The organism is Stenotrophomonas sp. YJH_SMC_54, assembly GCF_059368435.1.
In genome coordinates this window covers 57,672-113,366 of record NZ_JCAFRS010000007.1, presented here as the reverse complement: position 1 = coordinate 113,366, position 55,695 = coordinate 57,672, and the positions used below count along the sequence as shown (strand labels likewise).

At 65.9% G+C, this 55,695-nt stretch carries 53 protein-coding genes (2 of these 53 running past the window's edge); 20 read left to right on the top strand and 33 right to left on the bottom strand.

Annotation, left to right across the window (positions count from 1 at the left end; all coding sequences use genetic code 11):
• Positions 1-30, top strand: the 3' portion of a protein-coding gene (locus AC5P5S_RS10350; RefSeq protein ID WP_012478689.1) for a YceH family protein. 624 nt of this gene lie to the left of the window's left edge; the window shows 30 of its 654 coding nt (coding positions 625-654); its start codon lies beyond the left edge, outside the window; its stop codon occupies positions 28-30.
• A 78-nt stretch (positions 31-108) separates the two neighbouring features.
• On the opposite strand, the gene AC5P5S_RS10345 is transcribed toward AC5P5S_RS10350, so the two are convergent.
• Both AC5P5S_RS10345 and AC5P5S_RS10340 read right to left on the bottom strand, forming a co-directional pair.
• Complete coding sequence (locus tag AC5P5S_RS10345; protein ID WP_033834574.1) at positions 109-633, bottom strand: GNAT family N-acetyltransferase; 525 nt, start codon at positions 631-633, stop codon at positions 109-111.
• Positions 634-893: 260 nt separating this feature from the next.
• Positions 894-2,870 carry a UvrD-helicase domain-containing protein gene (locus AC5P5S_RS10340; RefSeq protein ID WP_049402880.1) on the bottom strand — a complete coding sequence of 659 codons (1,977 nt, stop codon included), beginning with the start codon at positions 2,868-2,870 and terminating at the stop codon, positions 894-896.
• A gap of 99 nt (positions 2,871-2,969) precedes the next feature.
• On the opposite strand from AC5P5S_RS10340, the gene AC5P5S_RS10335 reads away from it, so the two are divergent.
• The 3 genes from AC5P5S_RS10335 to AC5P5S_RS10325 are packed head-to-tail and all read left to right on the top strand — an operon-like array spanning position 2,970 to position 4,660.
• Positions 2,970-3,698: an SEL1-like repeat protein gene (locus tag AC5P5S_RS10335; protein ID WP_049418736.1), complete on the top strand. Its 729-nt coding sequence runs from the start codon at positions 2,970-2,972 to the stop codon at positions 3,696-3,698.
• A gap of 38 nt (positions 3,699-3,736) precedes the next feature.
• On the top strand, positions 3,737-4,030 hold the full coding sequence (locus AC5P5S_RS10330; protein ID WP_049418732.1) for a hypothetical protein: 294 nt from the start codon (positions 3,737-3,739) through the stop codon (positions 4,028-4,030).
• 9 nt (positions 4,031-4,039) lie between these two features.
• On the top strand, positions 4,040-4,660 hold the full coding sequence (locus tag AC5P5S_RS10325; RefSeq protein WP_005407490.1) for a thymidine kinase: 621 nt from the start codon (positions 4,040-4,042) through the stop codon (positions 4,658-4,660).
• Positions 4,661-5,197: 537 nt separating this feature from the next.
• Here AC5P5S_RS10325 and AC5P5S_RS10320 read toward each other — a convergent pair.
• From AC5P5S_RS10320 to AC5P5S_RS10305, 4 genes are all read right to left on the bottom strand, one after another.
• On the bottom strand, positions 5,198-6,802 hold the full coding sequence (locus AC5P5S_RS10320; protein ID WP_032965460.1) for an OpgD/OpgG family glucan biosynthesis protein: 1,605 nt from the start codon (positions 6,800-6,802) through the stop codon (positions 5,198-5,200).
• A 106-nt stretch (positions 6,803-6,908) separates the two neighbouring features.
• Complete coding sequence (mutM, locus tag AC5P5S_RS10315) at positions 6,909-7,721, bottom strand: bifunctional DNA-formamidopyrimidine glycosylase/DNA-(apurinic or apyrimidinic site) lyase (protein ID WP_043035299.1); 813 nt, start codon at positions 7,719-7,721, stop codon at positions 6,909-6,911.
• Between the two features lie 19 nt (positions 7,722-7,740).
• Positions 7,741-8,073, bottom strand: a complete 333-nt coding sequence (locus AC5P5S_RS10310; RefSeq protein ID WP_043035298.1) for an EF-hand domain-containing protein — start codon at positions 8,071-8,073, stop codon at positions 7,741-7,743.
• Complete coding sequence (locus AC5P5S_RS10305; RefSeq protein WP_099523770.1) at positions 8,070-9,272, bottom strand: DesA family fatty acid desaturase; 1,203 nt, start codon at positions 9,270-9,272, stop codon at positions 8,070-8,072. Before AC5P5S_RS10305 ends, AC5P5S_RS10310 begins: the two co-directional genes overlap by 4 nt.
• Positions 9,273-9,423: 151 nt before the next feature.
• On the opposite strand from AC5P5S_RS10305, the gene AC5P5S_RS10300 reads away from it, so the two are divergent.
• A complete protein-coding gene (locus AC5P5S_RS10300) occupies positions 9,424-10,245 on the top strand; it encodes an ABC transporter ATP-binding protein (RefSeq protein WP_005407485.1) in 822 nt (273 codons plus the stop codon).
• A 183-nt stretch (positions 10,246-10,428) separates the two neighbouring features.
• On the opposite strand, the gene AC5P5S_RS10295 is transcribed toward AC5P5S_RS10300, so the two are convergent.
• Both AC5P5S_RS10295 and AC5P5S_RS10290 read right to left on the bottom strand, forming a co-directional pair.
• On the bottom strand, positions 10,429-11,631 hold the full coding sequence (locus tag AC5P5S_RS10295) for a DUF4785 domain-containing protein (protein WP_012478681.1): 1,203 nt from the start codon (positions 11,629-11,631) through the stop codon (positions 10,429-10,431).
• A gap of 11 nt (positions 11,632-11,642) precedes the next feature.
• Complete coding sequence (locus AC5P5S_RS10290) at positions 11,643-12,521, bottom strand: lipase family protein (RefSeq protein WP_005407483.1); 879 nt, start codon at positions 12,519-12,521, stop codon at positions 11,643-11,645.
• A 262-nt stretch (positions 12,522-12,783) separates the two neighbouring features.
• On the opposite strand from AC5P5S_RS10290, the gene AC5P5S_RS10285 reads away from it, so the two are divergent.
• A complete protein-coding gene (locus AC5P5S_RS10285) occupies positions 12,784-13,623 on the top strand; it encodes an acid phosphatase (RefSeq protein ID WP_005411807.1) in 840 nt (279 codons plus the stop codon).
• 112 nt (positions 13,624-13,735) lie between these two features.
• On the opposite strand, the gene AC5P5S_RS10280 is transcribed toward AC5P5S_RS10285, so the two are convergent.
• Positions 13,736-16,006, bottom strand: coding sequence for a TonB-dependent receptor (locus AC5P5S_RS10280; protein WP_099530021.1), 2,271 nt, complete (start codon positions 16,004-16,006; stop codon positions 13,736-13,738).
• Between the two features lie 158 nt (positions 16,007-16,164).
• On the opposite strand from AC5P5S_RS10280, the gene AC5P5S_RS10275 reads away from it, so the two are divergent.
• Both AC5P5S_RS10275 and AC5P5S_RS10270 read left to right on the top strand, forming a co-directional pair.
• Positions 16,165-17,181 (top strand): TIGR00266 family protein, encoded by a 1,017-nt coding sequence (locus AC5P5S_RS10275; RefSeq protein ID WP_005407480.1) that lies wholly within the window; start codon positions 16,165-16,167, stop codon positions 17,179-17,181.
• 484 nt (positions 17,182-17,665) lie between these two features.
• Positions 17,666-18,658 carry a patatin-like phospholipase family protein gene (locus tag AC5P5S_RS10270; protein WP_005411784.1) on the top strand — a complete coding sequence of 331 codons (993 nt, stop codon included), beginning with the start codon at positions 17,666-17,668 and terminating at the stop codon, positions 18,656-18,658.
• A 39-nt stretch (positions 18,659-18,697) separates the two neighbouring features.
• Here AC5P5S_RS10270 and AC5P5S_RS10265 read toward each other — a convergent pair whose 3' ends face one another.
• On the bottom strand, positions 18,698-19,183 hold the full coding sequence (locus tag AC5P5S_RS10265; RefSeq protein WP_005411782.1) for an Lrp/AsnC family transcriptional regulator: 486 nt from the start codon (positions 19,181-19,183) through the stop codon (positions 18,698-18,700).
• Positions 19,184-19,308: 125 nt separating this feature from the next.
• Here AC5P5S_RS10265 and phhA point away from each other — a divergent pair, with 125 nt between their 5' ends.
• Positions 19,309-20,202: a phenylalanine 4-monooxygenase gene (gene phhA, locus AC5P5S_RS10260; protein WP_049402965.1), complete on the top strand. Its 894-nt coding sequence runs from the start codon at positions 19,309-19,311 to the stop codon at positions 20,200-20,202.
• Positions 20,203-20,312: 110 nt separating this feature from the next.
• Here the strand turns inward: phhA and AC5P5S_RS10255 are convergent, their stop codons facing one another.
• Positions 20,313-21,368 carry a LacI family DNA-binding transcriptional regulator gene (locus tag AC5P5S_RS10255; RefSeq protein WP_231336669.1) on the bottom strand — a complete coding sequence of 352 codons (1,056 nt, stop codon included), beginning with the start codon at positions 21,366-21,368 and terminating at the stop codon, positions 20,313-20,315.
• Positions 21,369-21,606: 238 nt separating this feature from the next.
• Here AC5P5S_RS10255 and AC5P5S_RS10250 point away from each other — a divergent pair, with 238 nt between their 5' ends.
• The 4 genes from AC5P5S_RS10250 to AC5P5S_RS10235 all read left to right on the top strand — a co-directional run bounded on the left by AC5P5S_RS10250 (position 21,607) and on the right by AC5P5S_RS10235 (position 24,634).
• Positions 21,607-22,197 (top strand): cysteine dioxygenase family protein, encoded by a 591-nt coding sequence (locus AC5P5S_RS10250; protein WP_005411799.1) that lies wholly within the window; start codon positions 21,607-21,609, stop codon positions 22,195-22,197.
• 113 nt (positions 22,198-22,310) lie between these two features.
• The gene (eda, locus tag AC5P5S_RS10245) at positions 22,311-22,949 is read left to right on the top strand and encodes a bifunctional 4-hydroxy-2-oxoglutarate aldolase/2-dehydro-3-deoxy-phosphogluconate aldolase (protein WP_005411778.1); all 639 of its coding nucleotides are present in this window, start codon (positions 22,311-22,313) and stop codon (positions 22,947-22,949) included.
• Positions 22,950-23,045: 96 nt separating this feature from the next.
• Positions 23,046-24,074: an alcohol dehydrogenase AdhP gene (gene adhP / locus AC5P5S_RS10240; RefSeq protein ID WP_005411777.1), complete on the top strand. Its 1,029-nt coding sequence runs from the start codon at positions 23,046-23,048 to the stop codon at positions 24,072-24,074.
• Between the two features lie 167 nt (positions 24,075-24,241).
• Positions 24,242-24,634 carry a hypothetical protein gene (locus AC5P5S_RS10235; protein ID WP_005411776.1) on the top strand — a complete coding sequence of 131 codons (393 nt, stop codon included), beginning with the start codon at positions 24,242-24,244 and terminating at the stop codon, positions 24,632-24,634.
• Between the two features lie 71 nt (positions 24,635-24,705).
• Here AC5P5S_RS10235 and ligD read toward each other — a convergent pair whose 3' ends face one another.
• From ligD to AC5P5S_RS10220, 3 genes are all read right to left on the bottom strand, one after another.
• Entirely contained in the window at positions 24,706-27,192 is a 2,487-nt protein-coding gene (ligD, locus tag AC5P5S_RS10230) for a DNA ligase D (protein WP_231336668.1), read from the bottom strand.
• A gap of 3 nt (positions 27,193-27,195) precedes the next feature.
• A complete protein-coding gene (ku, locus tag AC5P5S_RS10225; protein WP_005411774.1) occupies positions 27,196-28,116 on the bottom strand; it encodes a non-homologous end joining protein Ku in 921 nt (306 codons plus the stop codon).
• Between the two features lie 164 nt (positions 28,117-28,280).
• The gene (locus tag AC5P5S_RS10220) at positions 28,281-28,679 is read right to left on the bottom strand and encodes a hypothetical protein (RefSeq protein WP_231336667.1); all 399 of its coding nucleotides are present in this window, start codon (positions 28,677-28,679) and stop codon (positions 28,281-28,283) included.
• A 147-nt stretch (positions 28,680-28,826) separates the two neighbouring features.
• Between AC5P5S_RS10220 and AC5P5S_RS10215 the strand changes: the two genes are divergently transcribed.
• Positions 28,827-29,165, top strand: a complete 339-nt coding sequence (locus tag AC5P5S_RS10215) for a hypothetical protein (protein WP_005411772.1) — start codon at positions 28,827-28,829, stop codon at positions 29,163-29,165.
• A 156-nt stretch (positions 29,166-29,321) separates the two neighbouring features.
• On the opposite strand, the gene AC5P5S_RS10210 is transcribed toward AC5P5S_RS10215, so the two are convergent.
• Complete coding sequence (locus AC5P5S_RS10210; protein ID WP_231336666.1) at positions 29,322-31,415, bottom strand: TonB-dependent receptor family protein; 2,094 nt, start codon at positions 31,413-31,415, stop codon at positions 29,322-29,324.
• A 171-nt stretch (positions 31,416-31,586) separates the two neighbouring features.
• Here AC5P5S_RS10210 and AC5P5S_RS10205 point away from each other — a divergent pair, with 171 nt between their 5' ends.
• The 3 genes from AC5P5S_RS10205 to AC5P5S_RS10195 all read left to right on the top strand — a co-directional run bounded on the left by AC5P5S_RS10205 (position 31,587) and on the right by AC5P5S_RS10195 (position 34,858).
• On the top strand, positions 31,587-32,789 hold the full coding sequence (locus AC5P5S_RS10205; protein WP_033833522.1) for an amino acid aminotransferase: 1,203 nt from the start codon (positions 31,587-31,589) through the stop codon (positions 32,787-32,789).
• A gap of 233 nt (positions 32,790-33,022) precedes the next feature.
• Positions 33,023-34,039, top strand: a complete 1,017-nt coding sequence (locus AC5P5S_RS10200; protein WP_049402951.1) for a class 1 fructose-bisphosphatase — start codon at positions 33,023-33,025, stop codon at positions 34,037-34,039.
• Positions 34,040-34,147: 108 nt separating this feature from the next.
• Complete coding sequence (locus AC5P5S_RS10195) at positions 34,148-34,858, top strand: 2OG-Fe(II) oxygenase (protein WP_111686696.1); 711 nt, start codon at positions 34,148-34,150, stop codon at positions 34,856-34,858.
• Between the two features lie 62 nt (positions 34,859-34,920).
• On the opposite strand, the gene AC5P5S_RS10190 is transcribed toward AC5P5S_RS10195, so the two are convergent.
• The 3 genes from AC5P5S_RS10190 to AC5P5S_RS10180 all read right to left on the bottom strand — a co-directional run bounded on the left by AC5P5S_RS10190 (position 34,921) and on the right by AC5P5S_RS10180 (position 37,209).
• Positions 34,921-35,391 carry a hypothetical protein gene (locus tag AC5P5S_RS10190; protein ID WP_231336665.1) on the bottom strand — a complete coding sequence of 157 codons (471 nt, stop codon included), beginning with the start codon at positions 35,389-35,391 and terminating at the stop codon, positions 34,921-34,923.
• Between the two features lie 687 nt (positions 35,392-36,078).
• Entirely contained in the window at positions 36,079-36,261 is a 183-nt protein-coding gene (locus AC5P5S_RS10185; RefSeq protein WP_231336664.1) for a hypothetical protein, read from the bottom strand.
• Between the two features lie 351 nt (positions 36,262-36,612).
• Complete coding sequence (locus AC5P5S_RS10180) at positions 36,613-37,209, bottom strand: hypothetical protein (RefSeq protein WP_231336663.1); 597 nt, start codon at positions 37,207-37,209, stop codon at positions 36,613-36,615.
• 315 nt (positions 37,210-37,524) lie between these two features.
• Here AC5P5S_RS10180 and AC5P5S_RS10175 point away from each other — a divergent pair, with 315 nt between their 5' ends.
• Complete coding sequence (locus AC5P5S_RS10175) at positions 37,525-37,830, top strand: hypothetical protein (protein WP_145963165.1); 306 nt, start codon at positions 37,525-37,527, stop codon at positions 37,828-37,830.
• A 148-nt stretch (positions 37,831-37,978) separates the two neighbouring features.
• On the opposite strand, the gene AC5P5S_RS10170 is transcribed toward AC5P5S_RS10175, so the two are convergent.
• From AC5P5S_RS10170 to dnaA, 15 genes are all read right to left on the bottom strand, one after another.
• Positions 37,979-39,070 (bottom strand): PA0069 family radical SAM protein, encoded by a 1,092-nt coding sequence (locus tag AC5P5S_RS10170; RefSeq protein ID WP_231336662.1) that lies wholly within the window; start codon positions 39,068-39,070, stop codon positions 37,979-37,981.
• A gap of 101 nt (positions 39,071-39,171) precedes the next feature.
• On the bottom strand, positions 39,172-39,915 hold the full coding sequence (locus AC5P5S_RS10165; RefSeq protein ID WP_005411743.1) for a pyridoxine 5'-phosphate synthase: 744 nt from the start codon (positions 39,913-39,915) through the stop codon (positions 39,172-39,174).
• 9 nt (positions 39,916-39,924) lie between these two features.
• Positions 39,925-40,194: a hypothetical protein gene (locus tag AC5P5S_RS10160; protein WP_495276314.1), complete on the bottom strand. Its 270-nt coding sequence runs from the start codon at positions 40,192-40,194 to the stop codon at positions 39,925-39,927.
• 40 nt (positions 40,195-40,234) lie between these two features.
• Complete coding sequence (cls, locus tag AC5P5S_RS10155; protein ID WP_231336661.1) at positions 40,235-41,695, bottom strand: cardiolipin synthase; 1,461 nt, start codon at positions 41,693-41,695, stop codon at positions 40,235-40,237.
• A 102-nt stretch (positions 41,696-41,797) separates the two neighbouring features.
• Positions 41,798-42,211 (bottom strand): ExbD/TolR family protein, encoded by a 414-nt coding sequence (locus AC5P5S_RS10150; protein ID WP_005411740.1) that lies wholly within the window; start codon positions 42,209-42,211, stop codon positions 41,798-41,800.
• A 3-nt stretch (positions 42,212-42,214) separates the two neighbouring features.
• Positions 42,215-42,640, bottom strand: coding sequence for an ExbD/TolR family protein (locus tag AC5P5S_RS10145; protein ID WP_005411739.1), 426 nt, complete (start codon positions 42,638-42,640; stop codon positions 42,215-42,217).
• A 62-nt stretch (positions 42,641-42,702) separates the two neighbouring features.
• Entirely contained in the window at positions 42,703-43,464 is a 762-nt protein-coding gene (gene exbB, locus AC5P5S_RS10140; RefSeq protein ID WP_005411738.1) for a TonB-system energizer ExbB, read from the bottom strand.
• A 94-nt stretch (positions 43,465-43,558) separates the two neighbouring features.
• Positions 43,559-44,227 carry an energy transducer TonB gene (locus tag AC5P5S_RS10135; RefSeq protein ID WP_005411737.1) on the bottom strand — a complete coding sequence of 223 codons (669 nt, stop codon included), beginning with the start codon at positions 44,225-44,227 and terminating at the stop codon, positions 43,559-43,561.
• A gap of 143 nt (positions 44,228-44,370) precedes the next feature.
• Entirely contained in the window at positions 44,371-45,558 is a 1,188-nt protein-coding gene (locus tag AC5P5S_RS10130; protein ID WP_005411736.1) for a tetratricopeptide repeat protein, read from the bottom strand.
• 132 nt (positions 45,559-45,690) lie between these two features.
• Complete coding sequence (locus AC5P5S_RS10125; protein WP_005411735.1) at positions 45,691-46,497, bottom strand: M48 family metallopeptidase; 807 nt, start codon at positions 46,495-46,497, stop codon at positions 45,691-45,693.
• 71 nt (positions 46,498-46,568) lie between these two features.
• Complete coding sequence (locus AC5P5S_RS10120) at positions 46,569-47,414, bottom strand: CPBP family intramembrane glutamic endopeptidase (protein WP_062606451.1); 846 nt, start codon at positions 47,412-47,414, stop codon at positions 46,569-46,571.
• Between the two features lie 67 nt (positions 47,415-47,481).
• Entirely contained in the window at positions 47,482-49,941 is a 2,460-nt protein-coding gene (gene gyrB, locus AC5P5S_RS10115; RefSeq protein WP_049395273.1) for a DNA topoisomerase (ATP-hydrolyzing) subunit B, read from the bottom strand.
• 112 nt (positions 49,942-50,053) lie between these two features.
• Positions 50,054-51,148, bottom strand: a complete 1,095-nt coding sequence (gene recF / locus AC5P5S_RS10110) for a DNA replication/repair protein RecF (protein ID WP_062606450.1) — start codon at positions 51,146-51,148, stop codon at positions 50,054-50,056.
• A 995-nt stretch (positions 51,149-52,143) separates the two neighbouring features.
• Complete coding sequence (dnaN, locus tag AC5P5S_RS10105; RefSeq protein WP_005411731.1) at positions 52,144-53,244, bottom strand: DNA polymerase III subunit beta; 1,101 nt, start codon at positions 53,242-53,244, stop codon at positions 52,144-52,146.
• Between the two features lie 275 nt (positions 53,245-53,519).
• Positions 53,520-54,851 (bottom strand): chromosomal replication initiator protein DnaA, encoded by a 1,332-nt coding sequence (dnaA, locus tag AC5P5S_RS10100; protein ID WP_005411730.1) that lies wholly within the window; start codon positions 54,849-54,851, stop codon positions 53,520-53,522.
• A 255-nt stretch (positions 54,852-55,106) separates the two neighbouring features.
• Here dnaA and rpmH point away from each other — a divergent pair, with 255 nt between their 5' ends.
• On the top strand, positions 55,107-55,247 hold the full coding sequence (rpmH, locus tag AC5P5S_RS10095; protein ID WP_005411729.1) for a 50S ribosomal protein L34: 141 nt from the start codon (positions 55,107-55,109) through the stop codon (positions 55,245-55,247).
• A 5-nt stretch (positions 55,248-55,252) separates the two neighbouring features.
• On the top strand, positions 55,253-55,695 hold the 5' portion of the coding sequence (rnpA, locus tag AC5P5S_RS10090; RefSeq protein ID WP_012481687.1) for a ribonuclease P protein component. The gene runs 52 nt beyond the window's last position; the window shows 443 of its 495 coding nt (coding positions 1-443); the start codon lies at positions 55,253-55,255; the stop codon falls past the right edge of the window.

Here is a 55,695-nt window from a genome sequence, read left to right as displayed (position 1 = left end):
CAGGCACAGCTGGCCGAACTGCGCGGCTGAGGGGGTGGGTGCCGACCGTTGGTCGGCACTGCATCTGAATCGTGCCGACCAACGGTCGGCACCTACCAACATCAGGGGTCAGACCTGCGCCGCACCCGGCGTGGCATACAACCGGCTCGGGCTGTCCACGCCCGGCAGCTGGATCACCCCGCGCTCCTGCATGCCCAACCCCAGCAGGATCTTCCCGGACACCACGTTGTCCAGATCGGTGATGCCATACAGATCGTGCAGGCCCAGCCCAGCGCGCGCATGCGCGAACACTGCCCGCGCCGCCTCACCGGCATAGCCCTGCCCGGCGAATTCCGACAGCACCGCATAGCCGATGTCCGGACCCGGCAGCCCATCACGCCGTACCAGTCCGGCATTGCCCAGCCAGGCACCATCGGACAACCGCTCGATGGCATACATGCCAAAGCCATTCAACGCATAGCTGTGCAGCACACGCAGCGCGATGTAGTCCCGCGCCTGCTCCTCACTGCGCACATTGCGGTCGCCAATGAAGCGCACGAAGCCCGGATCATTCAACAGCGCCAGCATCGGCGCCGCATCGCGATCAGGCTCGATGGCACGCAGGCGCAGGCGTTCACTCTCGATCGGTTGCACAGGTGGACCTCCAGCCGAAACCCCGATTCTGCCTCAACCCCGGCTGCTGCTTTTGATTTTCTTTGCATTGCCGTGGAAGGAAGCGCCCGGCATCTGTCAGAGGCCGATCGGGGTGGGTTCGCGGGGGTATCCGCGCCATGGATGGCGCGGCTAAGCCCCCAGGGACGGGTTCACGGCGTCCCCCGCGAACCCACCCCGATCGGCCACACTGCGGAACCAACGCGTGCTCCACCACGGAGGGGCGGCGCCGTTGGAGCGCCCTAGTCGAACAACGCCTCGATCGCCGCCAACCCCGCACTCGCCCGTTCCTTCTTGCGCGCCGCATCGGCCACCGGATCAGCGCCATCACGCTGGATTTCCTCGGCCGGGATCTCATCGAAGAACCGGCTCGGCTTCAGCCGCACATGCTCACCGAACTTGCGCGTCAGCTTGCTGTAACTCATCCACAGCTGGATCTTGGCGCGGGTGATGCCCACGTACAGCAGCCGCCGCTCTTCCTGCAGGTTGCCCTCGTCCAGGCTGACCTGGTGGGGCAGCACGCCATCCTCGCAGCCAACGATGAACACGTACGGGAATTCCAGGCCCTTGGAGGCGTGCATGGTCATCATGCGCACCTGGTTGCCGCCCTCGTCCTTGTCGCTGCGTGACAGCAGCGCCAGCTGGCCGGCCAGGTCGGCGGCGGTGGCACCGCGCGGGCCGCCCTCGAACCACTGCGCCAGCTCCTCGATGTTGTTGGCACGGCGCTGGTAGCTGGCTTCTTCCTTGGCCTGCTGGCGCAGTTCGCTGAGCAGGCCCGATTCCTTGGCGACCTTGCGGATCATGTCGCCCGAGGTGACCTGACGCATCTGCGCGCGCAGGTCGCGCAGGATGTCGGTGAAGCGCGCCAGGCTGTTGGCTGCGCGCGGCGGCAGTTGCTGCAGGGCACCGATCGCCTCGGCGGCCTGCGCCATTGGCATGTCCTTTTCCTGCGCCAGTTCGGCCAGCCTGGCCAGCGTGCCGGCACCGACGTCGCGCTTGGGCGACTGCACCGCACGCATGAACGCGGTGTCGTCGTCCGGATTCACCAGCAGCCGCAACCAGGCCAGCGTGTCCTTCACTTCCTGGCGCTCCAGGAACATGGTGCCGCCGGTCAGGTGGTAAGGGATGCGCAGCAGCTGCATCGCCTTTTCCAGCGGCCGTGACTGGAAGTTGCCGCGGAACAGGATGCAGAAATCACTCCACGGCACGTTGCGCGACTGCGCCACGAAGGCGATCTCGGCCGCGACCTTTTCCGCCTCGTGCTCGCTGTTGCGGCACTCCCACACGCGGATGCGTTCGCCGTCGGCCTGGTCGCTCCACAGCTTCTTCAGGTGCTCATGCGGGTTGTTGGCGATCAGCGCGTTGGCCGCGCGCAGCACGCGGTTGGAGCAGCGGTAGTTCTGCTCCAGCTTGATGATCTCCAGCGTGGGATAGTCGCGCCCCATCTGCTGCAGGTTTTCCGGGTTGGCACCGCGCCAGGCGTAGATCGACTGGTCATCGTCACCCACGCAGGTGAAGTTGCCCTTGTCGCCGGCCAGCTGCTTGAGCAGCCGGTACTGCGCGTCGTTGGTATCCTGGCATTCGTCCACCAGCAGGTAGCCGATGCGCTCGCGCCAGGCCAGCGCGATCTCCGGATTTTCCTCCAGGATCTGCACCGGCAAACGGATCAGGTCATCGAAGTCGACCGCGTTGAACGCCGTCAGGCGCAGCTGGTAGCGCTCGTAGACGCTGGCCGCTTCCTTCTCGCGGTTGCTGCGCGCGGCGGCCATCGCCTGCTCGGGCGACAGGCCGGCGTTCTTGGCGCGCGACACCAGGTTCTTCATGTCCTCGATGTCGTCGGGCTTGGCCCCGTACATCAGGTCCTTGATCTGCGCAGCGGCATCATCGGCATCGAAGATCGAGAAGCCACGCTTCAGGCCCACGGCCGCGTGTTCGATCTGCAGGAACTTCAGGCCCAGCGCATGGAAGGTGCAGATGGTCACCTCGTCGGCGTCCTGCTCGCGCAGGCGCTTGGCCACACGCTCGCGCATTTCCTTGGCCGACTTGTTGGTGAAGGTGATCGCTGCGATGCGGCGTGCCGGGTAGCGGCCGCTGCCGATCAGGTGGGCGATCTTTTCCACGATCACGCGCGTCTTCCCGCTGCCCGCGCCGGCGAGCACCAGCAACGGACCTTCGATGTGCAGGACGGCGGCGGCTTGGGGGGGATTGAGACCGTGCATGGGAATGGGATTGTAGCGGGGCCGCAGCGGGCGGACCTGACTTGCATGCACGCCGTTCCTAAGCTATTGATTCGCCACCGGAGCACTGGAGCCAGGTGCATGCGCCCGACCGCCTCTGCCGCCCTGCTGGGCACCCTGCTGTTGCTGCTGGCGCCGTTGGCTGCCCGCAGTGCGGACTGCGCGCCCGATGCTGGCGCGTCGTTGCGGTCGGCGCTGATGACCCCGGGCTTCCTGCAGGCTCATCCTGACCTGCACTGGCGCGAGCTGGGCCTGCAGTCGTGGCGCCAGGGCCGGCCCGATCATGCGCTGGTGCGTTTCAAGCGGGCGGCCGCGCACGCCGACAAGCTGTCGCAGTCGCTGGTCGCGCGCATGTACCAGGAAGGCACGGGTACCGCCCCTGATCCGGTGCTGGCCTACATCTGGATGGACCTGGCCGCCGAACGCGGCTACCGCGACCTGCTGCTGGAGCGCGAGCGCTACTGGAACCGCCTGGATGCCGCGCAGCGGCAACGGGTGCTCGCCGAAGGGCCGGCGCTGTATGCGGCCTACGGCGATGCCACGGCCAAGCCGCGCATGGAGGCTGCCATGCGCGTGGACCGCAGCGGCATGACCGGCAGCCGTACCGGCTGGGTCAGCTCGATGCTGCAGGTGGAACTGTCCGACGGCCCGGAAGCCGGCTGGCCCACCCGTGGCGATGACTACTATCGCGATGCCTACTGGGACCCTGCAGCGTACTGGTGCATGCAGGACCGCATCTGGGAACAGGAGTTCCGCGGCCGCAGCGTCGAGGTCGGCCCACTCAGCCCCGTGGAAGGCGCGGGGCGCTGACGTTCGTATTCCATGGTCATTGCCAGGAGGGCGATCATATGAAAGCGAAGCAAGCTCCACGCTTCTGCCTGCTGCTGGGCCTGTCGATGGCCGCTGCCGTGACCGCCAGGGAATGCCCGGTGGAGGCCCCGCGGCAGATCCCGCCAACCGTCCTGACCGGAGGCTTCTTCGATGCCCATCCGGACCTGTTCTGGCGCAGCATGGCCCAGCGGGCCGAACGGGACAGACAGCCCGCCAGGGCGCTGGACAACTACTGGCGCCCCGCGCTGACCCCCAGCGTCGAGATAGGACGGCCGGACGCGGTCCGCGACGACAAGGCGGTGGACGACTAGAATTGGGCGATGGCCAAGCTCTATTTCTACTATTCGGCGATGAACGCCGGCAAGACCACGACCCTGCTGCAGAGCGCGCACAACTACCGCGAACGCGGCATGCGGGTGGCGATCCTGACCCCGCGCCTGGATGATCGTGCCGGCGCCGGCGTGGTGGCCTCGCGTATCGGCCTGCGTGCGGACGGCATGGCCTTCGACCGTGACACCGACCTGCAGCACTGGGTCGAACAGGACCTGGCCGCCAACGGCCCGATGGGCTGCGTGCTGGTGGATGAAGCGCAGTTCCTCACGCGCGCACAGGTCTGGCAGCTCAGCGAGGTGGTCGACCAGCTGCGCATTCCGGTGCTGTGCTACGGCCTGCGCACCGATTTCCGCGGCGAGCTGTTCGAGGGCAGCCAGTACCTGCTGGCCTGGGCCGACGAGATGCAGGAGATCAAGACCATCTGCCACAGCGGGAAGAAGGCGACGATGACCGTGCGCGTGGACGAGCATGGCCATGCGGTGAAGGATGGCCCGCAGGTGGAGATCGGTGGCAACGACCGCTACGTGTCGGTCAGCCGTGCCGAGTTCAAGAAGATCACCCGCGGTGAAGGGCGGATCGATCCGGCGCAGGCGCCCCTGCCGCTGTAGAGCGGTGTTCGGCAGGGCTGCGCCCTGCACCCGCGGTAGTGCCGGCCGCTGGCCGGCAACAGCAACAGCAAGAGCTGGCATTGCGTGTGATGGCGGGGCGGTGTCGGACTGCGGGGACGCTGCAAGTACGTCCTTGTAAGCTTGGCAGCCGCATCCATGCGGCTGACACCCCGCACTCCGACACCGCCCCACCTCTGACAGAATCCCGCAGCTGTTGGTGGGTGCCGACCGTTGGTCGGCACATCTGTCAGATATCGAAATTCATCTATCGAAATTCATCTGGGGTCAGAGCCCGTTGCTCAGCAACGGGATCCGACCCCGTGCTCCGACAGATCGCGGAGGTCTGTCGAAGGCGGGGTGGGTCCGGTGGCGGGAGTGTCCGCGGCATGGATGCCGCGGCCAAGCCCCCATGGACGGGTTTACGGCGTCTCCCGCCACCGGACCCACCCCGCCTCCCCACAGGAAACCAGCTTCTGCCGTTGCTTCGGCTCTGGCCTCTGCAGGTGCAGGGCTGCAAGCCCTGCAATCCCAAACCACTCAGTACAGCGTGCGCTCCGGCGCACCCGCCGGCGGCGGGGTGTACTGGTACAGCCAGGTCTCGGTCAGGGTCTTGCCGCCACTGCGCAGGAACAGGCGGATGTCGATCTGCTCGGTACTGCCCTCCGGCGGCACCAGGTCGAACATCGCGCGGTAGCCGTTGATCTCGCGCAGCGGACGCGCCGACACGATCTCGACCCGGCCGCGGCTGGCTTCCACCACCGCCTCGACCTCGCCCTTGTCGATCAGCCTGGCCAGTTCGCCACCTTCGAAGTCCACCGCGAAGCGCCAGCTGAAGTACTCGCGCTTCTTGCCGACCACGCCGCCCAGGCCGGTGCGGCTGGCCACGCAGTGCGCCAGCGGCGGCCGTGCCGGCGGTTCGGCACCCCAGTACAGGCGGTAGCCGACCAGCAGTTCCTGGCCCGGCTGCGGTTTTTCCTTCGGGTTCCAGAACGCCACGATGTTGTCGAAGGTCTCGTCCACGGTGGGGATCTCCACCAGCTGCACCGAGCCCTCGCCCCATTCGCCCTTCGGCTCCACCCACAGGCACGGGCGCTTCTCGTAGAACACGCCGTCGTCCTGGTAATGGTCGAAGTTGCGGTCGCGCTGCAGCAGGCCGAAGCCGCGCGGGTTGCGGTCCACGAACATGTTGAAGCGCAGGTTGCGCGGGTTCAGCAGCGGCCTCCAGATCCATTCGCCGGCACCGGTCCACAGCGACAGGCCGTCGGTGTCGTGGATCTCCGGGCGCCAGTCCCAGGCCATGCGGCGGTCGTTCTCACCCACCTGGTACATGCTGGTGCACGGGGCGATGCCCAACCGCTCGATCGCCTTGCGCGGGTACAGCGCACTGTCGATGTCCATCAGCAGCACATCGCCATTGGTGATCGCGAAGCGATAGGCGCCGGCCACGCTGGGCGAATCCAGCAGGCCATACACCACGATCGTTTCCGAATCGGCCGACGGCTGTTCCAGGTAATAGGCGATGAAGTCCGGGAATTCCTCCGGCTTGCCCATGCCGGTATCGATTGCCAGGCCACGCGCGGACTGGCCGTACTGGCCTTCCTTGCCGACCGCGCGGAAGTAGCTGGCGCCGAGGAAGGCGGCGAAATCGCGATCGGTGTCCTTGCGGGTGTTCAGGCGGAAACCGGCGAAGCCGAGATCGGCCGGCAGCTCGCCGTCCTTGATGCCGCTCTTGCCGTAGTTGAAGGCCGCGCCGTCATAGGCCAGCTCCTGCGCCTTGCCGTCGACCACGTCGAACATGCGCACCGGCGAATGGAAGTACAGGCCCAGGTGGAAGAACTTGGCCTGGAACTTGCCCGGCTGGTCGGCCCACAGCGCATGGTCCTGGCGGTAACCGATCGACTGGTACTGGTCCCAGTCCAGCCCTTCCAGGCGGCCCGGCAGTACCCGCTTGTGGCTCTTGTAGGGCGCCTGTGCCAGCGCGCGCGCCTGGCCCTTCAGGGTGGCGAAGTCGAACGGCTGCGGTTGGCCGAGGCGGCGCAGGCCCATCTGGCCGCTCCTGCTGGCCGCGCACGCGGGCAGGGACGGCAGGCCGAATGCAGCCAGGGCGAGGGAGGCATTGCGGATGAAGTCGCGTCGTTGCATGCAGGCGCGTCAGGCACAGAGGGGAAGGTCGGCCATCATAGGCAGACAAACGTTAACGGGCAGCGGAGACGTGCCCTGCCCGTTCAGCTGCCGCTGGCCGCCCGCCTCAGCGCTGGCAGCGGCTGCACCAGACGCTGGCGCGCTGGCCGATGGTGGCGTGCTTCAGCGCGCGGCCACAGTTCGGGCAGGGCAGCCCGTCACGGCCGTACACCAGCAGTTCCTGCTCGAAGTAACCCGGCGCGCCATCGGGGCTGATGAAGTCACGCAGGGTGGTGCCACCACGGGTGATGGCGTAGCCGAGGATCTCCTTCACCGCATCGGCCAGCCGCTGGTAGCGCTCGCGCGAGATTTTCCCGGCCTCGCGCAGCGGACTGATGCCGGCCTTGAACAGGCTTTCGGCGGCGTAGATGTTGCCCACGCCCACCACCACCGCCTGGTCCATCAGGAAGGTCTTCACCGGCGCGCTGCGGCCACGGCTGCGGGCGAACAGGTAGTCCCCGTCGAAGGCATCGTCCAGCGGCTCCGGGCCCAGCCCCTGCAACAGCGGGTGGACTTCGCCGGCCGGCTGCCAGAGCAGGCTGCCGAAACGGCGCGGGTCGTTGAAGCGCAACAGGCGGCCGTTGTCCAGGCTGATATCCACATGGTCGTGCGCGCGCAGCGGGGTGTCGCCGGGCAGCACGCGCAGGCTGCCGGACATGCCCAGGTGCAGCACGGCGCTGCCGATGGCGGTGTCCAGCAGCAGGTACTTGGCGCGACGGCGGATGTCCTCGATGCGCTGCCCCGGCAGCAGCTCGGCCACTTCCGGCGGAATCGGCCAGCGCAGGTCGGCGCGGCGCAGGATCACGCCGTGCACGCGGCGGCCCTGCAGGTGCGGCGCCAGGCCGCGGCGGGTGGTTTCGACTTCGGGCAGTTCAGGCATGAACCGATTCTACGCCCGCTCAGCGTGGCGGCGCCGCCAGTTCACGGGCATCCAGGACGCCATCACCGTTGGCATCCTGCTTGTGGAAGCGCTGCACGATCACCTGCCGCTGCTGCTCGCGGCGGATCGCCCTGCCCTTGCCACCGGGCAGCTCGTCGGCGCTCAGCACGCCATCGCCATTGCGGTCCATGCGGTCGAAGGCATACAGCATCCACTGCACGTACTCGGCCTCGCTGACCTTGCCGTCGCCATCGCTGTCCATCCGCTGCAGGTAGCTGGCGGTATCGGTGACCTGGGCCAGCGCCGCACCCGGCAGCAGCACCGCCAGCAGAACGCCGTACCCTGCCCTCACGCGCCCACCAGGCTGTAGCCCTTCAATCGCGCAGCGTAGGCCTGCAGCGCCGCGATTCCGCTTTCCTCGGCCTCGCGGCACCAGGCCTGCAGCTGGTGCAGGCGCTCGGCGGCATCGTGGCCGCGGGCCTCGAGCAGCGCCGCCAACCGCGCGCGGTACTCGACCAGGGTGCGGATGCGCGGGCGCTGTGCCACCCATTCGCTGAGCTGGGCACGACTGTCCGGCTTCAGCCAGCGGCCATCGTTGACCAGGCCACGGCGCAGCCGGCGCGGCAGCAGGCGCCGCAGCTTGGCCCCAGCGTGGGCGGCTTCCTCGCGCAGGGCCGGCATGAACACGTTGCGCTGGTAGTCGGTCATCGCCTGGAAGCGGTGCGAGAGCAGCGCCTTCAGGGTCTCGGCATCGGGCACGGCGATGTTCGGGCGTACGTCCATGGCCGGTGCAACGCGAAGCACCTTGGCCAGGCGCAGCGCCTGCAGCAGGCGGATCGCACTCCAGCCGATGTCGAATTCCCAGCGCCGCATCGCAAAGCGCGCCGAACTGGGGAAGGCATGATGGTTGTTGTGCAGCTCCTCACCACCGATCCAGAACCCCCACGGCGTCAGGTTCGTGGAGGTATCGGCCGATTCGTAGTTGCGGTAGCCCCACCAGTGGCCCAGGCCATTGACCACGCCCGCGGCCCAGAACGGGATCCACGCCATCTGGATCGCCCACAGGGCCACGCCGGGCAGGCCGAACAGCACGCTGTTGATCGCCAGCAGCAGCACCGGGCCGAGCGTGGCGTGCGGGGTATACAAATGGCGCTCGATCGCATCATCCGGGGTACCGCGCCCGTACTGATCGATGTCCGCGCGCATGCCGCGTGCTTCCCGGTACAGCTCCACGCCATGCCAGAACACCGTGCCGATGCCGCGGGTGACCGGGCTGTGCGGGTCGTCCTCGGTCTCCACCTTGGCGTGGTGCTTGCGGTGGATGGCCACCCACTCGCGGGTGATCATCGAGGTGGTCAGCCACAGCCAGAAACGGAACACGTGGGCCAGCGCCGGGTGGAAATCGACGCCGCGATGGGCCTGGCTGCGGTGCAGGTACAGGGTCACCGAGAAGATGGTGATCTGGGTGAAGACCAGCAGCACGCCCAGCATGGCCCACCAGCCGAGGCCGAGCACACCACCGGTCAACAGGGACATCAGGGCATCGGGCATGGCGGCTCTCCGTATCGACGCGGGGATGGCAGACATCATGGGCGCTTGCGTTGCAAACTGCATCCCTGCGGCGGTGATTGCCACCGTCATCCGTGGCACCGTTCACAGTTGGGGACCTGAGTTGTCGAGCCTTGATCCACGCGCCAGCACCATGGCTGCCGCTCCGTCTGTTGCGGAGCTGCCCCCCTTGATCGAACTGGACCGCGCCACCGTGGTGCGCGGCCAGGTGAAGGTGCTGCACGGGCTCAGCCTGCGCATTGCGCAGGGCCAGCACACCGCCCTGCTCGGCCCCAACGGCTGCGGCAAGTCGACCTTCATCAAGCTGATCACCCGCGAACTGTATCCCCTTGCACAGGGAGACGGCTCGGTAGCGGTGAAGGTGCTGGGCCAGAACCGCTGGCAGGTGGACCGGCTGCGTTCGCAGCTGGGCATCGTCACCGGCGACCTCAGCAGCAACCTGGCCGACATGCCCGGGCTGACCGTGGAACAGGCGGTGCTGTCCGGCTTCTTCGCCAGCTACGTGGTGCCGGCCTTCCGCGAAGTGACCGCCGACATGCGCACGCGCGTCGGCGAGACACTGGCGATGACCGGCGCCCTGTCCCTGCGCGAACGCGCCTATGCCGAGCTGTCGGCCGGCGAGACCCGCCGCGTGCTGATCGCCCGCGCGCTGGTCAATCGGCCGCAGGCACTGCTGCTGGACGAACCCTCCACCGGACTGGACCTGGTCGCCCGCGAGCAGCTGGTGGCGACCATGCGGGTGCTCGCCCAGCAGGGCATCACCCTGGTGCTGGTGACCCACCACATCGAAGAGATCATTCCCGAGATCGAACGCGTGGTGCTGCTGCGCGACGGCCGTGTGCTGGCTGATGGCACCCGCGCCGAGCTGCTGCGCAGCGCGCCGCTGTCGGCGGTGTTCGGTGGCGCGATCACCGTATGCGAGCAGGAAGGCCGGCTGACCGCGTACGCGGGGTGAGGCGGAGCCCTCGGGGGAAACAAGGAGCCTGGAAACCGACAGGCCTGGGAGACCGACTCTACCCCGTCGTGGTGTCATTCCCGTCGTGATGTCATTCCCGCCGTCACGCCATTCCCGTCGCGATGCCATTCCGTCGCCATGCCGGTGCAGCGGGCCGGATGTTCCGGCCCGCCACCGCCTTGCTCAGAACCTCAACGCCAGCGCGCGTGACTCGATCGGTGCCATCCGGCTCTGATCCTGCAGCTGCAGGTCGCGCAGCTCATACGGCGCACCGAAACCGGCCGGCAATGCGGCCTGGTCGAACGGCAGCACCAGCTGGCCACGCCCCGGACCATCGAACCACGCGGCCGCATGCGCCTGCGCGACCGGCTTCAGCTGGCCATCGCGGCCGGTGGCATACAGCGTGCCACGCGCCTCGTAGCGGCCAGCGGCGGCTACCTGCAATGGCAGTGCGACCTGTCGACTGGCCGGGTCCGGCGCCGCCTGGCCACTGAAGCGCGCGGTCGGACGCGCCACCGCGAAGGCGACCTTGCCATCGCGCAACACACCATCGGCCTGGGCGAACACCTGCAGCTCCCACAACCCCTGCGCGTTGCCGACATCAGCCGGAATCCGCACCTGCGCACGCAGGGCACCATCGGTGGTGCGCAGCAGGCGCTGCGGCCAGCTGCGGCCGTCCGGCGCAACCAGCAACGCTTCACCGCCCAGGCTGCTGCGGCGTGAGGCCAGCGTTGCGGGAGTAGCGCCGTCTTCCAGCAGGCGCGCCTGCAGCTGCAGGTTGCCACCGGCCAGCACCTGCCCTTGGTTGGCCTGCACCTCCAGCCGCAGCGGACTGTTCGGCTCCAGTACCTGCACCACGTAGCGGCCCTGTGCCTGCGCGCTCTGCAGCGTGTACGCACCGGCCGCACTGGTCGCGCCGGTACGCAGCATGCTGCTGCCATCACTCACCGGCATACCGGCCTCCTGCAGCGCGCGCGCGTCGACACTGCGGGCCACGCTGCTGCGGCCTGCCGGGTCGCGCACCTGCAGCGAGTTGGCCGGCACTGCACGCGCGCCTTCTGCCGGGCTCAGCTGGATCACCGCATCGGCGGCCGTCAGCGGTAGATCGAGGCCGCGCTGCAGTTGCGTGCCATCGACCTGCTGCCAGTAGCTGCGGCTGACCGAGGCATACGGAGTCGCCGCCTGCAACGATTGCGCCGGGTCCAAGGCCCAGGCGAAGGACAGCGGTGCGCGTTCGCTGTCATCGGCCGGCAACGGCGCGGCAACCAGCGCCGCGGGCACCTGGTCGCCTGCGCGGGCGGCCTGCAGCGGCTGCGCGGCCTGCGCTGCGGAAAGGGACAGTGCTGCCAGCACGGCGCCGGCCAGCAGGGTGGATTGAATCGTCATGGTCGTCTCCCTCACTGGGTCAGGTCGTTGCGCAGCAGGGTGCCGAGGCCGAAGCACTCGCGGCGGCTCTGGTTGTGGCTGAGCGGTTCTGCGCCCTGGGTACGCGCCTTGTCGGTGAACCAGGTGGTGCCGGCGGCCTTCTGGCTGCTGCACTCCAGGAAGCCATCGGAGCAGGACGACAGCCAGTTCTGGGTGAACTCCAGGCCGACGTTGGCGGCATAGCCGCCGCAGTAACTGTTGCTGTCCCACACCGCCGATTCCACGTCGCTACCGACCACCGCGCGGAACGGCTTGGGCAGCGCTGGGCGACCGGCCGTGCCATACAGGTTCTGCGCGTTGTAGGTGGCCATGCTCGCCACCTGCTGCTGGCGCACCGCGTCGTTCTTGTAGCCCAGCAGCCAGCCCAGCGAGGTTTCAAAGGTGTTGCCGTTGAGTACCGCATCGGCCAACGGCGTACCCGCCGAGGAAGGTGCCAGCGCGGTGACCTTGCGCACCGTGCGGATGATCTTCGGATAGCGGCTGTCGTAGGTCGGGTTGGACAGGATCCAGCGCACCACATTGCCGCCGTTGGAATGGGTGATCACCACCAGCTGGGTGATGCCACGGCTGTCGATGAAGCTGGTCAGCTGGTTGGCCAGGCAACCGGCAGCTTCGGGCTTCCACATGTACTGGGTGAAGTCACAGTTGATGACCACGTAGTTGCTGCTGTTCGGCAGGCCCTGGCGCACGGTGTCGATGATCGCCGGCTGCCAGTAGTCCTGGGTGGCGTTGGTCTGCGCGCCGGTGCCATGCACGAAGGCCACGCCGACCACGTCGGCGGCCTGCGCCGGCGCTGTTGCAAGCCCGAGGAGCAGGGCCAGGACGGTACTTCCTGTTGCGGTGCTGCGCATCGCTTCTCTCCCTCTGTCTTCGGATCCCCCCGACCCGGCTGGAACTGGACGGCCCTGGCGCTTGCCGTTGTGCCGATGCTCGCGGTGCAACGGCGTGAAAGTCCGTGCGCTGCGCCCGGAATCAGGAGACTGACGTCAAACGATGACGCTTTTCATATCGCGACAATGACCATGCCGGGTCTGGCCGTATGACCGATGGCCACTGCAGTGTCGTATGGGGGCTGCGATCATGGCGCGTTGTTTTCTCTCCCGGAGCCTGTCCATGTCGCTGATTTCCCACCCTGCCCGCCCGCTGCTCGGCCTTGCCGTCGTCGCGGCCCTGGCCGGTTGTGCCGCCACCGCCACCAAGCCGACCGCCGTCGAAGCCAACATCACCACCAAGGCGGTGGGCTATCTGGACAAGAGCGCGGTTCCGGCCAGCCTCGACCTGGTACCGGCACCACCGGTGGCCGGTTCGGCCGCGCTCGCCCTGGACGAGCAGGTCAGCCGTGAAGCCCGCGCGCTGCGTGGCAGCCCGCGCTTCGCCCAGGCCGGTGTCGATGCGGAACTCGGTTTCCCCGAAGGCGCCAACCACTTCTCCTGCGCCGCCGACATCGACGTCGATGCGGTGAAGACCCCGGCGCTGTATCGCCTGCTGGAACGCAGCCGGATCGACGCCAGTGCGGCGACCAAGGCGGCCAAGAACCACTACCAGCGCCCGCGCCCGTTCATGGTCAACGGTGAACCGACCTGCTCGCCGAAGGACGAGGAAGGCCTGCGCAAGAACGGTTCCTACCCGTCCGGCCACACCTCGATCGGTTGGGCCTGGGCACTGATCCTGTCCGAGATCGCGCCGGACCGCGCCGATGCCATCCAGGCCCGTGGCCGCAACTACGGCGAGAGCCGCCTGGTCTGCAACGTGCACTGGCAGAGCGACATCCTCGAAGGTCGCTTCATGGGCGCCGCCGCGGTGGCCCGCCTGCACGACAACGCTGCGTTCAACAAGGACCTGCTGGCCGCACGCAAGGAAATCGCCGCCGCACGCAAGGCCGGCCTGCACTCCAGCCGCGATTGCACTACCGAGAATGCGGTGCTGAAGGTGCGCCCGCAGAGCGCGCTGTAAGCGCGCGCCGGATCACTCGTTGCCGGCCAGCGGCCGGCACTACCAATGGGCGTAAGGAAGAAGGGCCGGCATTGCGCCGGCCCTTCTTCATTGCATCAACGCAGCCACCGCATCAGAACTTCGCGGTGAACTCCACGCCCCAGGTACGCGGCTCGTTGAGGAAGCCGGTCAGGTTGTTGAAGTCGATCGCACCGACCACGCGGGTCTGGTTGGTCAGGTTGCGGCCGAACACGGCTACGTCGTACTGGCCGTAATCCCAGTTGTAGCCCAGGCGCAGGCCGCCTTCGAGCGAACTACGGCCGCGGAATTCCGGAGACTCGTAGATGAAGAAGTTCACCGCGCTGCGGTAGGCCCAGTCGGTGTAGGCGTACAGCTCGCTGCCATCGCTGAGCGGGAAGCCCACGCGCAGGGTCGCGTTGTGGATCCACTTCGGCGCCTGCGGCAGCGGGTTGCCGTTCACCAGCGCATAGGTCTGGCCGTTGATCACCGTGGTCGGGTCGTTGATGGTGCAGCCACCGCCGCAGATCGCCACCGCCAGGTTCTTGTCCTTGATCTCGGTGTCGTTGTAGCTGCTGCCGAAGGTCAGCAGGACGTTGTCGGCCAGGTAGGCTTCCAGGTCCAGTTCCACGCCCTGGCCGATGGTCTTGTCGGCGTTGAGCAGGGTGGCGGTGTTGTTGCTGCCACCCACCGCGATCAGCTGCTGGCCATCGACGTTGTAGCGGAACACGCTCAGGCCCAGGCGCGCGCGGCGCTCGAACAGGTCGGCCTTGATGCCGGCTTCATACGAGATGACCTTCTCCGAGTCGGCCTGCGACAGGCCCGGCGCGAAGGCCAGGCGGCCCTGGATCGACGGCGCGCGGAAGCCCTTGGCCACGCGGGCGTAGGCGTTGATGTCGTCGGTCAGCTTGTAGACGCCGCTGACATCCCAGCTGACGTCGTTGACGTCGGTGTTGGCCAGGTACGGGCCGCTGACTGGGGTGCCGAACGGAACGGCCTGCAGCACGCTGGCGCTGAAGTCCTTCTTGTCCTGGGTGTAGCGCACGCCGGCGCGCAGCTTGAAGCGATCGGTGACATCGAAGTCGCCCGAAGCGAACACCGCCCACGCCTTGTTGCGCTGGTTCTGCACCACGTGGCCGGTCTGTGGATTGCCCGGGGTCAGCGAGTCGTAGTTGAAGTTGTTGATGGTCACGTCTTCATCGAAGTAGAAGACGCCGGCCTGCCAGTCGAAGCGGCCCCACTCGTTGGACTCGATCCGCACTTCCTGCGTCCACTGGCGGTGGTGCGGCAGGCCGTCGGCCGACTCCGACGAGAATGGAATCAGGCCCGGGCCGTAGTTGCCGGCACCGAGGAAGGCCGCGCCGTAGCCGCCGTCGATATCACCGCGGTTGAGCGATTCGGCGGTTTCATAACCGGTGATCGAGTGCAGCGTCACCGAGCCGAGGTTCCACTGCAGGCGCGCGCTGCCGCCCCAGGTTTCCAGGTCGGAGAAGTTGACGCCGTCGTTGGCCACCTTGTCGCGGTCGAAGTTCTCGACCAGCGAATTGCCACCCTTCTGGATGATGTTGGCGCGGAACAGGCGGGCGGTGCCGTTGAGCTTGCGCTTGTGCAGGTTGAACAGCGCTTCGAAGTCGTCGCCTTCGTACAGGAACTGCACGCGGCCGGCGGCTTCGTCATAGCCTTCGAAACCACTGTTGGGGGCACCGGCGCGGGTGTTGTCGACCCAGTCATCGCGGCGCTGGTAGATCGCCGAGACACGTGCCGACCAGCGGTCGGTCAGCGGGCCGCCGTAGGCGCCCTGCACGTTCCAGCTGTTGTAGCTGCCGTAGCCCACGCGCACGTAGCCGTCGGCATCCTGCGACGGTCGCGCCGAATCGAACTTGACCACGCCGGCCGGGGTGTTGCGGCCGAACAGCGTGCCCTGCGGGCCACGCAGCACTTCCACGTTGGCCAGGTCGAACAGCGGGAAGCCCTTCAGCAGCGGGCTTTCCTGCACCACGTCGTCATACACCAGCGACACCGGCTGCGAAGCATTGAGGTCGAAATCGGTGTTGCCCAGGCCACGGATGTAGAAGCGCGGGAAGGCACGGCCGTAGGACGACTCGATGTTGAGGCTGGGCACGCGCGCGGCCAGGAAGCGGATGTCATCGCCGGCCGAGCCGAGCACATCCAGCTTCTCGCCCTGGATCGCGCTCAGCGCGACCGGTACGTCCTTGGCGTTCTCGACGCGGCGCTGCGCGGTCACCTGCAGGGCATCGAGGGCAACCGGATCCTTGGCGGCGGGGGTTTCCTGAGCGGCTGCTACCAGCGGCAGCAGGGCGGAAAGAGCGGCAACGAGGGGGCGCGCGACCGGAAGGCGGCCACGGGAAGTACGGGTCGGGGACATGGCGGTAGGCTGTGTTTGGAGGGGTGGTAAAACGGCGCTACCAGATAATTGTTGCAATACAGCACCTACGCCGCAAATGCCCGCCGTTCATGGCCCCGTCGCCGGCGCCCCCGGGCGCTCGCTAGACTCGGGGTTTCCAACGCGACGGACCCGCCGCCATGACCCAGTGGTACTTCCATGCCTCCGCCCAGGCCGAGCGCATCGGCCCGCTTGATGACGAGGCCGCGCGCCGCTACGCGCAGGCCAATCCGCGCGCGCTGGCCTGGTGCCAGGGCATGAGCGGGTGGACACCGATCGCCGAGGTGGCCGAGCTGCAGGCGGTGGCCCCGGGCATGCCCAACACCCCACCGCCGGTCCCCGTCGGCGCCAGCGGCCGCGCCGACGACATCGAGTTCCGCATCGTCGGCCATGAAATGCAGTTCGTGGAGATCGAGCTCGACCCCGGCGAGAGCGCCATCGCCGAGGCCGGCGCATTGATGTTCAAGGACGCCACGGTACAGATGGACACGGTGTTCGGCGCCGCCAACGGCGACCAGGGCGGCGGCTTCATGGGCAAGGTGATGGCCGCCGGCAAGCGCGTGCTGACCGGCGAGAGCCTGTTCGCCACCGTCTACACGCAGAGCGGGCACGGCAAGGGCAAGGTCGCCTTCGCCGCGCCCTACCCGGGCACGGTGCTGGCGATGAAACTGGACCAGCACGGCGGCCGCCTGATCTGCCAGAAGGACAGCTTCCTGGCCGGTGCGCGCGGCGTGCAGATCGGCGTGCAGTTCCAGCGCAAGATCATGACCGGCCTGTTCGGTGGTGAGGGTTTCATCATGCAGAAGCTGGAAGGCGACGGCTGGGTGTTCATCCACGCCGGCGGCTGTGTGGTGGAACGCGAGCTGGCTGCCGGCGAGCGCCTGGACGTGGATACCGGCTGCGTGGTGGCCTACCACCCGACCGTGGACATGGACGTGCGCCGTGTTGCGGGCATCAAGAGCATGCTGTTCGGCGGCGAGGGCGTGTTCCTGGCCACGCTGACCGGCCCAGGCAAGGTCTGGCTGCAGTCGCTGCCGTTCTCGCGCCTGGCTGGCCGCATGTGGATGGCCGCGCCGCAGGGCGGTGGCCAGAACCGCGGCGAGGGTTCGGTATTGGGCGGCCTGGGCCGGATGCTGGACGGCGACAACCGCTTCTGACCGCCTCCGGTCGTGCCGGCCGCTGGCCGGCAGCCCCATGGACCTTGGCACGCATCCCGGTAGTGCCGGCCGCTGGCCGGCAACCCCATGGACCTTGGAGCGCATCCCGGTAGTGCCGGCCGCTGGCCGGCAACCCCATGGACCTTGGCGCGCATCCCGGTAGTGCCGGCCGCTGGCCGGCAGCCCCATGGACCTTGGCACGCATCCCGGTAGTGCCGGCCGCTGGCCGGCAGCCCCATGGACCTTGGCACGCATCCCGGTAGTGCCGGCCGCTGGCCGGCAACCCCATGGACCTTGGCGCGCATCCCGGTAGTGCCGGCCGCTGGCCGGCAGCCCCATGGACCGTTGCCAGTTTCCCTATGGTTGCCGGCCAGCGGCCGGCACTACCTTTATGAATGGGCGATATTTCCCACCCTGCCCGCCCCGCCACGGCTTCGGTATGCTGGCGCCCTTTCCTGAATCCGGCGCCGCGAGCGCACTGCCGATGAGCCTGTTCCGCCCCCGCATGCTGCTGTCCGTCGCCCTGATCGGCCTGCTGGCCGGCTGCGGTGGCGATCCGGTCCGCCCTACGCCGCCGCCGGCGCCGACCGTGGTGCCACAGGCCAAGCCGGTGAAGATCGGCATCGCACTCGGCGGTGGCGCGGCCAAGGGCTTTGCCCACATCGGCGTGATCAAGATGCTGGAGGCCAATGGCTTCGAACCGGCGGTGGTGTCCGGCACCAGTGCCGGCAGCGTGGTCGGCGCGCTGTACGCCAGCGGCATGGACGCGTTCCAGATGCAGAGCAAGGCGGTGGCGCTGGATGAAGCCAGCATCCGCGACGTGCGGCTGTTCTCCGGTGGCCTGGTGCAGGGCCAGAAGCTGCAGGACTACGTCAACGAACAGGTTGCCAACCGTCCGGCCGAACGCCTGAAGAAGCCGTTCGCCGCCGTCGCCACCCAGCTGGAAACCGGCGAGCGCGCGATCTTCGTGCGCGGCAACGTCGGCCAGGCGGTGCGTGCGTCGAGCAGCATTCCCGGCGTGTTCGAACCGGTGAAGATCGGTGGTCGCAACTACATCGATGGCGGCGTGGTCAGCCCGGTACCGGTGGATGCCGCGCGCCAGCTCGGCGCCGACTTCGTGATCGCCGTGGACATCTCCAGCAAGGCCAGCGGCAAGGCGCCGACCGACATGCTGGGCATCGTCAACCAGTCCATCTCGATCATGGGCCAGCGCCTGGGCGAGCAGGAACTGGCGCGGGCCGACATCGTCATCCGGCCGAAGGTGCTGGACATCGGCGCTGCCGATTTCAGCCAGCGCGGCACGGCGATCCTGGAAGGCGAAAAGGCCGCGATGGCCGCGATGCCGCAGATCCGCGCCAGGATCCAGCAGCTGCAGCGCGCGCGTGCCGCCGCCGCTGCACCGGCGCCGGTGGCTGCCCCCAAGTGCGAGGAAGCCTCGCGCCTGGGCAAGCTGATGGGCCGCAAGGACAAGTGCTGATCCCTTGATGCCTGGCCACCGGGCATGCCCGGTGGCCGCTCAGGACTCCAGCTGCGAAAGCGGCAGTGCCTGGAAACCCTTCACCGTGCGCAGCACGAAGCTGGAATTGGCATCAGCCACGCCACCGGCGTTGAGCAACCGGTCCAGCAGGAAGCGCGAGAAGTGCTCCAGGTCGCGCACGTAGACGTGCAGCAGGTAGTCCATGTCGCCGGTCAGCGCATGGCAGGCCACCACCTCGTCCCACGCTTGCACGCTGTCCACGAAGTGGCCGATGGCGGCCTGGTCGTGCTTTTCCAGCTGCACGCGCACGAAGGCCTGCAGGCCCAGCCGCAGCTGCCGCGGCTCCAGCCGCGCGCCATAGCCGACGATCACACCCTCGCTTTCCAGCCGCTGCAACCGCCGCAGGCAGGCCGAAGGAGAAAGATTCACCCGCGCCGCCAGTTCGGCGTTGGTGGCGCGCCCATCCCGCTGGATTTCAGCCAGCAGGCGTATATCCGTGCGATCAAACTGGACTTCTCCGGCCATTGTTGCCCCGCAACATGGTGAGTACGCAAGGATATTGCGCCAACAGGGCCAACGGGCGCAACTTTTGCAACCCTGTTGCGCGTGCTCTGCCCTAGCATCGTAGGCATCCCGTCAAGGAGTGCCCCATGGACCTCGCCCAGCCCCGCCGCGTCGAACACCAGCAGACCGACAAGGGCTACGTGCCGGTGTACACCACCGCGCTCGTCGAGCAGCCGTGGGACACCTATACCGCCGACGACCACGCCACCTGGAGCACGCTGTACCAGCGCCAGCGTGAGCTGCTGGTCGGCCGCGCCTGCCAGGAGTTCCTGGATGCACAGGACGAGATGGGCATGAGCGCGCACATGATTCCGCGCTTCGACCAGCTCAACGAAGTACTGGGCGCCGCCACCGGCTGGACCCTGGTCGGCGTTGAAGGCCTGCTGCCGGAACTGGATTTCTTCGACCACCTGGCCAATCGCCGTTTTCCGGTGACCTGGTGGATCCGTCGCCCGGACCAGATTGATTACATCGCCGAGCCGGACCTGTTCCACGATCTGTTCGGCCACGTGCCGCTGCTGATGAACCCGGTGTTCGCCGACTACATGGAGGCGTACGGCCGTGGCGGCGTCAAAGCCCATGCGATCGGCCCGGACGCGCTGCAGAACCTCACGCGCCTGTACTGGTACACGGTGGAATTCGGCCTGATCGACACGCCCGAGGGCCTGCGCATCTACGGCGCCGGCATCGTGTCGTCGAAGGGCGAGTCGCTGTACTCGCTGGAATCGGCCGCGCCCAACCGCATCGGCTTCGACCTGCAGCGGATCATGCGCACGAAGTACCGCATCGACACCTTCCAGAAGACCTACTTCGTCATCGACAGCTTCGAACAGCTGATGCAGGCGACGTCGCCGGACTTCACCCCGATCTACGCGGCACTGGCCAGCCAGGCGCATCTGCCGGCCGGTGACGTGCAGGGCGATGACCGCGTGTTCCAGAAGGGCACGGGTGATGGCTGGGCCGACGGCGGGGACGTGTAAGCGCACGACGTACAGCGCTTCGCATTGAAAGGAAAACGGCGCACCTGGATGCGCCGTTTTCGTTGTTGCCTGCCTGCGCCATTGCAGCGGCGCAGGCGAGGGCAGGGCACTCAGGCGTCCACGGCGCGGCAGGAACCGCGCACCATCAACTGCGGATGCACGCTGGCTGCGGTCGGCGCATCCGGCACGTCGGCCTGCACCAGCATCGACGCGGCCACGCGGCCGATATCGGACACATGGCGACGCACCGAGGTCAGAGGCGGCCACAGCCGCGACGCCAGCGGGCTGTCGTCGTAGCTGACGATCGACAGCTGCTGCGGCACCGCGATGCCCGCACGCAGCGCGACCTGGTAGACACCGGCCGCCATCTCGTCGTTGCCGGCGAAGATCGCACTGGGGCGGCGTTCCCCCAGCAGCAACCGTTCGGCGGCATGCACGCCGGATTCGAAGGTGTCGCCCGCTTCCAGCACGCGCTCGCCCGGCAAGGTCAGCCCCACCTGGGCCAACCGGTCAAGGAAGCCATGGGTACGCTCACGCGCCGCGCGCCGGTCACCCGGTCCGGCGATCACCGCGATGTCGCGGTGGCCGAGCGAGAGCAGGTAGCCCGCTGCTGCTGCCGCGCCATCGCGATCGTGGGTGACCACCGCCTGCACGTCTTCTTCCGACGCATGCGCGTTGATCCGCACGTAGCGGCAGTCGATGTCGTCCAGCATCTGCGCGAGTGCAACCGATTCGGATGCACGCGGGCCGAGGATCACCCCATGCAGCTTCTGCTGCTGCACGAAGCGGCGCACGCCCTGCGCGCACTCCGGGTCCTGGCTGTCGCAGGGATGCACCACCAGCTCATAGCCGGTGCCGCGCAGCGCTTCCAGCGCGCCGTGCTGCAGGTCGACAATGCATTGGGCGCCGGGGTCGTCGTACACCAGCCCGATCAGGAAGGAGCGGCGGAACGCGAGTCCGCGCGCCAGGGGGTCGGGCACGTAACCGACCTCGCGCATCAACGCCTCGACCTTGTCGCGGGTGTCTTTGCGCACCAGCGGCGAGTTGTTGATGATTCTTGAAACCGTTTTCTTGGAAACTCCCGACAGTCGTGCGATGTCGTTGATCGTGGCAGCCTTGCCTTTCGATGCCGGCAACGCGGCATCGCTCATATTTCGCACTGACATGTATAGAACCAGGTAAGTCGGAGAATTCTAGCCTTGCGCCCGTCGGGCGCGAAGTTGCGGAATGTCGCAGCTGGAGCGGCACAGACCGTGTTCGACACGTTCCACCGCGTGGGGTTCCATTGTGATCGCTCTACTGCGTTTGCATCTGAACCGTTTTTCACGCGTGCTTGCCATGAATGCGGGTGCCACGCGCGCGAACACCAACATTCCCTTAACCATGCTCCGCTACAGTCGGGGCATGGACCTGCAGACTTCTCCGTTTCCGGCGTTCCGTGGCCGCGACCGGTTGATCGCCGCAGTCGACGCGGCGATGACCTCCGGTGATGCCGGGCGCATCACCGCCGACCTGCAGCTGGCGCTGCAGGAAGCCATTGCGGACAGCCGCATCGAGCTACCCGAATGCGTGCACCGTCCGGTCAGTGATCATTACGCGCGACGCCCGCTGTACCACAGCCAGGAACACGGCTACAGCGTGATTGCCATGAGCTGGGGCCCAGGGCAGGGCACGCCGCTGCACGACCACGATGCCATGTGGTGTGTGGAGGGCGTGTGGTTGGGGGAACTGGAGATCACCCGTTACGAGCTGCTGGAATGCGCCGGCGAACGCTGGCGCTTCCGACGCCACGCCGCGCTGCGCGGGGGCTGCGGCAGCGCCGGCAGCCTCATTCCACCTCACGAATACCACACCCTGCGCAATGCCAGCGATGAAGCCCTGGCCATTTCGGTGCATGTATACGAAGCGCCGATGGAACGTTCCGCGGTGTTCGACCCGCTTGGGGGTGACTGGTACCAGCGCCGCATCCAGGCACTGCAGGCCGACGCAGTCTGAATCCGCCGCAGGGCAGGGTACCAGCACCTTTGCAGCGCGCATGGCATCATGCGCCGCTGCGCTGCCGGACCCGGCGGCGATCCGCGATGCCCCATCGGGCAAGGAGCAAGACCATGTCCAGCGCTGATCCGCGCCTGCGCGCGCTGTTGAAGCTGGCACCGGTGATTCCGGTGTACACCCCCGAAGATGTGAATGAGGCGGTCGAAGTGGCCCAGGCGCTGTTCCGCGGCGGCCTGCCGGTGATCGAAGTGACGCTGCGCACGCCGCAGGCGCTGGATGCGATCAAGGCCATGGTCGAGGCCGTGCCCGATGCTGTCATCGGCGCCGGCACCGTGCTCAACGCCACGCAGATGCAGGCGGCGAAGCAGGCCGGCGCGCGCTTCGCGGTGTCGCCCGGTGCAACGCCGGCGCTGTATGCCGCCGCGCGCGATGCCGACCTGCCGTACCTGCCCGGTGCCGCCACCGCCTCGGACCTGATCCTGGGCCTGGAGCACGGCACGGACACCTTCAAGTTCTTCCCGGCGGTGCAGGCCGGTGGCGCTGCGTTGCTGGCGGCCTGGCACGGCCCGTTTGCCGACGTGCGGTTCTGCCCGACCGGTGGCATCAGCGCGCAGACCGCGCCACAGTTCCTGCACCTGCCCAACGTGCTGTGCGTGGGCGGCTCGTGGCTGACCACCCCGGCGCTGCTGCAGACCCGTGACTGGGACGCCATCGAACGACTGGCGCGCGAAGCATCGGTGCTGGCCAGCTGAACCTGCTGCACGGATCTTCAAAGGTTTGATCGTGATCAAAGCGCCGGCCTCGAGCCGGCGTCATTCTGTGGGCAAGCGCACTGCGGAGATCCGAACATGCAATCCACCATGAAGGCCGCCGTCGTACGCGAGTTCGGCAAGCCGCTGGTCATCGAGGAAGTCTCGGTACCGCGCCCGGGGGCGGGCGAGGTGCTGGTCAGGATCGAGGCCTGTGGCGTCTGCCACACCGACCTGCACGCCGCCGAGGGCGACTGGCCGGTGAAACCGAACCCGCCGTTCATCCCCGGCCACGAGGGCGTGGGGCACGTCGTGGCCGTGGGAGGCGGGGTAGGGCACGTCAAGGAAGGCGACAGGGTCGGCATCCCCTGGTTGTACTCGGCGTGTGGCCATTGCGAACACTGCCTGGGTGGCTGGGAAACGCTGTGCGAGACGCAGCGCAACACCGGTTACTCGGTCAACGGCGGCTTCGCCGAGTACGCACTGGCCGATGCCAACTATGTCGGCCTGCTTCCGAAGGAAGTGGGCTTCGTCGAGATCGCGCCGGTGTTGTGCGCCGGCGTGACCGTCTACAAGGGCCTGAAGGTGACCGACACCAAGCCCGGGGACTGGGTGGCGGTTTCCGGCATCGGTGGCCTGGGCCACATGGCGGTGCAGTACGCCCGTGCGATGGGCCTGAACGTGGCTGCGGTGGACGTGGACGACAACAAGCTGGCATTGGCCCGGCAGCTCGGCGCGCAGATCACCGTGAACGCGCGTACCACCGATCCGGCCGCATTCCTGAAGAAGGAGATCGGCGGTGCGCACGGCGCCCTGGTCACCGCAGTGTCGCCCAAGGCGTTCGAACAGGCTCTGGGCATGGTCCGCCGCGGTGGCACCGTGTCGCTCAATGGCCTGCCGCCCGGCAACTTCCCGCTGGACATCTTCGGCATGGTGCTCAACGGCATCACCGTGCGCGGCTCGATCGTCGGCACCCGGCTGGATCTGCAGGAGTCACTGCAGTTCGCCGCCGAAGGCAAGGTCGCAGCCACGGTCAGCACCGACCGCCTGGAGAACATCAACGACGTGTTCGCGCGCATGCACGCGGGCACCATCGAAGGCCGCGTGGTGCTCGACTTCGCCGCCTGACTGCCTGTGCATGGCCGCCGCTGCTCCGTACCCCTCTCCCACGGGCACGGCGGCCATGCCGATCCATCGGTAGTGCCGGCCGCTGGCCGGCAAGACCCCAGTCGGTTCGGTAGTGCCGGCCGCTGGCCGGCAACGCGGGCACTCTGTGGCAGCCGTACAATACGCGCATGCCTGGCCTGCTCAAGACCCTGTTCCTGTCCATCGTCGCCCTGATCGGCGGCGTGCTGTCGCTTGCGCTGGTCAGCAGCGTCGCCGGCTGGCTGCCGCCGTTGCTGGGCCTGTCGCCGGACAGCAACAGCGTGCAGCTGGGGTGGGACCTGGCCTTCAGCGTACTCGGTGGCGTCGCCGGCATTTCCTTCGCCACCTATTACGCGCCGTGCTGGCCGCGTTCACATGGCTTCTCGATCTGGTCGCTGATCGCGCTGGGCTGTGGCTACGCGATGTGGACGGCGGGTGCGGACTTCCCGTTCTGGTTCGTCATTTCGCTGTTGGCATCGCTGCCGTTGCAGCTGCTGGTGGGCTGGTGGTTCGGCCGCCGCCCCTCGCGCGATCTGCGCTGAGCGCATGCAGGTAGTGCCGGCCGCGGGCCGGCAACTGCAGGATGGCCGAGGTTGCCGGCCAGCGGCCGGCACTACCGCTTCAGCGACGGCAGCCTCTGCTTCAACCGCGCGATGCCCTGCCATGGGTCACCCTTCAGCCGCTTGGCGCGCGCCAGCGCCTTGGCCATCGGAAACGCGTCGGCCGCGCTCACCCGGGCCAGTTCTTCCCAGCGCAGCGGCACCGCCACGCCGGCAGCATCGCGCGCGCGCAGCGACCACGAACACACGCTGGTGGCACCGCGTGTGTTGCGCAGCCAATCGATGAAGATCACGCCGCCGCGCTTGGCCTTGCTCATCGTCGCCACGTAGCGATCAGGCTGCTCCAGCGCCATTGCCTGCGCGAACGCCTCGCAGAACGCCTTGGCCTCGTCCCAGCCAGCCTTGGGCTGCAGCGGCACCACCACGTGCACGCCCTTGCCGCCGGACAGCCGCACGAAGCTCTGCAGGCCCACCTCCTGCAGGCGGTCACGGACATCGCGCGCAGCGGCCTTCACCTGTGCCCAGCTCACCCCTTCGCCGGGGTCGAGATCGAACACCAGACGATCCGGGTGCTCGGGATCGGCCACGGTTGCGCCCCACGGATGCAGTTCCAGGGTATTCATCTGCACCAGCTGCAGCAGGCCCCGCGCATCGTCGACGTAGACGTAATCCTCGCGGCCGCTCTTCTGCTGCAGGGGTACCGCATGTACCGCGTCCCCCAGGCCGGGGCCATGGTGCTTCTGGAAGAAGCAGGCCTTGCCCACGCCGTCCGGGCAGCGCAGCAGTGACAGCGGACGTCCGGCAATCTCGGGCAGGATCCAGCGCGCCATGCGCTGGTAGTAGTCGGCCACGTCACCCTTGCGCAGTTTCTGCCTTGGAAACACCACCCGCTCCGGATGAGTGATCTCGACCTCGCCTCCGGTTTCGGCATCTGCGGTGCTCATTCCCAGGTCCTCCTTCTGCTTGTCGCTGCGCAGTCGCTTGAAACTGGCCTGGCGCAGCAGGCCTTCCTTGCCCCAGCCACGGAAGGCCACCTCGGCAACCGCCACCGGCTTCACCCAGCGTACGCTGGCAGCGCGGAACGGCACATGCGCCGGCAGCTGCAGCACGGGCGTCTTCACCGCCAAGGGCTGCAGTGCCTTGAGCAGCGCGCGCAGGCTTTGGTCGTCGAAACCGGTGCCAACGCGGCCCACATAGCGCAAGCCGCCCTTGTCCGGCGTCGCCAGCAGCAGCGAGCCGAACCCCACCCGTGAACCCTTGGGTGCCGTGTAGCCGACGATCAGGAACTCGTCGGTGTCTTCGTGCTTCACCTTCACCCAGCTGCGCGCGCGGGTATTCACGTACGGGGCATCCACCTGCTTGCTGACGATGCCTTCGAATCCGGCCTTGCCACTGGCAACGAACACCTGCGGGCCATGGTCGATCACGTGCTCGCTGAAGGCCAGGGTGCCAGGCGCCGGCCCAATGAGCTCTTTCAGGAGTGCTTTGCGCTCCAGCAACGGCGCACGACTGATATCCGCTCCAGCCACGCCCGGAAGATCGAACACGATGTAGCGCAGCGGTTGCTTCGAACTGCCGTCGATCACCCGCTGCAACGCTGCGAAGTCACTGCGTCCTTCCTTGTCCAGCACCACCAGTTCGCCGTCCAGGCGTGCATCGCGCACCGGCAGCGCCTGCACGGCCTGCACCACTTCGGGAAAATCATCGGTCCAATCCAGACCATTGCGGGAGCGCAGCCTGACCTCGCCATCGTGCAGATCAGCCAGCAGGCGATAGCCATCCCACTTGATTTCGTGAAGCCAGCGGTCGCCGTCCGGCGCACTGTCGCGATGATCGGTCAACTGCGGTTTGAATGCATGCGGGTAGGGTGCGTCACGTGCGCCGTGCAGTTGCAGCGCGCGTGCATGCCAGCGCACATCGGCCTTGCGTGTGGTCGTGCGTGCGACGGGTGCAGCTCGCGCCGTCTTGTCCGCGGAACGCTTCTTCGCCGCAGGTGTTCGTTTCGGCATCGGTGCCGTCAGCAGGTCATCCGCCTCCGCGTCGCGCGCTTCCCCGTCACCGCGCTTGATCAACAGCCACTGCACCTGGCGTCCTTTCATCGCGGTCCGCACCAGCTTCCAGCCACCGGCCAGGCGTTGTCCATGCAGCACGAAGTCGATCTTGCCCGCCGCCAGTGCCTGCAGTGGATCGCCTTCACAGGCCCAGGTGCCGTGATCGAAGACTTCCACGTGGCCCGCACCATAGTGACCTTCAGGAATGTCTCCCTCGAAACCGGCGTAGGACAACGGATGGTCTTCCACTTCCACGGCCAGCCGCTTTTCACCGACGCGCAGGGAAGGCCCCTTGGGCACCGCCCAGCTCTTCAGTACGCCGTCCATTTCCAGGCGGAAGTCATAGTGACGCGAGCTGGCATGGTGCAGCTGGATGACAAAGGTCGGCCGCCGCTTCGGGTCGCCCGGTGCGGGCGTGTCGTCGGGCTCCGTTGTCTGCCCGGCGCCACCGCCAAGCCGGCGTTTGCGCCGATACTGGTGCAACGACATGGCTCACCCCGCCTTGCGTCGGGGTGCGGTCTTCTTTGCAGCCTTCTTCGTTGTCTTCTTTGCGGCCTTCTTCACTGGCGACTTGGCGGCTGCTTTGCGCGTTGCGGCCTTCTTCGCTGGCGTTCGCTTGTTCGCATCCAGGCTCTTCTGCAGCAGCGCCATGAAGTCGACCACATTGGTACTGGCGTCCTCCCGCGGTGCCGGCTCATCGTCCACCCGCGTGGTGCCGCCCTTGGATTTGATGCGCTTGTTCAACACCTGCTGCAGGCGCTCGCGGAATTCATCGTGGTACTGCGACGGATCCCAGTCGCCGGCCATCGACTCGATCAACTGCTCGGCCATCGCCGTTTCCTTGCTGGTGATGCGGTAGTCGGACAGTTTTCCGGTGGGCAGCTTGTAGTCCTCGGGATCCACCAGTTCCTGCGGATAGCGCAGGATCATCAGCACCAGCGCGTCCTCATGCGGCATCACCGCACACAGGTATTCGCGCGTACGCACCACCACCCGCGCGATGCCCACCTTGCCGGTGCTGCGCAACGTTTCGCGCAGCAGCACATAGCCTTTCTCGGCCTTCTTGCCGGGCACCAGCAGATACGGTTTCTCGTAATAGCGCGGGTCGATCTGCGCCGCATCCACGAATGATTCCACCTCCACCGCTTCGTGGCTTTCAGGCGCGGCCGAGCGGATATCACCTTCCTCCAGCACGACATAACTGCCCTTGTCGTACTCATAGGCTTTGACGATGTCCTTCCAGGGCACCTCCTCGCCGGTGTCGGCGTTGACCCGTTCGAAACGGATCGGTTTGCGATCGCGGGAATCGAGCATGCGGAACTGCAGGTCGACCTTGCGTTCGCCGGACATCAGCGACACCGGCACGTTGAGCAGGCCAAACGACAGCGTGCCGGTCCAGATCGGGCGGGCCATGGGCGTACCTTTGGCGGGGCAGGGCATCCAGCTTCGGATGGGCGGTGTAAACCACCCGTGTCGATACCGTGCACGTGGGTTCTACGCAGATGCGGTAGTGCCGGCCGCTGGCCGGCAGAGCTCGCGGCCTGAAGTTTCCTGGGGTTGCCGGCCAGCGGCCGGCACTACTGCAGCAACGGCCTCACCGCCGCCGCCGGAATATGGTCCAGCGCGCGCCAGGCGTCTTCCACCACCGGCCGCGCCTGCGACCAGCCCAAGCGTGACTGCCCGCGCATCTGTTCCCAGTGCTCGGCCAGTTCCTCGCAGGTATCGACGGCATCACCGCGTGGCCAATCCGCGGCATGCGTGGTCAACGCGAAGGCATACACCGGGCACAGGTCGCGCCAGTTCCGGTGGCTCTGCCCGCGGCGCTCCTCGTAGTCGCTGAGCATGTACTGCAGGTAGTCCTGCGCCACCGCCTGGGGGTCTTCATGGCGACGCGTACGGCGCTGCGCGCTGCGCTGGCCGAGCGGATCGAGCAGGGCGTTGAACACGGACGGTGCGGGTCGTTCAAGACGGGGCATGGCCGGCTCCTGCAGCGGGGGCGGGTGGGCAGGAATACGCGCGGTGCCGTTACCGGGGGGTGAGCGAGATGTTCATGACGCCAAGTTCGCAACGGCTTTACCTGCGGGGCGGTGTAGTGGAATCCCCCCAAGGGCAGGTACCAGACCATGAGCCGAGAGACCTCGCGAGACCCGCTGCGGGAGAACCACCCGCCCATTCCCGGCGAGCAGCGCGGCAAGCGCGATGCCGACAACGCCGACTACCGCGGCACCGGCGCGCCGTTCTTCGATGCCGAGCACGACCACCTGCCGGTGAAGCACGAGGCTGAACAGGCGGCCCAGGACCGCAAGGATGGCGGCGACCGCCATCGCGGTGGCCAGGAGAGCCCGCTCAAGCGCCGTGAACGCAAGCAGCGCGCCAGCGACAACCAGGACGAGGCGCTGGAGGAGACCTTCCCGGCCAGCGACCCGACCTCGCCGTTCGTGCCAGCCAAGGCCCCCGACTGACCGGTAGTGCCGGCCGCTGGCCGGCAGCCTCCTGACGCCCTGCGCGGCGCGATGCCGGCCAGGGCCCCCGATTTACGGGGTAGTGCCGGCCGCTGGCCGGCAACGTCTGGGCTGCCCTACACAAAGCGATGCCGGCCAGCGGCCGGCACTACCAACTCAACGCCACGACCATTGCAGGCCGACGTTGGCTCGCCGTCCCGGTCCCGGCTCGTAGAAGCGACCATTGCCGTCATTGACGATCACCGAGCCGATGTAGGCCTGGTCCAGCACGTTCTCCAGCCTGGCGAAGGCGCGCAGCTCGCCGCCCGGCAGCGTCCATCGACGGCCGGCTTCCAGGTGCAGCAGGGCGTAGCCCGGCGCGCGCTCGGTGGCCACGTCATTGACCACGGTATCGCTGCTGGCCATTGCCTCCAGCGCCCACTGCCAATCGGCAGGGCTCCACTGCAGCCGGGCGAAGGCCTGCTGGCGCGGCACGCCGGGCAGGCGGCTGCCTGCAGCGACCAGGGTGTTCGAGGTCAGGTACGGCGAGCGCACCTGCGCCTGCAGCCAGGTCCACGCCAGCTGCAGTTCCAAGTGCTCGGCCAGCGGCTGTCGGTACTGCAGTTCCAGCCCCTGGCGGCGGGTGCGGCCTATGTTGCGGTAGGTGCTGCGTCCGCTGATATTGCTGGCAACGGCCAGCTCGTCGTCGGTATCTGCACGGAACAGGCTGACATCGAGCTGGGTTCCATCCTGTGCGTGCCACTTGCTGCCAACCTCGATGGAGCGGCTGCGCGCGGCGGCCAGATCCAGTGCCAGCCCGGCTTGGCCGTCGGCGCGATAGCCCAGTTCGTTGAAGGTGGGGGTCTCGAAACCACGCCCCACGGCCGCGTGCAGCCGCCACTGCGGGCTGGCCTCGAAGCTGACGCCTGCCACCGGCGTGGTCGCCTGGTAGCGGCGGTGGCCACTGTCGTCGGGGTTGGCGCCGACGATGTAGCGGTCATTCGATTCGAATCGCACGGCGCTGTGGCGCAGCCCGGCCAGCAGCGACCAACGCGGGCTCCATTGCCACCAGGCCTGGGTGAACTGATCCACGTTCTGCACGACGTCGATCTGGTCACGACGCAGCCGCCCACGCACGCCCAGGGCGCTGCCGATGAAGTTCTCGAAGCCGGTGCGGTGCTGGCGCTGGCGGTCGGCGCTGAGCCCGGCCACCAGATCCAGCGGTCGCCCGGCCAGATCACCGTGCCAGCCCCAGCGCGCGTCCAGCCCGCCATAGCCGCCCTGCAGATCGATCACGCCGCCGGCATGCAGCGGGCTGTTGGTCTGGGGTGCCGGCGGAATCGGCAGGTACTGGCGTACCGCGCGCTGGCCGGCATAGCCCATCAATTGCCAGCGCTGCGCTCCCGTTTCACGGGTCCAGCGCAGGCCGGCCTGCTGCTGGCGCACGGTTTTGCGGGTGTTGTACTGGTGCGCGACTGCCGAGGCCTGGCGCGGATCAGCCGCCACCTGGGCACGGGTCAGGCCCAGCGGATCCTGCGCATCGGGGGCGTCAAGCGCATTGAGCAGCAGCTCCAGCCGCCCACCGCCCAGCTCTCCACCGATGCGTGCGTTGAGCGATTCACGGCGCGCGCGGCTATGGTCCCGCCAGCCATCGGTGCGGAAGTGATTGGCGGCGATGTTGTAGTCCAGCACTTGACCGGCACCCTTCAGCTGCGCACCGACACTGAGCGTGTTGTCGGCGCCGGCATTCACGCGCAACCGCCACGGGTCGCCGGCCTGGCCCTGCGCGCTCCAGACCTGCAGCACGCCGCCGGAGGAATTGCCGTACAACGCCGAGAACGGCCCGCGCAGCACGTCGATGCGCTCGGCGCCCAACAGGCTGGCATGCGACAGCTGACCCTGGCCGTCAGGCATGGTCGCCGGCACGCCGTCGATCAACACCCGCACCCCGCGCACCCCGAAGGTCGAGCGCGCGCCGAAGCCACGGATCGACAGCTGCGTGTCCTGGGCGAAGTTCTGCCGGTCGCGCGCCAACAGTCCGGGGACCCCAGCCAAGGCCTCAGACAGCTGCGCGCCGGTGCCCGCGCGGCTGGCGTCGATCCAGACCGTGTCCTGGCTGGCCGGCAGCGCGAACGGATCGATGCCTGGCACCCGGGCGGCCTGTACCTGCACCGCAGGCAGGGCGGTGGGCGCAGGCTCGGCCACCGCCGTCCAGGGCGACAGCAGCAGGGCGGACAGCGGCAGGCAACGGCGTCGTGCGGCGGGATTCATGATTCAGGTTGATGGATCGGGCGGCAACGCACGCCATGGTACGGGGCTGCGGATGACGATGGCGGCGGCCAGCCTCGGCAGGCTTTGTTACGATGGGCTGTTTCCGGCCGAAAAGCCGCGGACCGCGTAGCGCACTTCCTCCCCCTTTCCGTCTACCGAACGAGTACCGCCGTGTCCTTCTTTGCAAACGTGGAACTGGTCCCAGGCGACCCGATCCTGGGCCTGACCGAGGCGTACAACGCCGACAGCCGCCCGACCAAGGTCAACCTGGGTGTGGGCATCTACTACGACGAGAGCGGCCGCATTCCGCTGCTGCGCGCCGTCAAGCAGATCGAGCAGCAGCTCGCCGCCGAGGCCAAACCGCGCGGCTACCTGCCGATCGATGGCCTGCCGGCGTACACGCAGGCCACGCGCGAGTTGGTGTTCGGCAAGGATTCGCCGCTGCTGGCCGCCGGCCGCGTCACTACCGCACAGACCGTCGGCGGCAGCGGTGCGCTGCGCGTCGGCGCCGACGTGCTGAAGAAGCTGCTGCCGCACGCCACCGTTGCGCTGAGCAACCCGAGCTGGGAAAACCACCGTGCGGTGTTCAGCGCCGCCGGTTTCGACGTGCTGGATTACACCTACTTCGACCCGGCCACCCATGGCGTCGATTTCGACGGCATGCTGGCCGACCTGGGCAAGCTGGACGCCGGCACCGTGGTGCTGCTGCACGCCTGCTGCCACAACCCCACCGGTGCCGACCTCACGGTCACCCAGTGGAAGCAGGTCGCGCAGCTGCTGAAGGACAAGCAGCTGTTCCCCTTCATCGACATGGCCTACCAGGGCTTCGACAAGGGCATCGAGCAGGACGGCGCCGCCGTGCGCATCATCGCCGAAGCCGGCATCGACAGCTTCATCGTCGCCAACTCGTACTCCAAGTCGTTCTCGCTGTACGGCGAGCGCGTGGGTGCGCTGTCGATGGTGGCACCGACTGCCGCTGACGCCAAGGCGGTGCAGTCGCAGGTCAAGCGCGTGATCCGCACCATCTACTCCAGCCCATCCACCCACGGTGCTGCGCTGGTGGCCGGCGTGCTGACCAACCCGGAACTGCGTGCGATGTGGGAGCAGGAGCTGACCGAGATGCGCGAGCGCATCCACGCCCTGCGCCAGGGCCTGGTCGAGAAGCTGGCTGCCGCTGGCGCGCCGCAGTTCGGTTTCATCAACGAACAGGCCGGCATGTTCTCCTACTCCGGCCTGAGCCGCGAGCAGGTCGAGCGTCTGCGCGACGAGTTCGGCATCTACGCCGTCGGCACCGGCCGCATCTGCGTGGCGGCGTTGAACCAGAACAACCTGGAATACGTCGCCAAGGCCGTGGCCACCGTCGCCAAGGGCTGAAACAACGCTCCAGTAGCTTGAAGACAAAGGCGCCGAAAGGCGCCTTTGTTTTTTTGCTTTTGCTCTTGCCTTTGCCATCCCCACCGCGCTCGCGGCGAACCCTGAAGCGCGTGGGAGGGGGAGGCGCCACGAGTGCAACGCATCTGGAAACGATTACGCCTTCCCGCGCTCACGCACGGCCCCGCCATACGGGCGACAATAGGCGTTTTCCCGCTGCCGAGACCTGCCCGCTCATGTCCCGTACTTCGTTGACCCGCTTCCTGATCCAGGAACAGCACGCCGGCCGCATCAACGCCGACCTGCGCCAGCTGATCGCGGTCGTCGCCCGCGCCTGCACCAGCATCTCCATCGCCGTCAGCAAGGGCGCCCTCGGTGGCGTGCTGGGCGATGCCGGTACCGGTAACGTGCAGGGCGAGGCGCAGAAGAAGCTGGACGTGATCAGCAACGAGATCCTGCTTGAAGCGAACGCCTGGGGTGGCCACCTCGCCGCGTGCGCCTCGGAGGAAATGGACCACAGCCAGCCGGTGCCGGACATCTACCCGCGCGGTGATTTCCTGCTGCTGTTCGATCCCCTCGACGGCAGCTCCAACATCGACGTCAACGTCTCCGTCGGCACCATCTTCTCGGTGCTGCGCTGCCCGACCAATGTCGAACTGCCGGGCGACGACGCCTTCCTGCAGCCGGGCAGCAAGCAGATCGCCGCCGGCTACTGCATCTACGGGCCCAGCACCCAGCTGGTGCTGACCGTCGGCCATGGCACCCACGCCTTCACCCTGGACCGTGAGAAGGGCGAGTTCGTGCTGACCACCGAGAACATGCAGATTCCGGCGGCGACCCAGGAGTTCGCGATCAACATGTCCAACCAGCGCCACTGGGAAGCACCGATGCAGGCCTATGTCGGTGATCTGCTGGCGGGCAAGGAAGGCACGCGCGGCAAGAACTTCAACATGCGCTGGATCGCCAGCATGGTCGCCGACGTGCACCGCATCCTGACCCGCGGCGGCATCTTCATCTACCCGTGGGACAAGAAGGATCCGTCCAAGGCCGGCAAGCTGCGCCTGATGTACGAAGCCAACCCGATGGGCCTGCTGGTCGAACAGGCCGGCGGCGCCGCCTGGACCGGCCGCGAGCGCATCCTCGACATCCAGCCCGACCAGCTGCACCAGCGCGTGCCGGTGTTCCTGGGTTCGCGCGAGGAAGTGGCCGAAGCCGTGCGCTACCACCACGCGCACGACGACGCGCAGGGCTGATTGGCGGTTGCCTGACGACGGTCATGGCAGATCGATGACATGACCGTGGGGTGACACCGAGGGCGGCAAACGGCACCATCAAGCCGTTGCCGCCTAAGGAATGCACGCATGCACGAGCAGGGCCCGGTCGATTTCATCGAGGTCATCCACAACGCGGTCCCCAGCGAGGTCTGCGCGGCGATCGTCGAGCGCATGCGGGCGGCGCGTGGCCTGCAGCCCGGTGCCGTGGGCAGTGGCGTGTTCCCGGAACTCAAGCACAGCAAGGATCTGCGCATCAGCGGCCTTGATGGCTGGCAGGATGTGGACCATCAGCTGCAGCACGCGGTGTTCAACGGCCTGCTGACTTATCTACGCCGTTATCCACAGGCGTTGATCGCCCCGCTGATGTTGCAGATCCAGGACAGCAACGGCCAACCGCGACGCCTGTCTGCCGAGGACTTTCCTGACATGCCGCAGCAGCAGCTGGCCGACCTGGCCCGCACCTGCCTGCGCCCGGGCGCCATCAACCTGCAGTGGTATGCGGCGGGCGAGGGCGGTTACCCGTACTGGCACTGCGAGCTGTACCCCAAGGATGCGCAGGCCGAGACCTTGCACCGGCACGTGCTGTGGACGCTGTACCTCAACGAGGAATTCGAAGAGGGCGAGACCGAGTTCCTGTTCCAGGGGCGGAAGATCGCACCACGCACCGGCAGCCTGCTGATTGCGCCGACGGCGTTTACCCATACCCATCGCGGTAACAGGCCGCAGGGGGGGGACAAGTTCATCGCGACGAGTTGGATCCTGTTCCAGAGCGCGCAGAAGTTGTTTGGGGGACGGTGAGGTCATCGTACTCCTCCCGATTGGAGCCGATATCCAGGCAAGTTCGTTATGCCGTCGGTGGTTTACCGGGCCTCAGGAGAGCAGTAGTAGTCGCCGCCCCTGTCCGAGTCCCAGTAGGTTCCTCCATAGAGCTTCACCGTACTGCCTCTTGTCGTCAGCTCTACCGAGCGCGCCAGGCGATCCTCGCAGAAGACCATCAATCTGTAATGGCGCTGCCGTTTGTCTTTCTGCAGTCGCCACCGCTTCTCTGCGGCTTGTTTGATGAAGAAAGCGGCGATCTGCTCTGGATCAGATTCGAGTTCGGCGTCGAAGACGGCCCCCAGGAACGTGACCTTCGGTAAGAACTTAACGTTCGTGGGATGGCCGCCTGAAGGGAGTTCAAAGGTATCGGTAGCAGCGCGCAGTTCTGCTTCTGTTGGCTTTCCGGTCCAATCGCCACCTCCGATGGATCCAAACATTGAAAGATAGGTACCGCCTATCAGGGCCGCAATCACAGCGTATAGAAGCAAATGAGCCAATGATTTCTTCTTCACCAACCATTCCCCCAATCGCCATCCTTCTTAGACAGCTCACCCGGTGATGCACCGCCGCCAATTCCAATACCAATTTCAGTGGAAGTTCCACCGCCGGCGGAATAGTTGATACCTCCACCAACTCCAGCTCTACATTAGGGCTTCGGCTTCCTCCACGGTCTGATCAGGGTTTTGTACATGACCCAGGCAATCCAGCCGCAGACCAACCCAACCCCAGCGACAGTGATTTCCTCTTCCGCGAAAGGAGATCCACTTACCCCTTGATAGACGACGAAGACAGTTGCTCTCAACGACAACAGGGCAAATATCACTACAGGTGCCCAAAGTATGAACTTCATCATTCCCCCGTGTGCAATGCATGGACCCATGCTCGACAACTGGCCGTCTAGACTCTCTGTCCCGACATCTGCGGCATCATGATCTTCTTGCATGTACGGATTGCCGGCATGAGGTTCCTCTTTCCGCTCTTGCCTCCGCGGTACTACCGCCGAGAATCGATGTCAGAAGAGGCAGCATTTTCCCTCAGAACGCGGTGCCAGTGCGCGTAACTCCAAGCTTTCCATGCTAGCTGTTGCAGCTTCCAGAACCCGAAAGCCATCAGCCTCAGATTGGCTGTTGCAAGCGGCCGTGGCAAATAGAGTCCAGCTTGCTCGACTTCGCTCCAGATAGAGTCGGGCGGGCTCGACGCTACCGCGGGCGACGGCGATAGAGCATCCCGCCTGCCACAGCGCCGAACACCGCCACACCGAAACCAACGAGCTCTTCTTCTCCAAGCGCGTCGCCGGAGATCAGCTTGCCGCCCGTCAGCAACAGAACGTTCAACGGAAGCATCCACAGGAACGCGATGCCCAGCCAGTAGATGATCTTCATGTCATGTGCTTACGGGTCCGGATACATCGACTTGAACCAGTAGGCGGATCTGTTCCGCATCCATGAGCTGAATTCTCCCGTCTCCAGTTTCCGCAGCTGGCGCACGTCTATTCCATAGCGCTGGAACAGCGAAATCAACTCTCTCATACCTTCGTCATCCACAGCCGACGGATCAACAGAGACGTTGATCGTCCTGAGGAACCCTTCGACAGACACCACGCCCGGAATCTGGTTCAACCGGGAGAAGAACGCATCCTCGTCCAGTCGTGATTAGAACCTCAGGGAATAAATTTCTATTTTCAGCATTGCCAGTCGTCGCAGAAGTGATTGCATGCAGGCAGTTCCACCCGGCTATCGGGTGGGACCAAAGGATCCCCAGAGATCGTCGTTTCCTCCTTGCCAGGCACTGAGCTTCTCGACAGGGATTTCCTTCAGTTGACAGGTGAACTGGAGATAGAAGGAACGGTCTTCTTTTCGATAACTGTTCCACCCGACAGCCGTCACTTTGACTTCCATCCGACTATCGCGCTCATGCGGCTGATGTAGTTCTACGTCGACTGAATCGGACAGCCAGTTGTCTCCCTTGTGCACAAAGCCCGCGCCGCCACTGGTGAGGCGTGCATCCACTACCTCCGGCGTCCCTTCCGACGAGGGCGCGTATCGCTTCAAGCTGCCTGTGATCTTGATGTACTGCTGGGAGTCGATCACGCCTGGCGAGTCCGAGAAGAGGCGCAGCAGAAGGAGGGTATCGGTGCCCTTGCGCACCCTCTGACCTGTATCTGCCACCCACAGACGCTGTTCGAACTCGTCCAGGCCAGCCGGCATGTCAGTGACGATCGCGGCCTGCGGAACGATGATGCATTCGTGAATGGAGCGAGCTTCCACCTGCACGCTCGCAAGGTAGAGAAGGAGACCACTGGCGTGGAAGCAGTGAGTGCGTTTCATCATGTACAGCACGTTCGTGCGGATTCAGTTGCGCGAACGTCTGGAGGGGTGTGCCTGTTCGAATGGGGATGCCTCCGGATCATGCACTCCCGTCCATGCATCAAGCTGCTCCAGAGACAATGGCTGGGCTCTCAGATGCTCTGACACTGTGGTCGGTGCCTCGCACTCTCCCGGCCATTGCAGTGGGCTTGCAGAGCGAAACGTTGCATCGACCTGGACCTCGATGCCGAAGTCTCCTGCGGAAACCACGGTAATCTGCCCTGCGACCGGCACTGCGTAGCAGCCCGTCTTTCCGGCAAACGCGCTGGACCCTCTGCTATGGAACATCCGTACTCGATCATTTGGGACAGAGAACCGGTCGCCTGCTTTCGCATCAGCGGGGAGCTGGATCGTGAGCTTGCTGAAGGTGGAACGGTCGGTCCTCCACGACGTGCGGAATCGTCTCAGCCCGATCACTCGGCTGTCCCCGGCAACGATCCGGTGACAAGCGAAGAGCCGCTGGCGCGGCTCGACCGTAAGGCAGGTGGGGTCGCGCATGGCAGCGTCTTCAACCACAAACGCGCGGGCAGCCTCTGCATCGGTACCACAGAAAATCAGAAACGCACCACAGCTGAAGGCATGTGAGCGCTTCATGTGCGAACCGATTCGTCGTCAAGCGAACGGCATCGCACTGTCACGGATCCTGGGTCATCCATCTGCATCCCTCCCTGGCTTGCAGGCCATCCGGCCAAGCGCAGATTGTTGCCGGTAAGCCGGGCAGCGGTCCAGCGTTCTAGAACAGACTTCCCTGTGGCGAATCCTTCTTCGGCGGCAACGGCTTCTGGAACCGGCTGCAATCCAGCTTCGGCCAATGGCTGTTCTGCGCATTGAAGCCGAGACGCTTTCGCGCCAGCTTGAAGCGGTTGTTCAACAGATCGGCATACACGCCCTGGCCACGCATGCGGGTGCCGAACTGGCTGAAGTAATCCTTGCCGCCGCGCAGCTGCTGGATGGTGCTCATCACGTGCGCGGCGCGATCGGGATGATGGGTGTCCAACCAATCGCGGAACAGCGGGGCCACTTCCAGCGGCAGGCGCAGCAGCACGTAGCCTGCGGTGCTGGCGCCAGCATCATGCGCGGCCTCCAGCACGGCTTCCAGTTCGCTGTCGTTGATCCACGGGATCACCGGCGCCACCATCACACCCACCGGAATGCCCGCTTCATGCAGGCGCTTCATCGCACGCAGCCGTGCATGCGGTGCCGACGCGCGTGGCTCCAGCTTTGCGGAGAGATGCGGGTCCAGCGAGGTCACAGAGAAATGCACGCTGACCAGGTTCTCCGCCGCCAGCGGTGCGAGCAGATCGATGTCACGCTCGACCAGTGCGTTCTTGGTGATCAGCGAGAACGGATGCTTGGTTTCCAGCATCACTTCGATCAGCTGGCGGGTGAGCTTGAACTTGCGTTCGATCGGCTGGTACGCATCGGTGTTGATGCCCAGCGCGATCGGTTGCGGAACGTAGCCCGGCTTCGACAACTCCTTGCGCAGCAGCTGCGGCGCATTGGTCTTGGCGAACAGCTTGGTCTCGAAGTCCAGGCCTGGCGACAGGTTCAGATAGGCGTGCGAGGGGCGCGCGAAGCAGTAGGAGCAGCCATGCTCACAACCGCGGTACGGATTCACCGATTGGCTGAAGCCGACGTCCGGTGAGGTGTTGCGGCTGATGATGCTGCGTGCGGTCTCGGCACGTACTTCAGTGCGCAGACGTGGGGCGAGGAATTCCTCGCTCTCATCGACCGCCCAGCCGTCGTCCACCGCCTCGCTGACGGTACTTTCAAAGCGCCCGGCAAGGTGGGACGTGGAACCTCGGCCCTTGATCGCGATACCCATTGCGGCAGGTTACGCCGCAGCCGTCTCAATGGCTGCGACGGCTGCCTGAAGGGTTCAGCGCGGTGCTGCGTCGAGCATGGCTCAACGCTACAGGGGAGCGGTCAGAGCAACGCCAGGTACCCGCGCACGGTGGCATCCAGCCCGTCATACAGTGCCTCGCCGATCAGCGCGTGGCCGATCGACACCTCCAGCACGTCTGGCACGTGAGCCAGGAAATCGCGCAGGTTGTCCTGTGACAGGTCGTGCCCGGCGTTGACGCCCAGGCCCACCGCCTGCGCCCGCCGCGCCGCAGTGGCGAACAGTTCCAGCATCGCCGCAGCGTCGCCGGCCGCGTGTGCTTCGGCGTAGGGGCCGGTATACAGCTCGACACGATCTGCACCGACTTCGGCCGCCTGCTCCAGCAGTGGGTTGCCCGCATCGACGAACAGGCTGACCCGGCAGCCCATCGCCTTCAGTTCGGCGACCAGTGGTCGCAGCCGCTCGGCATCCCGCTCGAAGTCGAAGCCATGGTCGGAGGTGATCTGTCCATCGCCATCCGGCACCAGCGTCGCCTGCGCCGGGCGGGTCTGCGCGCACAGCGGCAGCAGGCCTGGGTAGCCCTCGCGCGGCGGTGCGAACGGGTTGCCTTCGATGTTGAACTCGACACCACGCGCGCGGGTCAGCGTGGACAGCGCCAGCACGTCCTCGGCGGTGATATGGCGGCGGTCCGGCCGCGGGTGCACGGTGATGCCATGTGCACCGGCATCCAGGCAGGCCTGGGCGGCGCGCACCACGTCCGGTTCGGCGCCGCCGCGCGAATTGCGCAGGACGGCGATCTTGTTGACGTTGACGCTGAGCTGGGTCATGGAACGGAACTACTTGGAAAGAGGGGACGGATCGTGGTCGTTGGCGTCGGCATTGCGGCGGGCCTGGGCCCGCTCGCGCAGGCGGCGCAGCTCCTCGGCATCGACAAGGGTGGCAGGGTCCCGCTGAAGGTCGCCGAAGCGGGCTACATAGCGACCGCGCACCCAGGCCAGCAGGAAGGCGAGGGCGGCCAGCAGGCACAGGGTCATCAATGCGGCGCTGGGGGTCTTCAGGGCGAAGGCGAAACAGCCCAGCGCCAGCAGCAGGTACAACCAGTACATAGTCGGGCTCCCCGGATGATCGCCGCAGTGTAGCGCTGCGTCAGAGCAGCGGCGAGGCCAGCCGGGCGAAGGCCTCGGGCAGGCGGTGCAGCCACAGCGAACGGCCAGCCTGGTCGTGCACGCGGGTGGCGCGGTCGAACTCTCCCTGCAGCAGCCCGGCCAGAGCGGCGACGCGGTCACGGTCGCTGATCATCATCGACAGCTCGAAGTTCAGGCGGAAGCTGCGGTGGTCGAAGTTGGCGCTGCCAACGATGCAGACATCGTCGTCGGCGATGAAAGCCTTGGTATGCAGCATGCGCGGGCCGTACTCGTAGATCTTCACCCCGGCGTGCAGCAGTTCGTCGAAATAGGAGCGCGCGGCCTGGGTGACAAACCAGGAGTCGCTCATCTTCGGCACCAGCAGGCGCACGTCCAGTCCACCCAGTGCCGCCGAGGTCAGCGCCATCCGCGCCGCTTCGCCCGGCACGAAGTAGGGCGTCACCAGCCACACGCGCTCGTGTGCTTCCTGGATGGCCGCCACGTGCAGGCGGTGGATCGTTTCCCAGCCCGAGTCCGGGCCGGAGACCAGCACCTGGGCGTTGATCGCACCATCGCCGCGCAGCGGCATGTCAGCCGGCCACAGACGGGCAATGTCCATGCGCGAGGGATCCTGGCCACTGGCATAGAGCCAGTCCTCGGCGAACACCAGCTGCAGGCTGCGCACGACGTGGCCGCAGATGCGCATGTGCAGGTCGCGGTAGGCGTTCGGCTTGCGGCTCTCGTCTTCATCGTCGGTGATATTGATGCCACCGGTGAAGGCCAGCCGGCCATCGACGATCACCAGCTTGCGGTGCGTACGCAGGTTCAACCACGGCCGCTTGAACGGCTTCAGCAACTGCCGGGGATGGAACCAGACCGCCTCGCCACCAGCATCGATCAGGGGCTGCAGGAAGCGGCGAGGCAGGGCGGAAGAACCCACTGCATCCAGCAGCAGGCGCACCTGCACGCCGGCACGGGCGCGCTCGACCAGGGCGTCGCGCAGGGCGGTGCCGGCATGGTCCGGATTGAAGATGTAGTACTCCAGGTGCACGTGATCGCGAGCCTGCGCCACCGCTTCCAACAGAGCGGCGTAGGTAGCGGCACCATCCACCAGCCAGGTCACCTCGGTCGCGCTGCTCGGCGCCAGGCCCGTGGTGGCCTGCGCGATCTTGGCCAGCTCGGTGCAGTCGGCATCCGGTGGGCAGACATCGCTGTAGTGCTCCATGCCCGAACGTGCGCGTCCGCGGCGCAGCCGTTGCCGCTTCACCTTCTGCGGGCCCAGCAGGTAGTAGATGAACAAGCCGAGGTAGGGCAGCAGCGCCAACGACAGGATCCAGCTCAGCGTGGCGACCGGCTCACGCTTCTGCAGCATGATCCAGCCCGCCAGCGCGAACAGATACAGCAGGTAGGCCACCGCCAGGATCGAGCCAAGGTGGGCGATGCCGTCGAGCCAATGACGCAGGGAGTCGGAGAGGGCGAGCATCCGCCGATCATAGCGGTCCAGGCCGGCAGGCATAAAAAAAAACGCCCCTGTCTCCAGGGGCGTCTGCAGTCGCGTCATGACTGTTGTGTTGCGGTGTAGCGATTACTGCTGCACAAAACCGATCTTCTTCATCTGAGCATTCTTCGCGGCGGCCAGAACCTTGGCCATCACGTCGTACTCGGAATCCGGGCTGGCGTCGATGCGCAGTTCCGGCTGGTTGGTCGGGTCACGCTGGACCTCCTGCTCCATCCGCTGCTGCAGCTCGCTGGTATTGATCGGGCTGTTGTTCCACGAGACCTGGTTGCTGGCGTCGATCTTCAGTTCGATCGGCGGCGGCGGTTCGACCAGCTGCGGCGGTGGGTTGAGCACGCGCTGCGGCAGGTCGACGGCGATCGGGTACGTCATGATCGGCGCGGTCACGATGAAGATGATCAGCAGAACCAGCATCACGTCCACGAGGGGCGTGACGTTGATGTCTGCCATGGGGCCCTTGCCACCACCACTACTGAATGCCATGGCTTATTGCCCCTTTTCTTTGGTCGCGACGAAGCCGACGTCCAGCATGCCCTGTTCCTGCGCGACCTTGGTCAGGTCGTTGATGACGCGCATCTTGGTGGTGCGGTCACCACGCAGGTTCAGCGGCGGCTGCGGGGTCTGCTGGGCGGCGGTCGCCAAGCGCGACTCGAGAGTCTGCTTGTTGATTTCTTCGTCGTTCCAGTAGATCGAGCCGTCTTCCTTGACTGCCAGGGTGATCGGTCCGGAACGCTTTTCAGCGTCTTCCGGCTTCTGGATCAGGTTGGCTTCCGGCAGATCCACCTTGACCTTGTGGGACATCAGGGGCGCCGTGATGATGAAGATGATCAGCAGCACCAGCATCACGTCCACAAGGGGCGTAACGTTGATGTCGGCCATGGGGCCGCCGCTGTTACCACTACTGAAAGCCATAACGGGCTCCGTCTAGATCTTGGTGACTACTTACGTTCGTCGCTGGGTGAAGCGCGCCGCAATTAGCGGACGCGCGAGCCGGTGGCGAAGAAGTCGTGCAGGTCGTGCGCGAAGGTATCGAACTTGCTGATGGTCGCGCTGTTGATCTTGCTGAAGAAGTTGAAGGCGAACACGGCCGGGATCGCGACGAACAGACCGATCGCGGTCATGATCAGCGCTTCACCCACCGGGCCGGCAACGGCGTCGATCGAAGCGGAGCCGGTGGCACCGATCTTGATCAGGGCGCCGTAGATGCCCCACACGGTACCCAGCAGACCGACGAACGGAGCGGTCGCGCCGACGGTGGCCAGCAGGGTCATGCCCGACTGCAGCTTGTTGCTTTCGCGGGTGACGGCCTGACGCAGGGCGCGGTCGACGAACTCCGAACGGCTCAGGTTCTCACCCACGCCGCCGGTGGCGCCGCCTTCAGCGCGCTGGTGGTGCGCAGCAGCCTGGGCAGCGTCCAGAGCGATCTTCGAGAACGGCTCCGAAGCCGGCTGCTCTTCCATGGCACGGATGGCGTCCTGCGCGTTCGGGGTATCCCAGAACAGGCTGACGACGCGATCAGCAGCGCTCTTCAGGCGGGTCGCACGGAAGATGTTGATGACGGTCCAGTACCAGGACATGGCCGACATGGCGATCAGGGTCAGCAGCACGACCCAGGAAACCGCGAAATCACCCGGCTTGGTGGTCATTTCGTGGATCAGGTGCTCGAAGCCCATCTGCGACAGGGCGTTGGACGGATTGCCCCCGGCAGCAGCGGCGATGAAAATTTCCTGCAGCATGACGCTTACCTTTGTTGTGTGTGGTGATAAAGGGTGTAGCTAAGCTAAACAATCGAACCGGGAGCGGGGGTGGCCATGCGGCCACCCGGGCGCATCAGTTCAGCGCAAAGTTGACCGGGACGCGAACGCGACCTGCCGCCTTCTTACCGCCAGATTCAGCGGCGTTGAAGCGCCACTTGCGAGCCGCTTCCATCGCGGCACGGTCCAGGTCGCGGTTACGGCTGGACTTTTCCACCGTGACATTGGTGACGTTGCCGTTGGCATCGACATCAATGATCAGGATCACTTCGCCCTGGATACCCGCGCGGAAGGCGGCCGGCGGGTAGCGCGGCGGATTCATGGCCTTCGACGAGATGTCCACGCTGGCCTCGATCGAGGTCGCAGGTGCCGGCGGCGCGGGGGGCGACGGCGGGGTGACGATATCGCTCGGGCGCGGCTCCGGCACGTCCACGACCGGCGCCTGCGGCGGCGGCGGGACCGGCGACGGCTTCGGCGGCGACAGATTCTTCACCGGCGGCGGCGGAGTATCGGTCGGCGGCGGCGGCGGCGGCGGCGGGGGCGGCGGCGGCGGCGCATCGACGATGGTCACCATGACGTTGCGCTCCTTCTCAGCCACGGCCTTGGGAGCCACGGCGGGAATGAGGAGCATCATGAAGGCGGCCAGATGCAGGGCAATTACAAACGCGATGCCGACGATGCGAGGCCAGCTCAGCCCCTTGTCATCGGGTTGTTCGTACCGGTGAACGACTAGTTGTTCCGTCATGCGCCAAGAGCTCAATAGTGGGGCCGGGATGCCGGGGGCGGAATCCCTGATCAGCGGTGCATGACACCGCAGGAACCTCCAAGCTTATACCAATCCTGAGCGCCTGCGCATCAACTGGGCAGGCATTCAGGCGTTATTCCTACTTACTTCAGGTTGATGATTTTCTTGGCATCAGCCTGGTTCTTCACACCCTTCGCCAGCGCCTGCTGGGCGGCCTGCTTGGCCTCCGGGATGCGACCTTCGGCATGCAGGACGCGTGCCAGGTTCAGGTAGGTCTCACCGTCCTTGGACAGCGGGGCAGCCTTCTGCCACGCATCGATCGCCTGCGGCACCTGGTCGGAGTAGTAGTAGGACTGGGCCAGCGCCAGGTAAACCTGGTAGTCCGGCTTCAGGATGCCCTTCTGCAACCCTTCGTTGATGACCGCGATGACGTCCTTTTCCTTTTTGTCGGTGTTGGCATAGATGGAGTACAGCTGCTTGTACTCGCGCTCTTCGGTGAGCTGGCCGCTGCTGCGCAGCTTGTCCATCACCGCGGCCGCCTTGTCCATCTGGTCGGCCTGCATGTACATGCTGGCCAGGTTCAGCTGGGCCTTCTTGTCGTTCGGGTTCTTGGCGGCCAGCGCCTCGGCTTCCTTGACCGCTTCGCCGGACTGGCCGGCTTCGGACAGGGCCGCCATCAGCAGCTGGTTCCAGTTGTCCTTCGGTTCGGCGGAGCCGGCGATGGCCTGCTTCAGCACCGGAATCGCTTCCTGGTAGCGCTCCAGCTGGTACAGCGCCTGGCCCTTGGCGATCAGTTCTTCCGGCTTGGTCGACTTGCTCTCGGCGAAGTACTTGTCGAGGGTTGCCAGGCCTTCGGCTGTCTGGTCTTCCTGCAGCTGCAACTGGCCCAGCATCAGCATCGACTGGAAGTGGCCGTTGTTGTCCAGGCCGTTGAACTGCAGGACCTGCTTCAGGTAGGCGATGGCAGCCGGGGCGTCATCGGTCTGGTAGGCAGCCTGCGAGGCCAGCTGCGCGGCCAGCGACTTGTCGTACTCGTTCGCGGCGCTGTCAGCCAGGATGGCGTCGGCCTGGGTGCGGGTTTCCGGGAACTTTTCCTTGTTGTAGCTGTCGATCATTTTCTGCAGCTTGCTGCCCATCTTGGCCGAAGCCTTGACCGTCGGCTCCTGGCGGGTCGCGTTCGGGTACAGCGCCTCGGCCTTGGCCTGCTTGCCGCCACGGTTGCCGCGCTCGGAGGAACGCGAGGACTGCGCGAAGGCATCGGTGACCACGGCGCCGGTCAGGGCGGTCGCGACGAGGACGGAAAGCACAGCTTTGTGGTTACGGAAAATCATCGTTCACCTCGATCGAACCGCCGGTTAGCGGCAAAGTCGGACTGTCAGAAAAATCTGAGCCGCCAAACGTATCAGAAACAGATGGCGTGAGAAATCGTTTTATGTGCTGCAATACAGCATAGAACTGCGCACTCATCCGCACTTTGGCCGTAGCCCGGCCGCCTGCGCCTGCTGATAGACCGGCGTCAGGCCCGGGGCATCACGTCGCAGTTCCTGGATCCGGTTGGCCGGATCCGGGTGGGTGGACAGCCATTGCGGGCTGCGACCGCCGCTGGCGGCCATCATGTTCTGCCACAGGTCGACCGCCTGCGCCGGATTGAATCCGGCCTGGGCCATCAGCCGCTGGCCGATCACGTCAGCCTCGCTTTCCTGCGTCCGCGAGCCCGGCAGCAGGAAGGCAGTCTGCGCGCCCATGCCACCGAGCTGGTTGACGGTGCTGGCAGCACCTTCGCCGTAGGCTGCGCCAGCCAGCGCGCCGAGCACGGCCAGCCCGGTCTGCGCACCCATCTGGCGGGTGATGCGCTCTTCGTGGTGGCGGGCGATGACATGACCGATTTCATGGCCGATCACGGCAGCCAGCTGATCCTGGTTCTTGGCCACGGTGAAGATGCCGGTGTTCACGCCGACCTTGCCGCCGGGCAGGGCGAAGGCGTTGGGTTCCTTGTCGACGAATACCGCCGTCTCCCACCGTACGCCACGGTATTGAGCTGGCAGCTGCGCGACCAGGGCGTTGACCACGCACTGCACGTAACCGTTCTGGCGGCCGTCGGTGCTGATCTTTTCCTTCTGCTTGGTTTCGGCGAACGCCTGTGCGCCGAGCTGGTCCAGCTGCGCCTGCGAGACGCCGCCCACCATCTGCCGGCGACCGGTAGGGGAGGTGGTGGTCGCGCAGGCGCTGACCAGGGTGGTGATGACAAGGGCCAGCAGCAGTTGTTTCATGGAAACTCCCCCGTGTTCATATGCGGAGTGTGTAGCGTAGCGGCTTAATCTTTCGTCAAGCGGACGCGGCCTTACGTTGACCCCAGGAACACCATCGCCGCAAGGGCGACCGCATTGTTCAGCGCATGGGCGGTGACCGCCGCCCACAACGTGCCGGTGCGCCGGTAGAGCCAGCAGAACGCGGCCCCCATGCCACCATAGACCAGCCACAGCTGTGCGATTTCGGCCGGGCCATTGGCACTCGTGCCAGGGATCTCATGGATCAGGGCAAATGCGAGGCTGCTCAGTACCACGCCCAACCCAGGCCGCCCGGCCTGCCACAGGCGGCCAAACAGCACGCGGCGGAACAGCAGTTCCTCGTAGGCCGGCGCCAGGACCACCGCGAACAGCACCAGGAACAGCGGGAAACGTGCGATCGCGCTCTGCATCAGCGCCAGATTGGTGGGGACCGGCTCGACGCCGACCTGCTTGGCCAGGAAGGCGATGCCGTTGCTGCCGAGCACGATCAGGGTCGCCACCAGCAGGGTCCAGCCCCAGGTGGAGGGGCGGCGCAGCGCCTGGCGCGAGGCGTGGCGCTCGGCGGCGTTGGCCGGCCGTCGCCAGAAGTACAGCAGCAACGCGGCACCACCGGTGGCGAACAGTGCCATGAGAATCTGCGCAAGCGCGCCGGGCTGGCCCAGTGACGCCGCGACCGAACTGGCGTCGGGTGCGCCAGCGCCAGCCTGCGCGTTCGCGTAACCAACCACCACGCCACGGTACAGGCCCCACAGCAGGCCGCTGACCAGGCTCAGGCCGAACAGGGTGACAGCGGCGATGCCCAGGTCGATGAAGAACCCCGCCAACGGCGAAATGGCACGCGGCGCGGCAGAAGCCGGCGGAACCGGGGGCGGAGCGGAAACCGGGGCGGATGCTGACATCAGGTACCTGTGTTCAAGAGTCGAAGGCCGGCGCGCCTCCCCGCGCGCCGGCCGTGTCCCGATTGTGTCAGATATCCAGGTTTGCGACCTTCAGCGCGTTGTCTTCGATGAAATCGCGACGCGGTTCGACGACATCGCCCATCAGGGTGCTGAAGATCTGGTCGGCTGCGACAGCGTCCTCGATACGCACCTGCAGCAGTCGGCGGGTTTCCGGGTTCACCGTGGTGTCCCACAGCTGCTCCGGATTCATTTCACCCAGACCCTTGAATCGCTGGATCTGGCGGCCGCGCTTGGCCTCCTCGAGCAGCCAGTTCTGTGCCTTGGCAAAGCTGTCGACTTCGATCGACTTGGCACCGCGGGAAATGGTCGCGCCTTCGCGGACCAGACCGTGCAGCAGCTTCGATGCCTGGTGGATCGCGCGCAGTTCGCCGCTTTCGAAGGCCGACATCGGCAGCACCTGGATGTGCTGTTCGCCCATGTGGCGACGGGTCACCAGCACAGCGGCCGGGCGCTCGTCGTTGGCTTCCTGCAGTTCCAGCGTGAAACGCGGGCTGCCCAGGCTGCCCTGGTTGAGGCGCTTGGCCAGTGCATCCAGGCCCTCGCCTTGGCCGGCAGCGCGCAGGCTTTCCAGGTCCATCGGCACGAAATCGACCAGCGCTTCAAGCAGGTTGCGGTCGTAGCGATGTGCGTTGCGCTCGATCGAATCCAGCGCGGCCGCGTAGGCCAGCAGCAGCTTTTCCAGCGCAAGGCCTTCGATGCCGGGCTCGCCGGTGGCCGGCACCAGCGCAGCGTTTTCCACCGCGCTGCTGGCCAGGTAGCTGTCCAGCGCCGGGTCGTCCTTCAGGTACAGCTCCTGCTTGCCCTGCTTGATCTTGTACAACGGCGGCAGGCCGATGTAGACGTAACCGCGCTCGATCAGCTCCGGCATCTGACGGTAGAAGAACGTCAGCAGCAGGGTGCGGATGTGGGCGCCGTCGACGTCGGCGTCGGTCATGATGATGATCTTGTGGTAACGCAGCTTGTCCGGGTTGTACTCGTCTCGGCCGATGCCGGTGCCCAGCGCCGTGATCAGCGTGCCGACCTGGTCGGAGGACAGCATGCGGTCGAAGCGCGCGCGTTCCACGTTGAGGATCTTGCCGCGCAGCGGCAGCACCGCCTGGTTCTTGCGGTTGCGGCCCTGCTTGGCCGAGCCACCTGCCGAGTCACCCTCGACGATGAACAGTTCGGACAGCGCCGGATCCTTTTCCTGGCAGTCGGCCAGCTTGCCCGGCAGGCCGGCGATATCCAGCGCGCCCTTGCGGCGGGTCAGGTCGCGGGCCTTGCGCGCCGCTTCACGTGCGCGCGCGGCGTCGACGATCTTGCCGGCGATCGCCTTGGCTTCGTTCGGGTTCTCCTGCAGGAACTCTTCCAGGCGCGCACCGAAGGCGTTTTCCACCGCCGGACGCACGTCGGAGCTGACCAGCTTTTCCTTGGTCTGGCTGGAGAAGCTCGGGTCCGGAACCTTCACCGACAGCACCGCGATCATGCCTTCTCGCATGTCGTCGCCCGTCAGGTTGATCTTGGCCTGCTTGGCGATGCCGTTCTGCTCGATGTAGTTGTTGAGCACACGGGTCAGCGCACCGCGGAAACCGGCCAGGTGGGTACCGCCGTCCTTCTGCGGAATGTTGTTGGTGAAGCAGTACATCGTCTCCTGATAGGAGTCGGTCCACTGCAGCGCCACATCCACGACGATGCCGTTGTGCTCGCCGGTGACTGAAATGACGTTCGGGTGCAGCGGCGTCTTCAGCTGGGCCAGATGCTCCACGAAGCTGCGGATGCCACCCTCGTAGTGGAAGTCATCGCGACGGCCGTCGCCACGCTCGTCGGCAAGGACGATCTTGACGCCGGAGTTCAGGAACGACAGTTCGCGCAGGCGGCGGGCCAGGATGTCGTAGTGGAACTCCACGTTGTCGTGGAAGGCGACGGTGGACGGCCAGAAGCGCACGGTAGTGCCGCGCTTGGTGGTGGTTTCCAGCTTGGCCAGCGCGGTCACTGCGGCGCCGTTGCTGAATTCCTGCTGGTAGTGGAAGCCGTTCTGGAACACGTCCACCAGCAGCTTCTGCGACAGCGCGTTGACCACGCTGACGCCGACGCCATGCAGGCCGCCCGAAACCTTGTAGCTGTTGTCGTCGAACTTGCCGCCTGCGTGCAGGACGGTCATGACGACTTCGGCTGCAGACACTTCGCGACCGAGCTTGGCACTCATCTGCTCGTGCTTGCCAGTCGGGATACCACGGCCGTTGTCGGACACCGAGACCGAACCGTCGGCGTGGATCGTCACCGCAACGTGGTCGGCGTGGCCGGCCAGCGCTTCGTCGATCGAGTTGTCGACGACCTCGAACACCATGTGGTGCAGACCGGTGCCGTCATGCACGTCACCGATGTACATGCCGGGACGCTTGCGGACAGCCTCCAGGCCTTCCAGGGCGGTAATGCTGTTGGCGTCGTAATTGCCGTTGTTTGCCGGGGTGTTCTGTTCGTCGCTCATTGCGCTTGCCGTAGGCTCCGCAGGTCGGCCACCGCTTGGAGCGATGTGCCGAGAATGAAAGGATTCCAACCCGAATTATACCAGCCGGGGTCGAGCGGCCCTGGTGTGCCCACTATGGCACAGCCACGATCTGTGCATGTTCCACGTGGAACCGGGCGATGTGGGTCAGGTCCAGCAGCGCCGCCGGGGTTTCGGTAGCGGTGATGAAGATCTGTGCCGGCCCATTGAGCAGGCGCTCCAGCACCCGCGCCTGATGGGTGCGATCCAGCTCCGAGGCCAGATCGTCCAGCGCGATCACCGGCCATTCGCCGCGCTGTTCCGCATAGTCCTCGGCCTGCGCCAGCAGGCAGGCCAATGCCGTCAGCTTGGCCTGACCACGGGACAACGCATCACGGCCCGGAATGCTGTGGAAATCCACACTCCAGTCTGCCCGGTGTGGGCCGACCGAGGTATAGCCGGCCTGCCGGTCACGTTCGCGGGCCAGAAGCAGGGCATCGGCCAAGGGAAGCTCATGCCGCCGCCAACCGGGGCTCAGTTCCAGACCCTGGATGCCGAGTTGCGGAGCCAGGCTGGCGGCCAAGGCCACCGTGCGCTGCTGCAGACGCTCCAGGTAGTGCTGACGGCGGCTGGTCAGCGGTTCCCCGGCCTCGGCCAGCTCGTGATCCCAGGTATCGAGCATCCGCGACGGCCCGCCCTGCTTGAGCAGAGCATTGCGCTGCTTCAGCGCCCGGGAATAGCGGCGCCACAGGGAGAGAAAATCCGGTTCCACGTGGAACAAGCCCCAATCGAGGAAACGCCGGCGGGGTTCGCCACCCCCACTGACCAGTGCATGGCTCCCCGGCTCGAACGTCACCACGGCCAGCGCTGCGCAGAGATTGCCCAGCTGCGCGACGTCTTCACCGTCCAATCGCCCCTTCCAGTCCTGGCCACTGTGGCGCAGCCCGGCCTTTCGGCGGTGCGGCGGGTGATCGCCACGCTGTTCGTCCCATTCCACGAAGATCTCCAACGCTTCCTGGCCCTGGCGCACCAGACCGTCACGCACTCGGCCACGGAAGCTGCGCCCGTAGGCCATCAGGTGCAGGGCTTCGAGCACGCTGGTCTTGCCGGCACCGTTGTCGCCGGTCAGCAGGTTCAATCCAGGCTGGGGCGACAGGTCCACCGCACTGAAGCGACGCAGTTGGTGCAGGGCGAGGCGGCGGATAAGCATGGGGCGCGAAAGACCATCCGCACGAGGCGGTAGTGGGGCAGGGAATCCATCAGCTTACTGCATCGGTCAAGCCAGCCGTGGCGCGCCAGACATCGCCACTGTGCTGAAGCCTCCGCCTGGCAACCCTACGCGTGTTCCACGTGGTGGCGCTCCCTCGTCTGGGCTCGCCTGGGTCTGGATATGCCCGGGAATCCTTGAATTCTGAGCGGCGGCGCAGGGTACAGGCCTTCAGATTTCAGCGATTTCAGCCTCATTCCGCGAGCATCGCCAGGTGCCCTCGACGGTGGGTTGCGCGAACACCGCGCGGATTTCTTGAAATCTACGATGCGATGCCGTGGAGGGTTCCACAGATTTCAAAGAATTCAGCCCGTTCGTTTCACGCTGTCCACAGCGGGTCTGTATGACTTATACACAAGGTATGGGCAAACTGTGGATAAAAAAGCCCTTTTGCCCGACCTGCCAAACTATCCACAGGTTCCCCCCCAGCCTGAGGGGCCTCTATACAGGGGGTTTCAGCTCCATAAATCTCTTGAAAATCAATTGGATAATGCATTTTTCCACGAAATCTGGGCCCACCATCACCACCATGCTTTAGATTTATACCCAGATTTAGAAGCTAGGCCAGCTCTGATCCGGCCCCAACCAACCCTGTGGACAGTGACGTCTGCAGATGAAGCAACCACTGCGATAGCGGATGCGATCCGCTTCATCCATCCGACCAGATCGGGTCACCCTCAATCAGGCTGAAGACCCGGAACTGCGTACTCGACCGAAGTTGGCTGGGCAGCGCCCAGGTCAGCAACCTGGATTCCTAACGCGCAGGGCCGATTGCATCGGAGGGGCAACCAGGAACAATCGGCAAGCAGCAATCTCGAGCAAGACATTCGCCCAGACCTGGAGATTCCGCGATCCCCGATGCTCCACGTGGAACCTGCAAAAAAAAACGCCCGGGGAGATCCCGGGCGTCCTTCGGTTCCACGTGGAACAGGCTGCGGTCAGAGACGCAGCGGCATCACCACGTGACGCGACTTCTCGCTGCTGGATTCACGAACCAGCGCAGAAGAGTTGGAATCGCGCAGCTGGATGATGACCTCCTCATCGCGCAGCGCGGAGAGGGCGTCCAGCAGGTAGTTCACGTTGAAGCCAATGGCCAGATCACTGACCGTGGTGTCGGCTTCGATCTCTTCCTGGGCTTCTTCCTGTTCCGGGTTGTGCGCGCTGATCTTCAGGTTGCCCGGCGAGACTTCCACGCGGATGCCGCGGTACTTCTCATTGGACAAGATCGCGGCGCGCTGCAGCGAGGCACGCAGTGCTTCACGATCAACCTTCACTTCGCGGTCGGCACCGATCGGAATCACCGCTTCGTAATCCGGGAAACGACCGTCGATCAGCTTCGAGGTGAAGGTGACATCGTCGCGCTTGACGCGCACGTGGCTGCGGCCGACTTCCAGTTCGATCTCGCGATCGCCGCTCTCCAGCAGGCGCTGCAGTTCGGTCACGCCCTTGCGCGGCACGATGATCTGGCGCTTGGAACCGCTGGGCTTGGCCAGATCGGTTTCGCACAGGGCCAGGCGATGGCCGTCGGTGGCGACCGTGCGCAGCGCATCGCCGCGCAGGTCGAACAGCAGGCCGTTGAGGTAGTAGCGCACGTCCTGCTGGGCCATCGCGAACGCAGTGCGCTCGATCAGTTCCTTCAGGGTTGCTTCGCCGATCGCCACACGCTCGGTAGCTTCCACTTCGTCCACCGACGGGAAGTCGTTGGAGGGCAGGGTAGCCAGGGTGAAGCGGCTACGGCCGGCCTGCACGGTGATCTTGTCACCGGTCTGCGAGACGGTAATCCGGCTGCCGTCGGGCAGGGCGCGGATGATCTCGAACAGCTTGCGGGCGGGAATGGTGGTTTCGCCGTCCTGGGCATCTTCAACCGCGATCCGCGACACCATCTCCACTTCCAGGTCGGTACCGGTCAGCGACAGCTGGCCGTTCTGCACCTGGACCAGGAAATTGGCCAGAACCGGAAGGGTCTGGCGGCGTTCGACCACGTTGACGACCTGTGCCAACGGCTTGAGAAAGGCTTCGCGCTGCAGTGTGAAACGCATGTGGTTCCGTGCCCCTATGCTTTAAAAAATGTGGAATAAATCAAAAGCTTGGTGGTGCTGGTAGAGACAGAATCGCTGGAAAACAACGCTAAGTCTTTGTAAATAAAAGGATTTCAGGCATCGAAACCCTCTGTATTACCGACCCCCAGGGGGTGGGGAAAGCTGTGGATAAAACCGGCGCGATTTCAAACGCCATTTTTATCCACAACGTGTCCCGCGCTTGCTACCGGATTCTGCACCGTTTTGTGCGATGACGCCTCATCGGCATCCGTGCATCATTCGCTCAGCTTCCGGATCAGCTTGTCCCAGTCCTCGCGGAGCTTGCCGTCGGTTTCCATCAGGGTCCGGATCTGGCGGCAGGCATGCAGCACCGTGGTGTGATCGCGACCGGCAAAGGCATCGCCGATCTCGGGCAGGCTGTGCTCGGTCAGTTCCTTGGTCAGGGCCATGGCGACCTGGCGCGGGCGTGCCAGCGAGCGGGTCCGACGCTTCGACAGCAGATCCTTGATCTGCAGGCCGTAGTAGTCGGCAACGGTTTTCTGGATGTTGGGAATGCTGATCGCCTGCTGCTGGGCGCGCAGCAGGTCGCGCAGGGTTTCCTGGGCGAATTCGGTGGTGATCGCGCGGCCGGTGAAATTGGCGCGGGCGGTCAGGGTATTGAGCGCGCCTTCGAGGTCGCGCACGTTGGAGCGCATCTTCTTGGCGATCAGGAACGCAACATCATCGGGAATCTCGGCACCGCGTTCGCGTGCCTTGGCCAGCACGATCGCGGCGCGGGTCTCGAAGTCCGGCGGTTCGATCGCGACCGACAGGCCCCAGGCAAGCCGCGACTTCAGGCGCGCTTCCAGGCCCTCGACTTCGCGCGGATAGCGGTCGCAGGTCAGGATGATCTGCTGCTTGCCATCGAACAACGCGTTGAAGGTGTGGAAGAACTCTTCCTGGGTGCGGTCCTTGCCGGCGAAGAACTGGATGTCATCGATCAGCAGCGCGTCCACCTGCTGGAACTGGCGCTTGAACTGATCCATGGTCTTTTCCTGCAGGGCCCGGATCATCGCGCTGAAGAACTGTTCCGAACGCAGGTACAGCACCTTCGCGCCCGGATTGGCCTGGCGCATGGCGTTGCCGGCGGCGAACATCAGGTGGGTCTTGCCCAGGCCGGTGCCCCCGTACAGCAGCAGCGGGTTGTGCGCGCGGTCGCCCGGCTTCTGCGCCGCCTGGAAGGCGGCGGCCAGGCCCAGCTGGTTGCTGCGGCCTTCGACGAAGTTGGCGAACGTGTAGTGGTTGTCCAGGTTGCCGGCGAACGGCACCTGCGGTTCGCTGGACACATGCGCCGACGGCGTGGAAACCGGCGCGTTCTGCGCCTCCACAGGGCGCGGGCGCGAGCCGATTTCAAGAAAAACGTCGCTGAAACCGGCGAAGTGCGCCAGCAGTTCGCGGATCCGGGCCAGGTACAGCTCGCGGACCTGGTCGACGATGAAGGCATTCGGTGCATACAGCACCAGGCTGTCCACGCGCAGATCGGCCTGCAGTGGCTTCAGCCAGGTATGAACGTCTTCCGGCGGGAACTCCGCTTCGAGGCGCTCGAGACTACGGGACCAAGCATCCATCAGCAATAATCGTCCGGTGGCCGGGGCATGGACGCGACAAGGCGCCCAAACACAGGCCTGAAAGGGGGGAAATGGATGGCTCAGACTACCACCGAGCGCCCGCCTTCGGAATGCTTGTCCCCTACTTATTCACAAAAACATCCACAGCTATTGCACAGCCCGGTGAATTCGCGTAGCTGCCAGGGGTTGACTTGGGGCAGGGTACCTCTCTAGAATTTCCGGTTCTTTCCGTCCCATTCATACGAGAGGCCCCCAATGGCCACGAAGCGCACCTACCAGCCCAGCAACCTCAAGCGTAAGCGCGACCACGGCTTCCGTGCCCGTATGAAGACCGCTGACGGCCGCAAGATCCTGTCGCGTCGCCGCGCCAAGGGCCGCAAAGTCCTGAGCGCCTGATTGCCATGCCGCACTCCGCGGCAGACGCAATCCCTTCGACAGTGAATACTGCAGACCCGCGCAAGCGATTCCCTCGCTCTGCGCGGGTTCGCACGCGTGCCGAATACTCAACGGTCTTCAACGGCGCCCGCCGTGTGTCCGATCCGCTGATGACCCTGCACTGGCTGCCGGCTGACCGGCCGGCCAGGCTGGGTCTGGCGGTTTCCCGCAAGGTTGATCCGAACGCCGTCGGGCGTAACCGGATCAAGCGCGTCCTGCGCGACATCCTGCGTCAGACACGTACCGACATCCAGCCAGGCGACTTTGTCGTCGTGGCTCGTAGTGCTGCGCGTTCCGCCAGCAACGACGAGATCCGCCAGGCCTTCCTGCGCCTGCTGCGTCGCCTGCGTGCATTGCCCACGCCGGGCGTGGACGGCACAATGCCGCCGCCTGATGGCATCGCAACTCC

Bases quoted from the DNA above. Each gene is read 5' to 3' on its own strand.
- AC5P5S_RS10340 (WP_049402880.1), bottom strand. From the start codon at position 2,870: ATGCACGGTCTCAATCCCCCCCAAGCCGCCGCCGTCCTGCACATCGAA.
- AC5P5S_RS10335 (WP_049418736.1), top strand. From the start codon at position 2,970: ATGCGCCCGACCGCCTCTGCCGCCCTGCTGGGCACCCTGCTGTTGCTG.
- AC5P5S_RS10330 (WP_049418732.1), top strand. From the start codon at position 3,737: ATGAAAGCGAAGCAAGCTCCACGCTTCTGCCTGCTGCTGGGCCTGTCG.
- AC5P5S_RS10325 (WP_005407490.1), top strand. From the start codon at position 4,040: ATGGCCAAGCTCTATTTCTACTATTCGGCGATGAACGCCGGCAAGACC.
- AC5P5S_RS10320 (WP_032965460.1), bottom strand. From the start codon at position 6,802: ATGCAACGACGCGACTTCATCCGCAATGCCTCCCTCGCCCTGGCTGCA.
- mutM (WP_043035299.1), bottom strand. From the start codon at position 7,721: ATGCCTGAACTGCCCGAAGTCGAAACCACCCGCCGCGGCCTGGCGCCG.
- AC5P5S_RS10305 (WP_099523770.1), bottom strand. From the start codon at position 9,272: ATGCCCGATGCCCTGATGTCCCTGTTGACCGGTGGTGTGCTCGGCCTC.
- AC5P5S_RS10300 (WP_005407485.1), top strand. From the start codon at position 9,424: ATGGCTGCCGCTCCGTCTGTTGCGGAGCTGCCCCCCTTGATCGAACTG.
- AC5P5S_RS10295 (WP_012478681.1), bottom strand. From the start codon at position 11,631: ATGACGATTCAATCCACCCTGCTGGCCGGCGCCGTGCTGGCAGCACTG.
- AC5P5S_RS10290 (WP_005407483.1), bottom strand. From the start codon at position 12,521: ATGCGCAGCACCGCAACAGGAAGTACCGTCCTGGCCCTGCTCCTCGGG.
- AC5P5S_RS10285 (WP_005411807.1), top strand. From the start codon at position 12,784: ATGTCGCTGATTTCCCACCCTGCCCGCCCGCTGCTCGGCCTTGCCGTC.
- AC5P5S_RS10280 (WP_099530021.1), bottom strand. From the start codon at position 16,006: ATGTCCCCGACCCGTACTTCCCGTGGCCGCCTTCCGGTCGCGCGCCCC.
- AC5P5S_RS10275 (WP_005407480.1), top strand. From the start codon at position 16,165: ATGACCCAGTGGTACTTCCATGCCTCCGCCCAGGCCGAGCGCATCGGC.
- AC5P5S_RS10270 (WP_005411784.1), top strand. From the start codon at position 17,666: ATGAGCCTGTTCCGCCCCCGCATGCTGCTGTCCGTCGCCCTGATCGGC.
- AC5P5S_RS10265 (WP_005411782.1), bottom strand. From the start codon at position 19,183: ATGGCCGGAGAAGTCCAGTTTGATCGCACGGATATACGCCTGCTGGCT.
- phhA (WP_049402965.1), top strand. From the start codon at position 19,309: ATGGACCTCGCCCAGCCCCGCCGCGTCGAACACCAGCAGACCGACAAG.
- AC5P5S_RS10255 (WP_231336669.1), bottom strand. From the start codon at position 21,368: ATGTCAGTGCGAAATATGAGCGATGCCGCGTTGCCGGCATCGAAAGGC.
- AC5P5S_RS10250 (WP_005411799.1), top strand. From the start codon at position 21,607: ATGGACCTGCAGACTTCTCCGTTTCCGGCGTTCCGTGGCCGCGACCGG.
- eda (WP_005411778.1), top strand. From the start codon at position 22,311: ATGTCCAGCGCTGATCCGCGCCTGCGCGCGCTGTTGAAGCTGGCACCG.
- adhP (WP_005411777.1), top strand. From the start codon at position 23,046: ATGCAATCCACCATGAAGGCCGCCGTCGTACGCGAGTTCGGCAAGCCG.
- AC5P5S_RS10235 (WP_005411776.1), top strand. From the start codon at position 24,242: ATGCCTGGCCTGCTCAAGACCCTGTTCCTGTCCATCGTCGCCCTGATC.
- ligD (WP_231336668.1), bottom strand. From the start codon at position 27,192: ATGTCGTTGCACCAGTATCGGCGCAAACGCCGGCTTGGCGGTGGCGCC.
- ku (WP_005411774.1), bottom strand. From the start codon at position 28,116: ATGGCCCGCCCGATCTGGACCGGCACGCTGTCGTTTGGCCTGCTCAAC.
- AC5P5S_RS10220 (WP_231336667.1), bottom strand. From the start codon at position 28,679: ATGCCCCGTCTTGAACGACCCGCACCGTCCGTGTTCAACGCCCTGCTC.
- AC5P5S_RS10215 (WP_005411772.1), top strand. From the start codon at position 28,827: ATGAGCCGAGAGACCTCGCGAGACCCGCTGCGGGAGAACCACCCGCCC.
- AC5P5S_RS10210 (WP_231336666.1), bottom strand. From the start codon at position 31,415: ATGAATCCCGCCGCACGACGCCGTTGCCTGCCGCTGTCCGCCCTGCTG.
- AC5P5S_RS10200 (WP_049402951.1), top strand. From the start codon at position 33,023: ATGTCCCGTACTTCGTTGACCCGCTTCCTGATCCAGGAACAGCACGCC.
- AC5P5S_RS10195 (WP_111686696.1), top strand. From the start codon at position 34,148: ATGCACGAGCAGGGCCCGGTCGATTTCATCGAGGTCATCCACAACGCG.
- AC5P5S_RS10185 (WP_231336664.1), bottom strand. From the start codon at position 36,261: ATGAAGATCATCTACTGGCTGGGCATCGCGTTCCTGTGGATGCTTCCG.
- AC5P5S_RS10180 (WP_231336663.1), bottom strand. From the start codon at position 37,209: ATGATGAAACGCACTCACTGCTTCCACGCCAGTGGTCTCCTTCTCTAC.
- AC5P5S_RS10175 (WP_145963165.1), top strand. From the start codon at position 37,525: ATGGAACATCCGTACTCGATCATTTGGGACAGAGAACCGGTCGCCTGC.
- AC5P5S_RS10170 (WP_231336662.1), bottom strand. From the start codon at position 39,070: ATGGGTATCGCGATCAAGGGCCGAGGTTCCACGTCCCACCTTGCCGGG.
- AC5P5S_RS10165 (WP_005411743.1), bottom strand. From the start codon at position 39,915: ATGACCCAGCTCAGCGTCAACGTCAACAAGATCGCCGTCCTGCGCAAT.
- AC5P5S_RS10160 (WP_495276314.1), bottom strand. From the start codon at position 40,194: ATGTACTGGTTGTACCTGCTGCTGGCGCTGGGCTGTTTCGCCTTCGCC.
- cls (WP_231336661.1), bottom strand. From the start codon at position 41,695: ATGCTCGCCCTCTCCGACTCCCTGCGTCATTGGCTCGACGGCATCGCC.
- AC5P5S_RS10150 (WP_005411740.1), bottom strand. From the start codon at position 42,211: ATGGCATTCAGTAGTGGTGGTGGCAAGGGCCCCATGGCAGACATCAAC.
- AC5P5S_RS10145 (WP_005411739.1), bottom strand. From the start codon at position 42,640: ATGGCTTTCAGTAGTGGTAACAGCGGCGGCCCCATGGCCGACATCAAC.
- exbB (WP_005411738.1), bottom strand. From the start codon at position 43,464: ATGCTGCAGGAAATTTTCATCGCCGCTGCTGCCGGGGGCAATCCGTCC.
- AC5P5S_RS10135 (WP_005411737.1), bottom strand. From the start codon at position 44,227: ATGACGGAACAACTAGTCGTTCACCGGTACGAACAACCCGATGACAAG.
- AC5P5S_RS10130 (WP_005411736.1), bottom strand. From the start codon at position 45,558: ATGATTTTCCGTAACCACAAAGCTGTGCTTTCCGTCCTCGTCGCGACC.
- AC5P5S_RS10125 (WP_005411735.1), bottom strand. From the start codon at position 46,497: ATGAAACAACTGCTGCTGGCCCTTGTCATCACCACCCTGGTCAGCGCC.
- AC5P5S_RS10120 (WP_062606451.1), bottom strand. From the start codon at position 47,414: ATGTCAGCATCCGCCCCGGTTTCCGCTCCGCCCCCGGTTCCGCCGGCT.
- gyrB (WP_049395273.1), bottom strand. From the start codon at position 49,941: ATGAGCGACGAACAGAACACCCCGGCAAACAACGGCAATTACGACGCC.
- recF (WP_062606450.1), bottom strand. From the start codon at position 51,148: ATGCTTATCCGCCGCCTCGCCCTGCACCAACTGCGTCGCTTCAGTGCG.
- dnaN (WP_005411731.1), bottom strand. From the start codon at position 53,244: ATGCGTTTCACACTGCAGCGCGAAGCCTTTCTCAAGCCGTTGGCACAG.
- dnaA (WP_005411730.1), bottom strand. From the start codon at position 54,851: ATGGATGCTTGGTCCCGTAGTCTCGAGCGCCTCGAAGCGGAGTTCCCG.
- rpmH (WP_005411729.1), top strand. From the start codon at position 55,107: ATGGCCACGAAGCGCACCTACCAGCCCAGCAACCTCAAGCGTAAGCGC.